The 57,671-nt window shown below is 59.5% G+C and carries 42 protein-coding genes, 14 pseudogenes and 1 riboswitch; of the genes and pseudogenes, 31 read left to right on the forward strand and 25 right to left on the reverse strand.

Translation table 11 applies throughout. From position 1 onward, the window contains the following. Positions 1-46: 46 nt before the first annotated feature. The 9 genes and pseudogenes from AC0NIL_RS28845 to panD all read left to right on the forward strand — a co-directional run bounded on the left by AC0NIL_RS28845 (position 47) and on the right by panD (position 11,347). Positions 47-1,579, forward strand: coding sequence for an acyl-CoA carboxylase subunit beta (locus tag AC0NIL_RS28845; RefSeq protein WP_473574153.1), 1,533 nt, complete (start codon positions 47-49; stop codon positions 1,577-1,579). A gap of 9 nt (positions 1,580-1,588) precedes the next feature. Beyond that, positions 1,589-3,592 carry an acetyl-CoA carboxylase biotin carboxylase subunit gene (locus tag AC0NIL_RS28850; RefSeq protein WP_473574152.1) on the forward strand — a complete coding sequence of 668 codons (2,004 nt, stop codon included), beginning with the start codon at positions 1,589-1,591 and terminating at the stop codon, positions 3,590-3,592. Beyond that, positions 3,589-5,730, forward strand: coding sequence for a methylmalonyl-CoA mutase (gene scpA, locus AC0NIL_RS28855; protein ID WP_473574151.1), 2,142 nt, complete (start codon positions 3,589-3,591; stop codon positions 5,728-5,730). Before AC0NIL_RS28850 ends, scpA begins: the two co-directional genes overlap by 4 nt. A 293-nt stretch (positions 5,731-6,023) precedes the next feature. Then, a complete protein-coding gene (bioB, locus tag AC0NIL_RS28860; protein WP_287181748.1) occupies positions 6,024-7,004 on the forward strand; it encodes a biotin synthase BioB in 981 nt (326 codons plus the stop codon). Next, a pseudogene (locus AC0NIL_RS28865) lies at positions 7,001-8,028 on the forward strand (8-amino-7-oxononanoate synthase). The gene bioB and the pseudogene AC0NIL_RS28865 overlap by 4 nt, the downstream one beginning before the upstream one ends. Next, positions 8,025-8,660 carry a dethiobiotin synthase gene (gene bioD, locus AC0NIL_RS28870; protein ID WP_473574150.1) on the forward strand — a complete coding sequence of 212 codons (636 nt, stop codon included), beginning with the start codon at positions 8,025-8,027 and terminating at the stop codon, positions 8,658-8,660. Before AC0NIL_RS28865 ends, bioD begins: the two are co-directional and overlap by 4 nt. After that, positions 8,660-9,858, forward strand: a pseudogene (locus AC0NIL_RS28875) (adenosylmethionine--8-amino-7-oxononanoate transaminase). The gene bioD and the pseudogene AC0NIL_RS28875 overlap by 1 nt, the downstream one beginning before the upstream one ends. Continuing rightward, a pseudogene (locus tag AC0NIL_RS28880) lies at positions 9,855-10,837 on the forward strand (beta-ketoacyl-ACP synthase III). The pseudogenes AC0NIL_RS28875 and AC0NIL_RS28880 overlap by 4 nt, the downstream one beginning before the upstream one ends. 57 nt (positions 10,838-10,894) lie before the next feature. Then, positions 10,895-11,347, forward strand: a complete 453-nt coding sequence (panD, locus tag AC0NIL_RS28885) for an aspartate 1-decarboxylase (RefSeq protein WP_473574149.1) — start codon at positions 10,895-10,897, stop codon at positions 11,345-11,347. 725 nt (positions 11,348-12,072) lie between these two features. On the opposite strand, the gene AC0NIL_RS28890 is transcribed toward panD, so the two are convergent. From AC0NIL_RS28890 to AC0NIL_RS28900, 3 genes are read right to left on the reverse strand one after another with little or no spacing between them, the layout of a single operon-like run. Next, positions 12,073-13,407: a hypothetical protein gene (locus tag AC0NIL_RS28890; protein ID WP_473574148.1), complete on the reverse strand. Its 1,335-nt coding sequence runs from the start codon at positions 13,405-13,407 to the stop codon at positions 12,073-12,075. Next, a complete protein-coding gene (locus tag AC0NIL_RS28895; protein WP_473574147.1) occupies positions 13,404-14,549 on the reverse strand; it encodes a caspase family protein in 1,146 nt (381 codons plus the stop codon). Before AC0NIL_RS28895 ends, AC0NIL_RS28890 begins: the two co-directional genes overlap by 4 nt. Continuing rightward, complete coding sequence (locus tag AC0NIL_RS28900) at positions 14,546-15,679, reverse strand: hypothetical protein (protein ID WP_473574146.1); 1,134 nt, start codon at positions 15,677-15,679, stop codon at positions 14,546-14,548. Before AC0NIL_RS28900 ends, AC0NIL_RS28895 begins: the two co-directional genes overlap by 4 nt. Before the next feature lie 133 nt (positions 15,680-15,812). On the opposite strand from AC0NIL_RS28900, the gene AC0NIL_RS28905 reads away from it, so the two are divergent. Beyond that, complete coding sequence (locus AC0NIL_RS28905; RefSeq protein ID WP_473574145.1) at positions 15,813-16,961, forward strand: pyrophosphatase; 1,149 nt, start codon at positions 15,813-15,815, stop codon at positions 16,959-16,961. Beyond that, a complete protein-coding gene (locus AC0NIL_RS28910) occupies positions 16,958-17,626 on the forward strand; it encodes a uracil-DNA glycosylase (protein WP_081709733.1) in 669 nt (222 codons plus the stop codon). Before AC0NIL_RS28905 ends, AC0NIL_RS28910 begins: the two co-directional genes overlap by 4 nt. On the opposite strand, the gene AC0NIL_RS28915 is transcribed toward AC0NIL_RS28910, so the two are convergent. The 14 genes from AC0NIL_RS28915 to AC0NIL_RS28980 form a co-directional block, all read right to left on the reverse strand. Continuing rightward, a complete protein-coding gene (locus AC0NIL_RS28915) occupies positions 17,627-18,403 on the reverse strand; it encodes a thymidylate synthase family protein (protein WP_202351490.1) in 777 nt (258 codons plus the stop codon). Then, positions 18,375-19,052, reverse strand: a complete 678-nt coding sequence (locus AC0NIL_RS28920) for a C1 family peptidase (protein ID WP_473574144.1) — start codon at positions 19,050-19,052, stop codon at positions 18,375-18,377. The genes AC0NIL_RS28915 and AC0NIL_RS28920 overlap by 29 nt, the downstream gene beginning before the upstream one ends. Beyond that, positions 19,052-20,071 (reverse strand): protease inhibitor I42 family protein, encoded by a 1,020-nt coding sequence (locus AC0NIL_RS28925; protein WP_473574143.1) that lies wholly within the window; start codon positions 20,069-20,071, stop codon positions 19,052-19,054. Before AC0NIL_RS28925 ends, AC0NIL_RS28920 begins: the two co-directional genes overlap by 1 nt. A gap of 1 nt (position 20,072) precedes the next feature. Beyond that, positions 20,073-20,444: a helix-turn-helix domain-containing protein gene (locus AC0NIL_RS28930; protein ID WP_473574142.1), complete on the reverse strand. Its 372-nt coding sequence runs from the start codon at positions 20,442-20,444 to the stop codon at positions 20,073-20,075. After that, positions 20,441-20,797 carry a hypothetical protein gene (locus AC0NIL_RS28935; protein ID WP_473574141.1) on the reverse strand — a complete coding sequence of 119 codons (357 nt, stop codon included), beginning with the start codon at positions 20,795-20,797 and terminating at the stop codon, positions 20,441-20,443. The genes AC0NIL_RS28930 and AC0NIL_RS28935 overlap by 4 nt, the downstream gene beginning before the upstream one ends. A gap of 65 nt (positions 20,798-20,862) precedes the next feature. Next, the gene (locus tag AC0NIL_RS28940; protein ID WP_473574140.1) at positions 20,863-21,474 is read right to left on the reverse strand and encodes a dTMP kinase; all 612 of its coding nucleotides are present in this window, start codon (positions 21,472-21,474) and stop codon (positions 20,863-20,865) included. Between the two features lie 201 nt (positions 21,475-21,675). Further along, on the reverse strand, positions 21,676-22,257 hold the full coding sequence (locus AC0NIL_RS28945) for a type II toxin-antitoxin system VapC family toxin (RefSeq protein ID WP_473574139.1): 582 nt from the start codon (positions 22,255-22,257) through the stop codon (positions 21,676-21,678). Further along, a complete protein-coding gene (locus AC0NIL_RS28950) occupies positions 22,247-22,543 on the reverse strand; it encodes a hypothetical protein (protein ID WP_473574138.1) in 297 nt (98 codons plus the stop codon). Before AC0NIL_RS28950 ends, AC0NIL_RS28945 begins: the two co-directional genes overlap by 11 nt. 232 nt (positions 22,544-22,775) lie before the next feature. Further along, entirely contained in the window at positions 22,776-24,638 is a 1,863-nt protein-coding gene (locus AC0NIL_RS28955) for a hypothetical protein (RefSeq protein ID WP_473574137.1), read from the reverse strand. A 38-nt stretch (positions 24,639-24,676) separates the two neighbouring features. Further along, on the reverse strand, positions 24,677-26,668 hold the full coding sequence (locus AC0NIL_RS28960; RefSeq protein WP_473574136.1) for an ATP-binding protein: 1,992 nt from the start codon (positions 26,666-26,668) through the stop codon (positions 24,677-24,679). Continuing rightward, positions 26,665-27,363: a hypothetical protein gene (locus AC0NIL_RS28965; RefSeq protein ID WP_473574135.1), complete on the reverse strand. Its 699-nt coding sequence runs from the start codon at positions 27,361-27,363 to the stop codon at positions 26,665-26,667. The genes AC0NIL_RS28960 and AC0NIL_RS28965 overlap by 4 nt, the downstream gene beginning before the upstream one ends. Positions 27,364-27,581: 218 nt before the next feature. Then, positions 27,582-27,977 carry a hypothetical protein gene (locus AC0NIL_RS28970; protein WP_473574134.1) on the reverse strand — a complete coding sequence of 132 codons (396 nt, stop codon included), beginning with the start codon at positions 27,975-27,977 and terminating at the stop codon, positions 27,582-27,584. 316 nt (positions 27,978-28,293) lie between these two features. Then, positions 28,294-29,001, reverse strand: coding sequence for an SMC-Scp complex subunit ScpB (gene scpB, locus AC0NIL_RS28975; protein WP_473574133.1), 708 nt, complete (start codon positions 28,999-29,001; stop codon positions 28,294-28,296). 5 nt (positions 29,002-29,006) lie between these two features. Continuing rightward, positions 29,007-30,023 carry a DUF1403 family protein gene (locus AC0NIL_RS28980; RefSeq protein WP_473574132.1) on the reverse strand — a complete coding sequence of 339 codons (1,017 nt, stop codon included), beginning with the start codon at positions 30,021-30,023 and terminating at the stop codon, positions 29,007-29,009. A 417-nt stretch (positions 30,024-30,440) separates the two neighbouring features. Here AC0NIL_RS28980 and AC0NIL_RS28985 point away from each other — a divergent pair. From AC0NIL_RS28985 to AC0NIL_RS29005, 5 genes and pseudogenes are all read left to right on the forward strand, one after another. Then, positions 30,441-30,734, forward strand: a pseudogene (locus AC0NIL_RS28985) (tyrosine-type recombinase/integrase); the annotation flags it as partial. A gap of 228 nt (positions 30,735-30,962) precedes the next feature. Then, a pseudogene (locus tag AC0NIL_RS28990) lies at positions 30,963-31,155 on the forward strand (ISAzo13-like element transposase-related protein); the annotation flags it as partial. Positions 31,156-31,219: 64 nt separating this feature from the next. Next, complete coding sequence (locus AC0NIL_RS28995) at positions 31,220-31,441, forward strand: hypothetical protein (RefSeq protein ID WP_473574158.1); 222 nt, start codon at positions 31,220-31,222, stop codon at positions 31,439-31,441. Further along, positions 31,366-32,154, forward strand: a pseudogene (locus AC0NIL_RS29000) (ISAzo13 family transposase); the annotation flags it as partial. The gene AC0NIL_RS28995 and the pseudogene AC0NIL_RS29000, both read left to right, overlap by 76 nt. Before the next feature lie 27 nt (positions 32,155-32,181). Next, positions 32,182-32,391, forward strand: a pseudogene (locus AC0NIL_RS29005) (hypothetical protein); the annotation flags it as partial. A gap of 519 nt (positions 32,392-32,910) precedes the next feature. Here AC0NIL_RS29005 and AC0NIL_RS29010 read toward each other — a convergent pair. Continuing rightward, positions 32,911-33,093: a hypothetical protein gene (locus AC0NIL_RS29010; RefSeq protein WP_473574131.1), complete on the reverse strand. Its 183-nt coding sequence runs from the start codon at positions 33,091-33,093 to the stop codon at positions 32,911-32,913. A gap of 100 nt (positions 33,094-33,193) precedes the next feature. On the opposite strand from AC0NIL_RS29010, the gene AC0NIL_RS29015 reads away from it, so the two are divergent. From AC0NIL_RS29015 to AC0NIL_RS29040, 6 genes and pseudogenes are all read left to right on the forward strand, one after another. Then, positions 33,194-34,531 (forward strand): serine hydroxymethyltransferase, encoded by a 1,338-nt coding sequence (locus AC0NIL_RS29015; RefSeq protein ID WP_473574130.1) that lies wholly within the window; start codon positions 33,194-33,196, stop codon positions 34,529-34,531. 55 nt (positions 34,532-34,586) lie between these two features. Then, the gene (gene metK, locus AC0NIL_RS29020) at positions 34,587-35,765 is read left to right on the forward strand and encodes a methionine adenosyltransferase (RefSeq protein WP_473574129.1); all 1,179 of its coding nucleotides are present in this window, start codon (positions 34,587-34,589) and stop codon (positions 35,763-35,765) included. A gap of 85 nt (positions 35,766-35,850) precedes the next feature. After that, positions 35,851-36,843 carry an adenosine kinase gene (locus AC0NIL_RS29025; RefSeq protein ID WP_474048306.1) on the forward strand — a complete coding sequence of 331 codons (993 nt, stop codon included), beginning with the start codon at positions 35,851-35,853 and terminating at the stop codon, positions 36,841-36,843. Positions 36,844-37,008: 165 nt separating this feature from the next. After that, a riboswitch (cobalamin riboswitch) is annotated at positions 37,009-37,207 on the forward strand. 94 nt (positions 37,208-37,301) lie between these two features. Continuing rightward, positions 37,302-38,051 (forward strand): annotated as a pseudogene (locus AC0NIL_RS29030) (uroporphyrinogen decarboxylase/cobalamine-independent methonine synthase family protein); the annotation flags it as partial. 82 nt (positions 38,052-38,133) lie between these two features. Continuing rightward, on the forward strand, positions 38,134-38,961 hold the full coding sequence (locus tag AC0NIL_RS29035) for a hypothetical protein (RefSeq protein ID WP_473574390.1): 828 nt from the start codon (positions 38,134-38,136) through the stop codon (positions 38,959-38,961). Between the two features lie 401 nt (positions 38,962-39,362). Next, positions 39,363-39,801: pseudogene (locus AC0NIL_RS29040) on the forward strand (ATP-binding cassette domain-containing protein); the annotation flags it as partial. 322 nt (positions 39,802-40,123) lie between these two features. On the opposite strand, the gene AC0NIL_RS29045 reads toward AC0NIL_RS29040, so the two are convergent. After that, on the reverse strand, positions 40,124-41,050 hold the full coding sequence (locus AC0NIL_RS29045) for a LysR family transcriptional regulator (protein WP_473574326.1): 927 nt from the start codon (positions 41,048-41,050) through the stop codon (positions 40,124-40,126). 109 nt (positions 41,051-41,159) lie between these two features. Between AC0NIL_RS29045 and AC0NIL_RS29050 the strand changes: the two genes are divergently transcribed. Further along, complete coding sequence (locus AC0NIL_RS29050; RefSeq protein WP_473574331.1) at positions 41,160-41,972, forward strand: TIM barrel protein; 813 nt, start codon at positions 41,160-41,162, stop codon at positions 41,970-41,972. A 14-nt stretch (positions 41,973-41,986) separates the two neighbouring features. Here AC0NIL_RS29050 and AC0NIL_RS29055 read toward each other — a convergent pair. After that, positions 41,987-42,317: pseudogene (locus AC0NIL_RS29055) on the reverse strand (type 2 periplasmic-binding domain-containing protein); the annotation flags it as partial. Positions 42,318-42,730: 413 nt separating this feature from the next. After that, positions 42,731-42,935 (reverse strand): annotated as a pseudogene (locus AC0NIL_RS29060) (IS110 family RNA-guided transposase); the annotation flags it as partial. Positions 42,936-43,126: 191 nt separating this feature from the next. Between AC0NIL_RS29060 and AC0NIL_RS29065 the strand changes: the two are divergent. Continuing rightward, a pseudogene (locus AC0NIL_RS29065) lies at positions 43,127-43,321 on the forward strand (IS110 family transposase); the annotation flags it as partial. A 1,208-nt stretch (positions 43,322-44,529) separates the two neighbouring features. Beyond that, positions 44,530-44,932: pseudogene (locus AC0NIL_RS29070) on the forward strand (tyrosine-type recombinase/integrase); the annotation flags it as partial. A gap of 65 nt (positions 44,933-44,997) precedes the next feature. On the opposite strand, the gene AC0NIL_RS29075 reads toward AC0NIL_RS29070, so the two are convergent. The 3 genes from AC0NIL_RS29075 to AC0NIL_RS29085 form a co-directional block, all read right to left on the reverse strand. Beyond that, on the reverse strand, positions 44,998-45,417 hold the full coding sequence (locus AC0NIL_RS29075) for a hypothetical protein (RefSeq protein ID WP_473574324.1): 420 nt from the start codon (positions 45,415-45,417) through the stop codon (positions 44,998-45,000). A gap of 173 nt (positions 45,418-45,590) precedes the next feature. Beyond that, entirely contained in the window at positions 45,591-46,073 is a 483-nt protein-coding gene (locus tag AC0NIL_RS29080; RefSeq protein ID WP_473574323.1) for an RES family NAD+ phosphorylase, read from the reverse strand. Next, positions 46,070-46,501: an antitoxin Xre-like helix-turn-helix domain-containing protein gene (locus AC0NIL_RS29085; protein WP_292425998.1), complete on the reverse strand. Its 432-nt coding sequence runs from the start codon at positions 46,499-46,501 to the stop codon at positions 46,070-46,072. The genes AC0NIL_RS29080 and AC0NIL_RS29085 overlap by 4 nt, the downstream gene beginning before the upstream one ends. Before the next feature lie 221 nt (positions 46,502-46,722). On the opposite strand from AC0NIL_RS29085, the pseudogene AC0NIL_RS29090 reads away from it, so the two are divergent. After that, positions 46,723-47,461: pseudogene (locus tag AC0NIL_RS29090) on the forward strand (DUF4158 domain-containing protein); the annotation flags it as partial. A gap of 918 nt (positions 47,462-48,379) precedes the next feature. Here AC0NIL_RS29090 and AC0NIL_RS29095 read toward each other — a convergent pair. After that, positions 48,380-50,239, reverse strand: a complete 1,860-nt coding sequence (locus AC0NIL_RS29095) for an ABC transporter ATP-binding protein (RefSeq protein WP_473574321.1) — start codon at positions 50,237-50,239, stop codon at positions 48,380-48,382. Between the two features lie 935 nt (positions 50,240-51,174). Between AC0NIL_RS29095 and AC0NIL_RS29100 the strand changes: the two genes are divergently transcribed. The 5 genes from AC0NIL_RS29100 to tdh all read left to right on the forward strand — a co-directional run bounded on the left by AC0NIL_RS29100 (position 51,175) and on the right by tdh (position 57,605). After that, positions 51,175-51,291, forward strand: a complete 117-nt coding sequence (locus tag AC0NIL_RS29100) for a hypothetical protein (protein ID WP_474048307.1) — start codon at positions 51,175-51,177, stop codon at positions 51,289-51,291. A gap of 841 nt (positions 51,292-52,132) precedes the next feature. After that, positions 52,133-52,291, forward strand: coding sequence for a hypothetical protein (locus AC0NIL_RS29105; RefSeq protein WP_473574320.1), 159 nt, complete (start codon positions 52,133-52,135; stop codon positions 52,289-52,291). 497 nt (positions 52,292-52,788) lie between these two features. Further along, complete coding sequence (locus AC0NIL_RS29110; protein WP_473574328.1) at positions 52,789-53,877, forward strand: HlyD family secretion protein; 1,089 nt, start codon at positions 52,789-52,791, stop codon at positions 53,875-53,877. Positions 53,878-53,901: 24 nt separating this feature from the next. Continuing rightward, positions 53,902-56,058 carry a peptidase domain-containing ABC transporter gene (locus AC0NIL_RS29115; RefSeq protein WP_473575124.1) on the forward strand — a complete coding sequence of 719 codons (2,157 nt, stop codon included), beginning with the start codon at positions 53,902-53,904 and terminating at the stop codon, positions 56,056-56,058. A 512-nt stretch (positions 56,059-56,570) separates the two neighbouring features. Next, positions 56,571-57,605 (forward strand): L-threonine 3-dehydrogenase, encoded by a 1,035-nt coding sequence (gene tdh / locus AC0NIL_RS29120; protein WP_473574282.1) that lies wholly within the window; start codon positions 56,571-56,573, stop codon positions 57,603-57,605. The last annotated feature ends 66 nt before the right edge of the window (positions 57,606-57,671 follow it).

Here is a 57,671-nt window from a genome sequence, read left to right on the forward strand (position 1 = left end):
GATTCCAGACGACCTGGAAGATGCTCGAGCAAACGGCTGGGCGCTGATGCGAGCCGTTCTCGAACAACTCGAAATCCGTCGTGCGCAGGCTCGCATGGGCGGCGGGCAGAAGCGTGTCGACGCTCAACACGCAAAAGGCAAGCTGACCGCCAGGGAGCGCCTCGTGGTGCTTCTCGATGAAGGCTCCTTCGAAGAATACGACATGTATGTCACGCATCGTGCGACGGACTTCGGCATGGCTGAACAGAAGGTCGCCGGCGATGGCGTGGTCACAGGCTGGGGTACGATCAACGGCAGGCTGGTCTATGTCTTCTCACAGGACTTCACGGTGCTCGGCGGGTCGCTGTCGGAAACACACGCTCAGAAGATCTGCAAGATCATGGACATGGCGGTGCGCAACGAGGCGCCGGTGATCGGCCTCAACGATTCCGGCGGCGCGCGCATCCAGGAGGGTGTCGCCTCGCTTGCCGGTTATGCCGACGTTTTCAAGCGCAATGTAGATGCTTCCGGCGTCATTCCACAGATTTCGGTGATCATGGGACCCTGCGCCGGCGGCGCGGTCTATTCCCCGGCCATGACTGATTTCATCTTCATGGTTCGAGATTCCTCCTACATGTTTGTAACCGGTCCGGATGTGGTCAAGACGGTCACAAACGAGATAGTGACCGCGGAGGAACTCGGCGGTTCTGCAACGCATACGCAAAAATCTTCGGTTGCGGACGGGGCTTTCGAAAACGACGTGGAGGCTTTGGAAGAGGTTCGGCGCCTCTTTGACTTCCTGCCCCTGAACAATCGCGAAAAGCCGCCGGTGCGGCCTTTTCATGACGATCCCGAGCGGACCGAGCTGCGCCTGGACACGCTGGTGCCGGAGAGCGCCAACAAATCCTACGACATGAAGGAACTGATCCTCGCCATTGCGGACGAAGGAGACTTCTTCGAGCTTCAGGGAGCCTTCGCCCGCAACATCATTACCGGTTTTCTGCGCATCGAGGGCCGGACCGTCGGCGTTGTCGCTAACCAGCCCATGGTGCTGGCCGGATGCCTCGACATCGATTCCTCCCGCAAGGCGGCGCGTTTCGTTCGCTTCTGCGACGCCTTCGACATCCCGATCCTGACGCTCGTCGACGTGCCGGGTTTCCTGCCGGGCGCCGCCCAGGAATATGGCGGCGTCATTAAGCACGGCGCCAAGCTGCTGTTTGCCTTTTCTCAGGCGACCGTGCCGATGGTGACGTTGATCACGCGCAAGGCTTATGGCGGCGCCTACGACGTGATGGCGTCTAAACATATCGGCGCGGACATCAACTACGCCTGGCCGACCGCCGAAATCGCGGTGATGGGCGCAAAGGGCGCGGCCGAGATCCTCTACCGATCAGAACTCGGCGATCCAGAGAGGCTCGCGGCTCGCACCAGGGAATACGAGCAGCGTTTCGCCAACCCTTTCATTGCCGCCGAGCGCGGCTTCATCGACGAGGTGATTATGCCACATTCCTCACGCAAGCGGATTGCGCGTGCCTTTGCCGCGCTGCGCGGAAAAAGCCTCGAGACGCGGTGGAAGAAGCACGACACCATCCCGCTTTGAGTGGCAAAAATGTTCAAGAAAATCCTGATTGCCAATCGTGGCGAGATCGCGTGTCGAGTGATCAAGACGGCTCAGAGGCTCGGCATTGCCACAGTCGCCGTCTACTCCGACGCTGAACGCGACGCCTTGCATGTCCGGCAGGCGGATGAAGCCGTCCATATCGGCCCCGCCGCCTCGGCCCAGTCGTATCTGAGCATTGCCAACCTCCTGGATGCCGTCACCGCCACGGGCGCTGATGCGGTTCATCCGGGCTACGGGTTCCTGTCCGAGAACTCGAATTTCGCCGAGGCGCTAAAAGCCAAGGGCATCGCCTTCATTGGGCCCTCGCCCGTCGCCATCGAGGCGATGGGCGACAAGATCACCTCGAAAAAGATCGCAGCATCCGCCGGTGTCTCCACGGTGCCCGGCCACATGGCCCTGATCGAGGATGCCGAGGAAGCGATGCGCATCGCCGGAGTGATCGGCTTTCCTGTCATGATCAAGGCATCCGCTGGCGGCGGCGGCAAGGGCATGCGCATTGCCTGGAATGAGATCGAGGCGCGCGAAGGATTTCACTCCTCGCGAAACGAAGCCAAGAACGCCTTCGGCGACGACCGTGTCTTCATCGAGAAATTCGTTACCGAACCACGTCACATCGAAATCCAGGTCCTCGGTGATCAGTACGGCAACATCGTCTACCTTGGCGAGCGGGAATGCTCGATCCAGCGCCGCAACCAGAAGATCATCGAGGAAGCGCCCTCCCCGTTCCTCGACGAAGCAACTCGACATGCAATGGGACAGCAGGCCATCGCTCTTGCCAGGGCGGTCGGCTACCACTCCGCAGGTACCGTTGAATTCATCGTCGACCGCGACCGCAACTTCTACTTCCTCGAGATGAACACCCGGCTTCAGGTCGAGCATCCGGTTACCGAACTTATAACCGGCATCGATCTGGTCGAGGAAATGATCGGCATCGCCGCCGGTCAAAAGCTGGGCTTTGCCCAAGAGGACGTGAAGCTGAACGGCTGGGCGATCGAAAGCCGGCTCTACGCCGAAGACCCGTATCGCAATTTCCTGCCCTCGATCGGTCGTCTGACACGCTACCGCCCGCCCGCCGAAGAGCCGCGTGCGGACTGCTCACTTGTCCGCAATGATACTGGTGTGGTCGAGGGCTCGGACATCTCGATGCATTATGATCCCATGATCGCCAAGCTCTGCACCTGGGCCCCCGATCGGCTGGGCGCAATTGACGCCATGGCTGCCGCGCTGGATGATTTCGAAGTGGAAGGCATCGGCAACAACCTGCCGTTTCTCGCCGCTGTCATGGACCATCCCCGGTTTCGAGAGGGGCGGCTAAGCACGGCCTTCATCGCAGAGGAGTTTCCGCACGGATTCGCAGGTGTGTCCCCAACCGATGCGGACGAGCGCAAGCTCGCCGCGGTTGCCGCACATATCAACTGGAGACTCCAGCAGCGCAATGTCTTGATCTCCGGGGCGATGGACAATCATCGTCGCAAAGTCCCTGGCGATTGGATCGTCACGCTTGGCAACCATGCCTTTGCGGTCGCCGTGCGCGACCAAGACAACGGAACCGCAGTGTCATTCGATGACGGTTCGGTTCTGTGCGTTGCAAGCGACTGGCTGCCGGGACGGCACCTCGCGCACTTTCAAATTGGCGCCGAAAGCACGTCGATCAAGACCTCATGGTCAGGAACCGGCTACCGACTGCGCTGGCGCGGAATGGATGTTGTCGCCCATGTACGCAGCCCACCTGTCGCCGAACTGGCGCGGTTGATGCCGAAGAAGCAGCCGCCGGACACCTCCAGGCTGCTGCTTTGCCCGATGCCCGGTGTGGTCACCGCGATTGCCGTGTCCGAAGGAGAACAGGTCGAGGCTGGACAGGTGCTGGCGACCGTTGAGGCGATGAAGATGGAGAACGTCCTGCGCGCCGAACGGCGCGCCATCGTCAAACGGATCGCCGCCAAGGCGGGCGCAAGCCTTGCCGTTGACGAACCCATTCTGGAGTTCGAATGATGGCGGATCCAAAACTCACCGACTGGCGCGCTCTTGCCGAACGGGAGCTGAAGGCCTCGGCCGATACACTCGTCTGGCGCACACCCGAAGGCATCGACGTCAAGCCGCTTTACACGGGCGACGATTTGGATGGGATTAACCATCTTGCCACGCTGCCCGGCCTGAAGCCATTCGTGAGAGGACCGCGCGCGACCATGTATGCCGGCAGGCCGTGGACAATCCGGCAATATGCCGGCTTCTCGACCGCGGAGGAGTCGAACGCGTTCTACCGCAAGGCGCTCGCCGCCGGCCAGCAGGGCGTGTCAGTAGCGTTCGATCTCGCCACACATCGCGGCTATGACAGCGACCACCCGCGCGTCGTCGGCGATGTCGGCAAGGCTGGCGTGGCAATCGATTCCGTCGAGGACATGAAGGTTCTGTTCGAGCGCATACCGCTCAAGGACATTTCCGTCTCCATGACCATGAACGGTGCGGTCATCCCGATCCTTGCCTGCTTCATCGTCGCCGGCGAGGAACAGGGCTGCTCGCCGGCCGAGCTTTCCGGGACCATCCAGAATGACATCCTGAAGGAGTTCATGGTCCGCAACACCTACATCTACCCGCCCGAACCCTCGATGCAGATCGTCGCCGACATCATCGAGTACACCGCAAAGGAGATGCCGAAGTTCAACTCGATCTCCATCTCCGGCTATCACATGCAGGAGGCGGGCGCGACCCTGGTGCAGGAGCTCGCCTTCACGCTGGCCGATGGGCGTGAGTATGTCCGCGCGGCATTGAAGACGAGCCTCGACATCGACGATTTTGCCGGACGGCTCTCGTTCTTCTTCGCCATCGGAATGAATTTCTTCATGGAGACCGCCAAGCTGCGGGCGGCGCGACTTCTGTGGTCGCGTATCATGGAAGAGTTCCAACCGAAGAAGCCTTCATCGCTGATGCTGCGCACGCACTGCCAGACATCGGGCGTGTCGCTGCAGGAGCAGGACCCCTACAACAACATCGTGCGCACCGCCTACGAGGCGCTCGCCGCGGTTCTTGGCGGCACGCAGTCACTCCACACCAACTCTTTCGATGAAGCGATCGCACTGCCGACTGAGTTTTCGGCGCGGATCGCGCGCAACACGCAACTGATCCTTCAGCACGAGACCGGCGTAACCAAGGTCGTCGATCCGCTGGCCGGCTCCTACTACGTCGAAAGCCTGACCGCCGAACTTGTCGATAAGGCGTGGGCGCTCATCGAGGAAATCGAGGTCATCGGCGGCATGACCAAGGCCGTCATCGAGGGCCTGCCAAAACGCCTGATCGAGATGGCGGCGACCCGCCGCCAGGCGGCGGTCGACCTCGGCGACGAGGTGATCGTTGGCGTCAACAAGTACCGGCTGGAAAACGAGGCCCCGATCGAGGTTCTTGACATAGACAATGCGGCGGTGCGCGAGGCGCAGATCCGTCGTCTCCAACAAACAAAGCGTCAGCGCGACCCCAAGCGCGTCGACGCTGCCCTTGCCGCGCTTGGTAAGACCGCGGCCAGCGGCAAGGGCAATATCCTCCAAGCTGCGGTTGAAGCGGTGCGAGCTCGCGCGACAGTCGGGGAGATCTCCGACGCTATGCGCCGCGCCTTCGGCGATCACGTGGCCGTTCCTGAGGTGACTTCGGAGGTTTACGGCGCCGCCTTCCAGAATGAGCCGGAATACCAAACACTGGCGTCGCGCATAAAGGAGGTTTCCGTCTCGCTCGGCGGCCGGCCGAAGCTGATGGTGGCCAAGCTCGGCCAGGATGGCCATGACCGCGGCGCCAAAGTGATCGCATCTGCGTTCGGGGATCTCGGCTTCGACGTCGTCGCCGGGCCGCTTTTCCAAACTCCGGAAGAAGCCGCAAGCCTGGCGGTGGCCTCTAAGGTTCATGTCGTCGGCGCATCCTCGCTCGCGGCCGGACACAAGACACTCCTGCCGCAACTCGTCGACTCCCTGAGGGCGAGAGGAGCGGAAAACATCATCGTCGTGTGCGGTGGCGTGGTGCCGCGCCAGGATTATCAGTTTCTGTTGGACCGTGGGGTCGCTGCCGTGTTCGGCCCTGGAACCCATGTCCTGGATGCCGCTCGTGCGGTCGTCGATCTCCTCGAAGGTAGGCGCCGCAATCAATGAAGAGTCTCGATCGTCAAGGACTTGGTAATCGAGTCGGGGCGCTCCATGCCTGGATATTGACGCCGTCATGCTCGGTAATGATCCTCGAAATTTTCGAGCGTCCAGGATGGTCGCGCCAGCGACAGGCGATGGACCAAATACTCCCCGGTCAGCTTCAAAATGTAGCCATCAAGCGATCAGCGCAGGGCACCACGAATTCGCAATTCGCTCGCGGCCTCGACTCGAGGACTGGAAGACCGAGCAGAATGCCGTAAGGACAATCTGCTTCGGCATGAGGGAAGGAAACAATGATAATGAGTGGACCGCAGATGAGCTGCGAAAGCGCCCCGCACCTGTGGACGCAAACGGAGGCTCGCGCGCTTCACGACGCGCCATTCAACGAGCTGCTCTTTCGGGCCCAGACGATCCACCGGGAGAATTTCGACCCAAACAAGGTCCAGCTCAGCCGGCTTCTCAGCATCAAGACGGGGGGATGTCCGGAGGATTGCGGCTATTGCAGCCAGTCGGCGCATCACGAAAGCGGGTTGAAGGCGTCGAAGCTGATGGAGGTCAAGCGCGTCATCGCCGAGGCGACCAAGGCGCGTGATGCCGGCGCCACCCGCTATTGCATGGGCGCTGCCTGGCGCAGCCCCAAGCCGCGCGACATGGATGCGGTGGTGGCGATGGTCGAGGGCGTGAAAGCGCTTGGCATGGAAACCTGCATGACGCTTGGCATGCTCGATCTTGAGCAGGCCGCTCGTCTGAAACAGGCCGGTCTCGACTACTATAACCACAACATCGACACCTCCGAGCGCTATTACACGGAGATCATCTCGACCCGCACGTTTGCTGATCGGCTCGATACGCTCGCCAATGTCCGCGACAGCGGCATCAAGGTCTGCTGCGGTGGCATTGTCGGCATGGGCGAAGAACCGGTGGACCGGATCGACATGCTGGTGACGCTGGCCAACCTGCCGGAGCATCCCGAAAGCGTTCCGATCAACATGCTGATCCCGATCGACGGCACCCCGCTTGCCGACGCCAGGCCGATCGAGCCGATCGAGTTCGTGCGCGTGATCGCGCTGGCGCGCATCATGATGCCGAAATCGCATGTCCGTCTTTCCGCAGGCCGCACCGCCATGACCGACGAGATGCAGGCGCTGTGCTTTTTTGCCGGCGCCAACTCGATCTTCGTCGGCGACACGCTGCTGACGGCGGACAATCCCGGCGAGGACAAGGATACTCTGCTGTTCCAGCGTCTCGGCATCGAGCCGATGGAAATCGGCACGCAATGAACGAGGCACTTCTTGCCCGGTATGACGCATCCTTGCGTGGACTGGCGCGAAAGGACCGGCTGCGGACGCTTGCGCCGCGCGCCGGTCTCGACTTCTCGTCGAACGACTATCTCGGGCTTGCCGCCTCCAAAAGACTGGGCGACGCGGTTGCGGCGGCGATCGCGCGCTGTTCTTCGGCAGCGGCTACATCGCCAACTTCGCTCTCCTGACCGCGCTGCCCCAGGACCTGCTGGTCCTCGACGAGCTCGCCCATGCCAGCATGCATGAGGGCGCGCAGGCCGGGCGCGCCGAGTTTGTAGTGGCTAAGCACAACGACGTCGATGCCGTCGATGAGGCAATCACGCGCTGGCGCGCCGAAGGCGGCACGGGGCGCGTCTGGATCGCGGTCGAAAGCCTTTACAGCATGGATGGCGACCGCGCGCCGATGGAGTGTATCGTCGCGCTTGCCGATCAGCACGAGGCATTCTTCGTCGTCGACGAGGCGCATGCCACCGGCGTCTGGGGACCGGACGGCCGCGGGCTGGCCGCCGCTCTCGAGGGCCGCGACAACATCGTCGCGCTCCACACCTGCGGCAAGGCGCTCGGCGCGTCGGGCGCGCTCGTCACCGGACCGCGAACGCTGTGCGACTATCTCGTCAATCGCTGCCGGCCGTTCATCTACGCCACCGCGCCATCGCCGCTGATGGCAGTGGCGGCGCGACAAGCGCTGGCCATGTTGTCCGACGAGCCTATGCGCCGCGTTCAACTGCAGGAACGCGTTGCCTTCGCCGGCCGGCAATTGGCCGAGCGCTGCGGCGTGACGCCCAGCGGCTCGCAGATCCAGCCCTTTGTCATCGGCGATAACAGGCGCACCATGGCGGTGGCGGCGGCACTGCAGGCCCGCGGCTTCGACACACGCTGCATTCGTCCGCCGACGGTGCCCGAGGGCACGTCGCGGCTGCGCATTTCGCTGACGCTCAATGTCGGCGAAGTCGCAATTTCGGCCATGGTCGAGGCGCTCGCCGAAGCGTTGGCCTCGGTATGACCAAGCGCCTCGTCGTCACAGGAACAGATACCGGAATTGGCAAGACAGTATTTTCGGCCGGGCTCGCCGGCCTGCTCGAAGGCTTTTACTGGAAGCCCGTGCAATCGGGCCTCGACGAGGAGACTGACAGCGAGGTCGTTGCCCGGCTATCCGGCCTACCGGCCGGACGCGTGCTGCCGGAGGTTTACCGTCTGAGCATGCCGCTGTCGCCGCATCGATCAGCCGAAATCGACGGTGTCGCGATCGAGGCGAATGACCTCTCTATTCCCGCCGCGCCCGGCCCGCTAGTCATCGAAGGTGCCGGCGGCCTGATGGTGCCGCTCAATCGACACACACGGTTCATCGACATTTTCCAGGAATGGCAACTTCCGGTCATCCTTTGCGCCCGCACCGCGCTCGGCACCATCAATCACACCCTGCTATCGATTGAGGCCCTGCGGGCGCGATCCATTCCGCTCATAGGCATCGCCTTCATCGGCGAAGAGGTCGCCGATACGCAAAGGACAATCGTGGAATTCGGCGGCGTGCCGCAGCTCGGCAGGCTGCCGCGCCTCGATCCGCTCACGGGTGAAACGTTGAGAGATGCAATGGTTGCCGGCTTCGACCTCGCCCTTGTTGCCGGAGGCGCCTGATGCCGCAGTCTCGAGTCTGGCATCCCTTCGCCCAGCACGCGCTTGAGCCCGCGATCCCTGAAATCGTCCTGACGGAAGGCGCCTATCTGCACAAGGCCGACGGCGCGCGCATCCTCGACGCCATTTCCTCTTGGTGGGTCGTTACCCATGGCCACAGGCATCCCCGTATCATGAAGGCCATCGAGACGACCGCATCGAGCCTCGACCAGATCATCTTTGCCGGCTTCACCCACGAGCCGGCCGAACGCCTGGCCGAGGCGCTTGTCGGCCTCGCACCGCCCGGCCTCGACCGGGTGTTCTTTTCCGACAGCGGCTCGACCTGCGTCGAAGTTGCCCTGAAGATGGCGCTCGGCTATTTCCGCAACATCGGCGCGCCACGTTCGCGCATCGTCGTCATGGAGCACAGCTATCATGGCGATACCATTGGCACGATGAGTGTCGGCGCCCGCGGCGTGTTCAACGCCGCCTACGAACCCTTGCTGTTCGAGGTCGACACCATTCCCTTCCCGGCCGCCGGGCGCGAGCAGGAAACGCTGGATCGGTTCGAGGCTGTGAGCCGCGATCGGCGCGCCGCCGCGCTGATCGTCGAGCCGCTGGTGCTTGGCGCTGGCGGCATGCTGATGTATCCAGCCTGGGTTCTGGCCGAATTGAAGAAGATCGCCGAGGCCTCCGGCACACTGCTGATCGCCGACGAGGTGATGACCGGCTGGGGACGAACCGGAACCATGTTCGCCTGCGAGCAGGCGTCTGTCTCGCCGGACATATTGTGCACTTCGAAGGGCTTGACCGGCGGAGCCATCCCACGCTTGCGACCGACGCCATCTTCCAGGCCCATTATACCGAGGACCGGAAGAAGACCTTCTTCCACTCGAGCTCCTACACCGCCAATCCGATTGCCTGCGCGGCCGCACTCGCCAATGTCGAAGTCTGGCGCGACGAGCCGGTGGCCGAGCGGATCGCGGCCTTGAGCGTGAAGCAGGCCGAGGGGCTTCGGTCTCGACCTACGCACCGGCTCTGCCGGCTACCTGGCCGAGATCGGACCGAAGCTGCGCGCTTTTTCCTCGAACGAGGCATGCTCGTGCGCCCGCTCGGCAATGTCGTCTATCTTCTGCCGCCGTATTGCATCACCGGCGACGAACTGGACGGGCTCCATGACGCCATCGAGGAGGCCGGCGAACGTTTCGGCTCGCGACAATGAACCGATCGTCGCGCATCCTCGGCTTTGGCCATCATGGGCCGTCGCGCAAGGTCGAGAATCCGGAAATCGAAGACCGTCTCGGGCTTGAACCCGGCTGGATCGAGCGCCGCACCGGGATACGGTCGCGCTTCTGGGCAACCGACGAAGACACGCTGTCGGGCCTTGCCGCCTCTGCCGGCGACATGGCCCTGGCCAATGCCGGCATCGACCGCAGCGACATTGGTCTGCTGTTGCTCGCCACCTCGACACCTGACCACCTTCTGCCGCCCAGCGCGCCACTGGTCGTGCATCGCCTCGGGCTCAGCCGCGCCGGCGCGATCGATCTGACCGGCGCGTGCGCCGGTTTCATCTATGCGCTGATGTTTGCCGACGGATTCACCCGCCTGCACGGCAAAGCGAGCCTTGTCATTGCCGCCAACATACTCAGCCGACGCATCAATCCCGCCGAGCGTGCCAGTGCCGTGCTGTTTGCCGATGCCGCCGGCGCCGTGGTGATCGGTCCGTGCGAGGATGCCCACCGGGGCATTCTCGGTGCCTCGGTGGATTCGGACGGCTCGCGTACGGGCTGATCCAGATTCCCGCCGGCGGAAGCAACACCCCGTTCCATGGTGACCTCGACCTCGCGCAGACCCGGATGACGATCACCGACGGCCGCGAGGTGTTCACCAAGGCCGTGGAGATGATGACTGACTGCTCGAGAGATGCGCTCACTGCAGCCCAAATGCGGCCGCAGGACATCGATCGTTTCGTGCCGCATCAGGCCAATGCCCGCATTTTCGATGCAGTCGGACGAAACCTCGGCATAGCAGATCACGCAATCGTCAAGACGATCGCCGACTACGGCAACTCTTCCGCCGCGACGATCCCGCTCTCCCTGCCGCTGGCCCATCAGACGGAGCCGTTTCGGCCTGGCGAAAAACTCCTTCTGGCGGCAGCGGGTGCGGGTCTCAGCGGCGGTGCACTGGTTGTCGGGATTTAACCGACCGACCGGTCGCGCTGGGAACTGGTCACGAATGATGGATGGGACAACAGACCAATGCGAAAACTAGTCGCCGGCAAGCTGCACGGCATCCACGTCACCGAAGCGAACCTCAACTATCATGGTTCGATAACGCTGGACCCTGACCACTGCGAGGCAGCAGGGATCCTGCCAATGGAATTCGTGGAGATATGGAACAAGAGTTCCGGTGCGCGGATTTCGACCTACGTCATTCTCGGCGCGCGCGGCTCACGATGCTGCATCCTTAACGGAGCAGCGGCTCGCACTTGCCAGCCAGACGACCAGATCATTGTCTGCAACTCCGTCTACCTGGACGAAGCACATATCACCTCGCTGAAGCCGCGGATCGTCACGTTCGACCAGGACAACCACGTACTCGACCGCCTGAGCTATTCCGTCGATCTCGACGCAGATGGTCGTTACAGTTTCTCGATCCTTGACGAGGCGAATGAGGCTTTGGCCGTTCCTGTCCTGGTCGCCGGGGCCTGATTCTTTCGCCGACGCATGTGCGAGCTCTTCGCCGGTTCGCTTGGCCGCCGATCACCGCGCCGAGACAATACGCTTGAAATTCCACTATGACGTCCAGAATTATATGTCGTTGTCCGGAATTAAGCCGGGCTTAGAACTGTAACGAATCCGCCGAGTAGTACGAGCGCGACTCACTCGATAAGGGTTACCAACGCTGTTCCTGTGGGTTACCAATCAGCGTGTTGGGTGGCCTTAGGTTACCAATCAGCGCCGAAATAAGCACAATGAAGACAGCTCCTTAACGCCACTTCGGAATTAATTGTCGTGGGGGACATTGGTAACCTGTTGACCGAAGGGCATTGGGAACCTCTTCTGGCGAAAGGGTGGAATATGAGCCGCTTAGCAGTCAGGCCGGCCACAGATAATTCTGGGCTCTTCCCCTGATGACGACAGATAATTCCGGACGCCATACCACACTGCCCTTTTATGCGACTTTCGAAGCACAAAAAGCGAACATCTCGTATATGGTTTCGACGTCAACTGTTCTGGCTCAGTCCGGCGATCGGCCGGCGTTGTACCGGGAACTCTCTGTACGCGTCGTCCCAAAGGATAATCCGCTATTTCAGCCAGAGACGTATTACATCAAGGCAAGAAAATCTTGATGTCTGGTCTACCGGCAGGCCACGCGCCGGTCGCTCGAACATCAGGTCTCGAAACGCCATCCCGAAGCCACGATCAGCTCTCGGCTATACCAGAACCTTTTGGAGGTCCAAAGCATCACCGCGAAGGCGGCCCGAAGCCAATGTTCTGTAGTTCCCAGTCGGCAGTTTGCCAGCTTGTAGGTTTCGTTCTGGGCGCTCCCACGCATAGAATGGTCCGGCTTTGAGCTTGGTCTTTCCTCGGCGGCTCCATATTGCAGCTTCGTACTTCGCATTCGCGCGGATAGCAGACTCATTTGATGACAGTGCCAGCGCTTCCAACATTTCGACCGCCAACTCACTTGTGGCCGAGAAATAGGGCCGCCCAAGCTTGCGAGCTTGCACCAACGTGTTAAGGCAGCGCTGATCAAGACTGAGTGAGGTTTTGTCGGCGCTTGCTGCAATCATCCATGCCCACACAACATACCCATCGCTTATCGGGTCATGTTTGTTCCAAGGCCATGGCCCTTCACCCGGCAGCCGAGGGACAACCCCCGCCCTGATATCGGCAAGAGCCCAAGAAAGATCTGTCCACGGATCGGCGTCGAGCTTTCCTCGACGATCCGACTGAAAACCGGAAATTCTTTCCAAGCCGCCTGGATACGATCCGCTCGAACCAGCAAGTACCAACGAAAGGCTGGGATCCGGTGCAACCAAGCGCAACGCGAGCTCTGGACCGAAGCCGGATTTGACTAATGCGATTTCTGCGTTAAGGCCGGTCTCGAACAGCGGCACGTTAACTTGCCAGACTTGGTCGCCTTCTATACCGACGCTCAAACGCAGCCGCTCCTTAGGCCGAAACGCTAGAGAACCAAAATCGATGATGATCTGGTTGCCGTTCTTTCGCGGATGGAGGCCCTCGACTCGCTGAAAAGCGCGCCACCCTCCCCTTCGAGCCGAAGTAACATCGATCGAAAGACCAATTGAGAATCGCTTTTCCAAACGTGAAGTGAGCGGCGTAGTGGCGCTCGAAAATTGCTTCGCGGCATATTCAGTCAAGTTGGGGGAGACCACCGGCACAAGATCTTCGTCGATGTCGACAGGCACCGCAGAGGCCGTTCGGAACGACTCATACGCTTGAATGCGGCTTGGTCGAAAATTAGAGGGTACTGGCGTCCATCGCGGCTTCTCGCCTAGTTCGACGATAAAAGGATTCAAGTCGCCGACAATGTCGATTTTCGTCGTCGTCAAGGCCCCCGTCGTGAGATCTTCCGCGTAGCACAAAAATGTCCCGGCCTGGAGTTGCGTCTCCGCAACTCCGTCTTTGTTGCTCAGAAGATCTGCCCCGCTTAATTCACGTTTCATACCGATTAAGCGGAAGTGGTACGGGACATGCGCTGGCCCTACAATGCGGACATTGTACACGTCAGGATCGCCGATCATTCCACGAGCTCCACGATCTGGGCGGGAGGAGCGGCTGTGAAGACTTGATCTTGATAAGAGGGATTCCCGCCTGGGAATTGCGCGGAGGTTGTGTAGCGCGTGAGATCGGGATCGACACGAAACCTCCACGCCATCTCAGCGTCGTTCTTCGTAAAAATCCGCCCGTTTCCATCATTCGCCGTGACAGACACCGCGGCAATCATGTGGTTTTCAACCGCCGTTCGTACGACGACGGGAATCTGCGGGTGTGGTACCCTCAGCAACTTAACATCCCTGTTGAATTGCGTAAGAGATTCTGTTTGCAGATCGGTATTGTTGAGGGCAGCATTTGCAATACGGCCTAGTGTAAATAGGATTTGCTGTCCGGTCACCACCCAGCCGTCGGGATTGGAGAATTCGACGCTCGCTCCACTTAAGCCTTCTATCAAGGCCTGTGTGAAGAAAGGCGGGGTTCCATCGGTCGGAGCCCAGGCACTGGTGCCGAGCCTGGATCCGGCTAGCGAAACCGAGCTTGTCCGCCGTCTAGTAAGCGCGGTAATATCGGGAGTGATCAGAGCTGGGCTTTGCGCACCATTGATCTGCTGAAATATAGCTGGGATGACTTCCTGGCAGGCGTCCAGAAAGACCCAACAGCCGTCGGCTTGCAAAGTTGGCAACGCCGACGCCAGCTGCGTGATGTTAATCGATTGCGCCCATGGCCTGTGATTGATGGAACGGATATCTTCCAACACGGCAACGGCCGTTGTATCGCTGTCGGTCACGCCGTGCGACGCAATATAAAAAAACATATGATCGCCTGGGCGGCATCGTCCGATCCAGCGATCCCCGGCCGTGTGATAATTGGCTTCGTTGGCTGGTTGAACGACATCGTCACCCCGAGGATCGTGATCCACGATGCCCAGGCTGAGCGTATCCTGGCCGGCGACTTGGGCCGGATCAGACAACAACACTTCGATCGAACCGAGCGGGGCGATCAAGCTGTCCGCCCGATCTAGGAGGAAGCGCACGATAGCGCGTGCACCAGCGGTCGTCGCCACCCTGTCGGCCGACCCATTGGCGCTGAGGCTCGGGAAGCGGCCACATCCGATGATGAATGCGTGGGTCTGAGGCGCGTTGCCTGGCCGAAGGTAGATTGTCGTCACGGCGCAAGCCCTATATTTTTTAGACGAGCGTTCAGCCGGGTGTAGAACATCGTACTGGAAAAATATGCGCCATGAGCGTCCAGCACGCCTGCGATCGTATCGACGGAGAAATCCTCGCTGCCCTCAAAAATCGGGGATGTTACGAAGGAAAGCACGTCCATCTTGTCAAATGCATTCCACCAGTTCTTGACCGCCTCTGGCCTCGGTACCGGTTTGGTTTGTCCCGAGAAATCGGAGGTGCTCGCTTCATAGAGTTTCATTTCTTCGAACAGCGCAACCTGTGAGCCCACGGTCAGAAGGAGATTGATCTCTAATTTCGTACCAATAGCCGCAGAAAGGCTCTCGACAGTTTCGCTCCTCGAGAGCAGGTCATAAAGGATTACGCCGCCCATGCTGTGGCCGATCAACACAAATGGTTCGGCGGGCCTTCTCTGTTTGCCTGCGGCAATGATCGCCTCGGAAATTGTTTCTCGGATCTGAGTGCGAGCGTCGTTTGCTCGAAGGTACCGAAAAACATCACCTATAAAGATCGCGAGGCCCGGCGTGATCTTTTCCCGGCCCGCCCGTGCAAACGGGCTGTTGACGAGATTGGAGGCTCCGCTCTTTATTTTATCGGCTGCGGCTTTCACCTTATCTAGGAATCCTAGCCCTTGAATGGCAGCCCCAGCCTCGGCCTCTTTGCGAAGCCGATCACAAAACTGTGCGTCATCAGTCACGGTCGCCAACCATGCGGGCTTTGGTTGGGCTGCAGCATATCTGGCTGCTCCCATCCAGAAGAGCTCCTGATCCTGAGCGGGCGCCTCGTTTGTGTCCGAGAGTGCCGAGACAGAAAGTGCACCGACCACGGCGGCAAAATCGATCCGGGCAGCCACTAGGATTTCAGAACCATCGCCTTGGGCCAAGGCGGCGCCAATGCCTAGTGCCTGGTACTCGGCATCGAACTTCGGGACCGACGCCAACCTCCACTGAGGGTCAGCACCAAACTCGCCCCAATAAGGATTGCGGATCGTGAAATCCGCTGCGGAAAACGCGAGCTCCTTAAAACGGCGATCACGAATCGCCACGTTTACGTCAAAACCGGCATCTGATTTTCTGTTGGCAACGCCGTGAACAAAAACGACCTGCACCATTCCCGTACCCCCCAATATTTGCACTTAATCTTGAATGCCTGTGGCTAGCAAGCCACAGCGCCTACATGTTCAAAGTCTCCGATTCCTATTTCCCGAATAGTCTGTCACCCTCGTTCATAGGGAGGATTCGGGGATGGACGCTTCTACGATTACGCTGAATGATTACCAGACCGCTGCGAGGACGACAGACAAAACGCACGGCAAGGCGACCGGTTTAGGGTTGCCCATCCTTGGATTGTTCGGAGAAACCGGCAGTCTCTTGAGCGAGGTGAAGAAAAAGCAGAGAGACGCTAACGCATACGACTCGTATGAACGCGGTGTGCTCGAGGAGTTCGGGGATGCGCTTTGGTATCTGGCGATCATCGCGGCGCAAGCGGATATTTCGCTTGAAGAGCTGGCAGCGGACTTCCGCCATTCGCCCGATGGGCCGCTTACTTTCCTGCAACTACAGCCGCAGCCTAGCCTTCGACTCCCATTTCCAACCCCCGAGGTGTCACGAACCCTTCTGAAGCTCGCGAACGCCGTAGGAAATTTGGCCAACGAGCACGGCGAAGCTGTTTCCAAAACGGACAGACCGTTACTTCTCAGCAAGTTGTCGGTCATTTTCCGAAATCTTATTGATGCCGCCACCGAAGCTGGCGTGACATTGGGCGATGCCGCCGTTCGCAATATTCTGAAGGCACGAGACAAATGGCCGCTCGAACGGACGCCGCCAGCTTTGTTCGACATCGACTTCCTCCCGGAGGAGCAGTTGCCGCGCCATCTGGAGATTGAGATCTTCGAGCGGCCGAGCGGCGAGAAAGCCTATGTGTACCAGCGGTGCAACGGCGTCAATATTGGTGACCGGCTTACCGACAATAACATCGTCGAAGATTTCTATCGTTTCCATGATGCGTTCCACTATGCTTACGCAGCCGTCCTGGGGTGGTCGCCGGTGACACGGGCGCTTCTGAAGGTGAAACGGAAAAGCAAAACCAAAGTGGACGACGGCGAGGACGGCCTACGAGCGATCATCGTTGAGGAAGGCGTAGCGGCCTACGTTTTTTCGCGTGCGAAGGAGCACGGCTTCTTTGAAAACCGAGACGAGGTCGATCTAAACTTGCTGAAGACGGTCAAGGGATTTGTTCATGGCTTCGAATCCGAAACTTGTCCTCTGTGGCTTTGGGAACAGGCCATCCTGACGGGCAATTCGGCCTACCGTTATCTCAAGGAACATCGTCGTGGACGGTTGGTTCTCGATCTAGACAAACGGAGCATGACCGTGCAGGAAATTGCGCCATGAAAGCTGCAGCCTTTGTCGAAGAACTTGCCTCGTACAGGTTTGAAAACGCGTTCAATCCATATGTTGACGCTTGCCCAGATTTCGATACCGATGAAGCGCCGGCGATCCGGCGCAGGAACCTCGAAGCGGTTCTGGATGCCGCGTTAGCGCGGGGTGTTCATTCATTCTGGATCGCCCGCGATCTTGGCTATCGAGGTGGTCGTCGCACCGGACTCGCGCTAACTGATGAGTTGCATCTCGATTGGCACGCAGATTTGCTGGGCACAGCGCCGTTGCACAGAGCAACGAAAGGACCTCCGATTGCCGAGAGAACGGCTACAGTCATCTGGCAGATGCTGAGATCGATCGAGCAGCCGATTTTTTTATGGAACGTCTTTCCTTTCCATCCTCATGCAGCCGGGGATCCGATGACCAACCGCTGCCATACAAAAAGCGAGAGGCTTGCCTGCAAGCCCCTGCTTGAAAGTCTGATCGCCGCCCTCAGACCAAAACATCTCGTTGCAATCGGCCGCGACGCGCAGTCCGCCCTCGCCGATCTTGATCTGGCCGCAACAGCGGTACGGCATCCAAGTTATGGCGGACAGAATGAATTCATAGGTGCACTGGAGACATTTTACAGCGTTCGGGGTAGAGCGGTCCCGCAGACACAACTGCATCTTCTCTGATCAGGCTGCTTCTCTCAGGCTTCCCGTCGCTCGAGCCTCATCAAGGAGGTCACTCAGGCTTTCCCTGTCCGACGGGCAGTCGACCACGGCATGGGTCGAAACGATCGTCAGGCTTCCCACGTCGACTTTCACCTCGTCTGCAACGAATTTCATCAAGCGGCCGAGGCCGATGAGATTTCCCAGAAGCCGTTCGATGTAGTAGTGATTACGGTACATCGCCGTCAGCAGAAGCTTGCGTTCGGGCCCATCCGTAAGCTTGAAGCTTAGGAAGCTCAGGCACTGTCTGTTCATCAGAGGACCGGCGTCACGGATGGGATCGTAGATAGTGATCTCGTAGACGTTACGGAAACACCTGCCGGATGCAACTTGATCGCGCATTTTCGTCACCATTTCGTCCAAGGGATTGAGGTATTTTCCCTTTTTCTGCAGCGGAAAGGTGATCATACGATCGAAGTATCGTCCCCAATCGCCCTTTTTGATGCGCGGAAGAACCTTGGTTCGGTAAACGTCATAGAAGGCGGGAGCCTTATGTCTCAAGAATAGAGAGCGCGGAAAGATGGTGTTGGCGACTGTCTCCACAGGATACCTGTCGTATTCCCGGAGGTACTCATCGACAAGGGAGATAACCTCTAGGTCGGCGTCGCTCATGACTGTCGGGTTGGCGACGTCCACGATGACGTTTTGTGCATCGTGGCTGCCACTGGCCGAATTGACGGCAGTGACGGCCGCGAGCCAAGCAGACGCACAGCTAGGCTGCGTTTTGATGGGCAGATACACCGACTTCCTCCTTCAGCACCGCGATCCGGCGCAATCTCTGTGAAACGTAATCCTCGGTAACCCACGCATGGCCATTCAGACCCCAGAACAGTCCCCAGGAATTGCGCACGAGCAGAGCCCGTCGCCCTCCAACGATCCCAGCGCCTACCGCGATAACGGCATGACGGGTGACATCTTTCTCGCCAGGATAGCCTGCGACAATTCCTTGGCCGTCAGGGTTGTAGAACGCCTCGCCGATGTACAGCACTACTACGGTCGGAGATCCTCCCAGCAAATTCGCAAGGATCTCGTCAAAAGACCCCGGACCGCGCTCGAAGTTTCGAAAATACTTAGTCTTGACCACCGGCGGCCCCCAATGGCTCAAGTCCGCAGGTAAGTCTGCAAGATAGGGCCAGCTTGTCTCGGGAGGCTGTCCGTCGTCGCGGATCGCTTCAAGGATGTGCAATAGAAGCGCACCTTGGTTCGGCAGCAGGCCTGCGCGCCTCTGCGCGTGGTAAAAGACAAACTCGGCCGAAAGTGGATCCCACCCGTCGCGAACCGCCGCATGGCAATCGCTCAAAGCAAAAGCCAAGCATGTTGGGCGCACGCCCTGATCACGCACTTCTCCAAACATGCTGCGCAGGTCATGAGCGAGCGACGGCCTCGACATTACGCGGCCTCCAGTCGGAAACGACGTTCCGCACGTGACCAGCCCGCGACTTCAGGGCCATTAAGATCTACGTCGAGCGTATAGTCATTGATAACGCTGCCAGGCTGCCAAGGCCGCGCTTCCGTCATCCGAATCGTGCCTTGCTGCTGCCTCACAGATTGCGCGACGATCCTTCGAACGACAGGCCCCCCTGCGTTCTCCTCCCCGGTCACCTCCCGGACATCTTCCCTGACCGCGAATGCATCCGGCGTCAGCTCGTCAACACGCCATAGATAGCCGGCGCCGGCGTTTTCCTCCAGCCGCATCACAAAAAGATCGTCGGGGCCGCCGTGAAGAACTTCTCCTCTATCTGCCTCGCTCAGCTCCCAGACATCACCATAATATGCTGCCGGCTCCACCTCGCCGAGGATCCCCTTTTTAATCTTCTTGGGCTCTATGTCGGCAAGGCGTTTTGCATCTGAACGGCTGATCAAATTATAACGGGCAAGCGTCCAGCAGGTAGCGGAGTAGCTCGTGCCGGCCCGCAGCGACAGCTGATAGACGATTCGAGGATGGGGAAGATCAGGCTTCGTCCAGCCGTGTCGCTTACAATGAAAGAGTGCCAGCCATTGAGGCAGGAGAAATGACGCGGCGAACGCATCCGCCTCTACCTCTTGAAGATTTGTATTCCTTGAAGCCGCAAAGGGGCTGCGGCGCAGGATCGAATCATCATCAAGGCTTGGCCTGTGCTTGAGATAAAAATGTCCGAGCTCGTGGGCCGCGGTGAACCGTTGCACGCTGAGCGGACGCTTGGTGGTAACAAGCACTCCGGGAACCGGCTCGCTCATGAATGCTCCGAGTAGACCTTCCAAGGGGCGAAAGATGAGCGGCAGGTTGAGATGTGCCATGACGCCAAAAACGTCGATCTGGCCATTCAGAGCGCCGTTGGCGCGTTCGATCCTGTCTCGAATCGCCAGATCGTTCTGTAGCCGACCGGCGGCGGCCATCGCTTTTCGAATGGCGTTTTCGATCGCTGTCATCCTACTCTTCCTCGATCGAAGAGCGGCTCTTCAAAAAGTCTGCGAAGCGGCTCAGTTCCTCAAGGTCGTTTGATGACAGCTTGGATGCAGTGCGGGCCAAATGGCGCACCGGGCCCGAAATGTCCGATGGGTCGGCGTCGTTCGTGAAGTAGCTTACCGGTCTCCGGTAAAGTGTGGCGAGTTTTCGAAGCTCGATGACATCGACCTTGCGTTGGCCGGTTTCAATGTTGGAAAGAGCGCTCCGCGGAATATTAAGGCGGCTGGCGACTTCGTCCTGGCTAAGCCCGATATATTCTCTGGATTGACGCAATTTGTCGGCGATGGCCAAGCGCTCGGCCTCGTCCGGCTTTTCGTGGTTGGCGGGGCCTTTCATGCGACCGCCCCATCAAAATGCTTATTCCAGAGCTTGGCCATGCGGGCTGTTACATCATCGACGGCTTCCTGGATGGATTCATATCCCCCAGGTCGCACAGCTGCCTGCCCAACCTCGAAGCCGACCACCTCGTCAAGAACGCAGAGAATTTCGACCACGGTGTGGGAATCGATATGGATCGCCTTTACGATCAACTCTTTTTGAGATTTTGGAAGAAGAACACCTTCAAATTCCGCCAGATCCTTGACGGACTTGATGAGCTCAGCAAGTAGCGTTTCCTGAACGTGCTCGAGGGGATAGGGGGGAACTTTGACTTTGGTGCTCGGATCGGTTGGCAAGGCGCGGTCCTCCAAGGATGTCACCAACGCCTAACACGGTTCGTCTGTTTTTCCAACAGGCAATGTCTGAAATTCGGACATCATTTCTCCAGCGTCCTCTCGATAAGCGTGACGATCGCCGAAGCTGCTTCTACGGGTGTTCGCATATTTGAGACAATTTCCACTGGATAATGAGAACCTTCCTCAAGCGCGAGACTCCGGTAAGCGTCACGCAGCTTCAACCAACTGCTGATCTCGTCATCCCGATCGATTGGCTGATCCCGATCGAGAAGAATGGCAAGTGCCGGCTGAAATTTATCCCAGACAAGTCGTTCGGCTTCCACGAGTGTTCGGAGGCCGGCTTGATGGACACCAGCGGCCGCGCCATAGATGAGCGTCGACCACCAGAAACGATCGAGGAAGATATGTGTCCCAGATTTCAGCGCTGGCACTATCAGCCGTTCGATAGCATCAAGGTGAGCAGCAACATGAAGCGCCTGCTTCGAGAGCTCGCTCATTGTCGCTATTCTAAATGCCGCCGGATCGTGGTGAATACAGTAAACGACTGCGCCAAGGGTGCCTTCAGCTCTCCCCGGAAAGCTCAAGAATTCAAAGCGGCCAGATCGTTGCACTAAGGCGACCTTCAAGAGATCGATCGTCGTCGTTTTGCCAACTCCGTCCGGACCCTCGATAAAGAATAATTTTCCAGACATTTACGCCCCCATGTACCGGCCAATAGATAAGCAGAATGGCATCTAGTTAAACCGTCAAGCTCAGCAAAACGCCAGCGTCGCAGTCGAGGCTTTCATACTCAGCGGCCATTGATACGGCGAAAGGTTTAACCGCAGTTTAGAAGGAGTCCGAATTTTGGCGCAAGGTCACGCGGTATTCTGAGGCCGCCGAACTCATGCGAATCACGAGGCTTCTAGTGTTCGATACAGGACAATTCGCCCCGTTGGTACGAGTTGGGAAAGGAAGTCGAAGTCCCGAATGTTTCCCGTGAGCACACTCGCACCCAGCTGCCGCGCCTGCAGGCAAACCAGAGCGTCGTTGACGAACTTGCGTTCGTGACCTTCGCCTTTTGGCAAATTGCTCATTCGGAAAAGCAGGCCGGCGAGGATGCCGGATTGCCCCCAGATGGCAGTGTCAGGGGCATGAAGTCGGTGCTCGGGTATATCCGCGACTGTCGCCCGGATTGTTTCCAGTGCGATCTTCGTTGACGTGTGCTTTGGATCCAATCGGCCGAATGCGTATGTCAGCTCGGAAAGGCACACAGCTGAATGATGACATAGCCTGTACGTCAGAAGCCTGTCCACCTCTGCCGGTGATCGGCCTTGAAGGACATCCAGATACACTGTCGTATCCAAAAACAATGGACCGCCAATAATAGGCTCGTCGTCGACCCATGGCAGATCGTCATCGGCCCGGCGCACGAGCGTCCCCAGGCGTTTCTGCGGTTTGAATGATCGAAGGGTATCGGCGAGGTCAAATCCCAAGATCGATATCCGAGGGAATGGTGCCTTTGCGCTTGACGAGGCGAGCCCCGAAGTCATCCTCCAGCGCCAGCCGCGACAGAGCAAGCTCCAACAACTCGGTGTCCGACGTGACGTGGGCCCGCTTCTTGGCCGCGTCGATCAGCTCTGACGGTACGCGCCCCGACAGACGCGTATTCTTAGCGGAGCCAAGGAGACCAACGGCCCTCGCTTGTTCGAGGACGAGCTTGTTGCGGGTCAGCGCGACCGTTGCTTCGCTGTCTGTTGTAGTATGGATCTGAACGCCCATGCCAGCCTCCTGTGTTGAACATAACATAGTGTACGTTCAACACAGATGCAACGGGTAGTCGAGGTCGGTCGCGGGGGTGATCCCGGCCGCCGGTCAATATGAGACCGAGGCTGCCGCGTCACAGACGGCCGCCATGTCAGCGGCAACGGACCTTAAAGCCACGACCGTCTGCTGGAAAGGTCTGCAGCAGTTTTGCAAGACGACGTTGTCGATGACGACATCAATGGGCTGATTACCGCAAGTCATGCGGCGTTTTGCGCTTGGCCTGAATCCTGGCCACCACAATATGGTACTCGACGTCAGATCCCTCCGGCACCTTTCGCTCTACGCTAATCTGCTCGGAAATGTGCGGTTGATGGCCATTCCGATCCGTAAGGTCGAGCACCAGTAGGAAACCGAAACGGACACCAGTCGTCAAGTAGCCTGTTGCCTGACCAGCATATCGCTTTGCAAGGGCGGCGTTGTCGGGCACGTTGTCGTCCTTCTTCACCTCGACGACCGACTTCACGCCACGATACTGGATAGCGATGTCGGCGCGGCCGCCACCGGAATCGCGGGCTTCGGCTCGAAACGATGGCGCGTCCGACGTCGTGAGGAACTTAAGAAAATCCAGTTGAAGGTCGTGTTCGATCGGCAGATCGGCGCCGCGCCGAAATACGTACTCGGCAGACGGATCGGTGCTCTTGCCAACGTTGGCGCGAAAATCGAGAAAACGCACGATGAGCGTACACATGTGTTCCAGCAGCGCTCGGGAATAATCGCGCTGGTAATCGGGACTGTCCGAGAGCTTCTCCATGACGGCGGCCCACAGCTCGGCCACTTGCCGATTGCGATCTATCCCCACGTCGAACTGCGCCGCGGTCATCTCGGCTGTAGCTGCGTCGAGGCCGGCTTTTTTGAGGACATCGACCAGCCAGCCTTCAGTCGATTCGTCAAAAGGGCTGCGATGGATGGCTCCGGCCAGTGACTGCTGCACCGTGTCGCGTAGCTGTCCGACATTCAGCGCCAGATCGCTGTCCGCGTTCTCGGCGAGCCACTGATCCAAGGTTTGCAGGTAGTATCGTCGTTTGCGCAGCGATTGGACGAGCGCCTCCCGTCCGAGAATATCGACGCCATGGCCATCGGACCGGGAGAACACCTTCTCGCTGGCAAAGAAGATCGAGAGCAGTTCGTCTTCGATCACGATGGCCGCTTGCAGCCAGATGCCCTTCGTGAACGTGTGAGCGATCATGGCCAGTTTGGTGGCCATCGACAGCCAGCAGAAACGCTCGCGGGATGACGTACCGAGCCATGATCCCGCAGAGTGACGATCCTTGGCATAGGCCGAGTACTCTATGGCGGCGCGCCGAAGTTTCGGCAGATCGAGTGTGAGTTCGGAATGCAGCCCCCTGGCCTGCACATCGATCAGGACCGACGTGCAGATCTCATAAAGCGCGGCATCCGAACGTCCCTCGCTCATGGCGAGCGAACGGCGAAACCAATCCTGGGCGTCCGCCAACGATGAAGTTAGTGCATCGTGGGTTCTGGCCAGCAACCCTTCCTGCAGCCGATCGAGCCCCATCTCGAGTGCGGCCTCGTCCGATGCCGCGTCGACTTTGACCAACCGAGAGAGAAGGTCCCGGAAATCGGCGTCGGGGTATCGGCGCAGGATGGCGCCTGCAACCTTCGCTACGTGACGCAGATAGGCGCTGTCGTCGTCTACCGTGATGTCCAGGAGGTACGACTGCAGGCGCCTTACCAAGCTGGGATCGTCCTGCGCCACGACCAGGGCGCCACGCAACGCTTGCGATCGCATCCAGCCATGCTCAGACCGGGACTCGAAACGGCTGCGGAATATCTCCCAGGCGCTGCGGCCGAGAGCCTGCGGTATCGCGGGCAGGCCATCGAGGCAGTCGACCATTTCCGCAATGAAGGTGGCGTCGTCCTCTCGCTCGAGTAGCCGCAGCAGCGCGCGCTGAACGGCGGCATCGGGCGCCCAACCGGTCAGCCAGCAGAACACGTCGGCGCGATCGGTTTCGGAAGGCAGGCCTTCGATCGCGGCCAGCAACTCGTTCTGGTGTGCCGTTCCCGGATCTGAGATCGCCCAACCGCTCATCGTCAGAAGCTCAAATTTGTCTTCCGTCGCTCCGCCAGTCAGAAGAGGTACCCATCCCCCTTTGCGTGCAGTCGATGATCGCTAGGCACAACCGCCTCTACCGCCTTGCGCGCGATGGTGCCGATAATGATCTGAACGCCTCCGATGTCCTTCGCAGCTGAGGCAACACTGTCAAGCATCTGTTCGAAGTCCTCGTTCACGACCTCTTCCGACGCCGGCGAGTCAATGATCAGCAGGCCTGGATGCCGGCCATGCCCACGACGCTTGGCCACCTCCACCGCCGCCAGCGAGATGGCGATCTTGATGCGCAGTTTCTCGCCCATCGTCAGATTGCTGAAATAGATATCGGCGCCGCCTTGGTGGACCTTTAATTTCCCACCGGCATCGAGGTGCATGCTGGTGACGTGGGAAACACCAAACTTCTTGGCGAGAGCCATCACCGAATCGGCGATCGCGTTCAGAACGTCCGACTGCATAACGGTCATCAACGTCTTGCTGACTTCGGTAGCGGCGCAGAGAATCTTAAGTTCGCCCTGCGTCTCGGTATCGTCGTTGGCAGGCGATTGCAGGGAGGCCAGTAGTTCCCGAAGCTGCCGGGCTTGGGCTTCCAACTGCACCACGACGAGTTCGGGATCGGCCGGTGACGTGGAGATGACTTCCTGGAGGTCTCGCACCCTGCTGATTACAGCGCGGAGCTGTTCGGTCGCATCCCTCGCTGTCTTCTCGCTGGCTTTGAGTTTTGCCTTGGCGATCTGGAGAGAAGTTGCCAGTTCCTCTACCAAGGTCTGGGCGGCTTGAATGCGATGATTGTCCAAGTCGTCTTCGTGTTTCGCCAGATCGTTCTTGCACAAGGCGCAGGTGTTGCCATCCCCCTGCTGAACCGCCGGCGCGGCCTTCCCGAAGGCCGCCTCGCAGGCGGGGCAGCAAGTCGGGCTGAGTTGACGAAACGAGTATCCTGCCGACCGCTCGTCCTCTAGCTGCTTAAGCCTTCGCCGCGCGTCGTCGTAGCTGGCTGAGACGGATGCGACGGTCGCCGTGTCTGTCTCAAAGGCGACCCGGGCGGTCTCGGCCGCCTTCCTATTGATTGCGGTCCCGTCGTCGAGCTGCGCCAGCTCCAGTCTTTTTGCGCTGCGGTCTCCGGCACCACGAGCTTTCTTCGCCTCGGCGAGCTGGCCCTCAACCTCGAGAAGCCTGGTATTGAGCAAGGCGTTCACGCCGGATTGGTTCGGCCGATTGGTCAGCCCCTGCTCGACCTGCTTCTGCGCAGTTAACGCAGCGCTATAAGTGGAGACCCACGACAACCCGATGAACAGTTGGAGCAGGCGAAGGGGGAGCCCGTCGATGGGCAGGTCGCCGAACAGTGCCTTAGGCTCGTTTGAGCTCGACAGAAAGAACGTCGATGCTATCAGTGGCCAACCATGTGGATGACCGCCCGTAGTCTTGTTGTGGGCGTAAATTAACGGAAAATCGAGCTCCTCCATCATCAGGTGCTCGGTTTGCGACTTCAGCCCGTCCCCGGCGTCGCCTTCGTAGAGCGTGATCCACTGACCGTCGCTGTCGCTCCGGCTCAGCATTGCCCTACCCTCCGCCGCTTTCTCCTCGCCGGCCGCCTTGCGCAATTCCAGGCGATGCAGGACCTCATCGACGCGATACCGGATTTCAATAGTCTCCAGCCACTTCCAGACGTCAGGCTTAACCCGGCCGGGAAAGTCGCCGCGGATTGCGGCTTGGAGCAGGTTCAGGATGGACGACTTTCCGCGCAAATTGCGCTCGGACATCACCGCCCAGATGCCGGTCCCCAGATCCGACCAGGACAGATTGAACGGTCCGTCGCGCTCGGACCCGGCTCGAACGCCCCTTAAATTGATGCTCTCGAAGCGAAGGCTCTTGGCACGGGGCGGCGTGGTCTGCGCGCGAACCCCAAACTTGAGCAGCACGGTACGCACATCCGATTCCGAACTGCCGCTGTCTTCGGCGATGGCCTTGATCCAGCCGGACTCGGTCGGCTCGATGGTCCGTTCCTTTCTCATGATTTTAATCCAATGATCTTGGCCAGGCGTTGTTCGACTTGCTCCCTGATGGTCGGTATCACGTCGCCTTGGATGGTGTTTCCGTATTCCGGGTGCTCATACTGCCATTCCTTCAGCGCAGAACCGCTCTTGCCGGTGGCAACCCGCATGATCAAAGCCAATCGATCACGATACCACTCCAACTCCGGGTGATCCTGAATGCACCTGTCCAGGAACGAGATCGCCTTCGATGATATGAGGTACTCGTACCGACGAATCTTGCCGTCATCACCGGCGAGTTGCATCGGTCTCGTCAGGCCGTAATAGCTCAGCATGGCAAGGGCATCCTCGACATTCTGGTAGGCACCGTGCCGCCAGCGGACCATCCGCACCATTCTGACGGAAGGTTCGTCGTCAAGGAAGATGCGCTGAACCGCTTCCAGCAGCTCGGGCTCGCGGGTTTCCTCGTGGAGATCCAGCAGTGCGTCACCCAAATAGTCGGGATAACGGACAAGGAAATCCATGGCCATCAAACGCTTCTCGGCTCGAAAGACCTTCACGGCCTCCTCTGTGGGTTTGGCGACGTCTTCGCCACCCGCAACCAAGATGAAGAGCAACCTAAGCGCGTCGCGATGCCTGTAGCTCGGCTCGCGCGATGCTCGTGAACGCGGCGAAGTCTCGCCCTCCGGCCCCTCCCCTTCGATCAAAATATCCATATCGGAAGCGCCCCCAACAGGGACGATGATATCTGAAATGATTTGATTTCGCGAATCTAGTGCGACCCTACCTCGGCATATCCCTAAGGTATGTGGGGGTGAAGGAAACGGTGGAAGAAGCCACCTCGACTATCACGCCGGTTCGGCTTCGGTCTTTTCAAACTGCTTCATTTCTGCTTGGTTCTCCCTCCGAGAAGCCTTGTTGGCCAGATACTCCTCTAATTCTGCGGCGTGGTTCTCGCAACCTTTGCCTGCTTTCGAAGAAGCGAGACATGGTTAGAAAGTTCGTGCGTTGTGCAAAGGCCTATTGGAACCAGGGAGCGTTCACCATCGCGAAGCACAGGATACGATTTGACCAAGCGAGTGTGGCCGGGAAAGACCATCTGTGGAGACGCAGGATCGTCGCTCATCCCCACGCGCTTCAACATGCGTGTGACGACACCTACCAGTTCCTTCTTAGCGAACGCTTTATAGAAGTCAGCATGCGGGCCCGCCAGAGGTTTGCTCTCGAAAATATCTGCAACGATTTGGCTTGGTTGTGCAATCTGGCCAGCATCCATCCGCTGCCCAATAAGTTTATGAAGCTCCGACAATAGTGCAGAGTCTTTGGCCATGAACTTCGTCCCATCAACTGTTGAATGGAGAAAGCGGTGCGGCTGGTAGATATTATCCACCCCTCTCAGGGCTCACGGTATTCAACGCAACCTCGCCGAAAGCTGTGACCGGTGATCATCTACCGATTCTAGGAATTGTCAAAGCCATTGTTCTTCCTTTGTTCGAGTATGCGAGTGACTGCCCCAAAAAGTGGCGAGAGCGACAGGCCCGACGAGTGAGACGCAAGACCTTCAGTCGGAATCGCGCTATGTCCGAAATTTGCTGCATATTTCGACAATGACTGAACAAAGTGTCGAGTTCGTCGAACGCCCGCAGCTATTCGCTCGTCTCACCTCCGACTTCCTCTTGGCCGGCGGCAAAGTCGGGCATGATATCCCCCGCCAACAGCTTCTCTTTGCTCAGCAGCCCGGCATCTTCGAGTGCCTCGAAATCCGGCAGGTCGCGCAGCGTGTCGAGGCCGAACTCCAGCAGGAATTCTTTTGTCGTCACGTAGGTGTAGGGCGCGCCCGGCGTCGGGCTACGCGGACCGGAAGCGATCAGGCCGGCGCGGCGCAGATGACCAATAAAATCGCGACTGATCTCCTTGCCGAAGAAAGACGACAGTTCGGCGCGGGTGATCGGCTGGAAGTAGCCGATACACATCAGCACGAGCACCTCTGACTGCGTGAGGTCTGCCGCGCGCTCGTTTCCGCCGACTGCACTGCGGATGGCGTCGGCATAGGCAGGCCGGGTCAGGTGCCGAAAACCGCCGGCGACGGCGACCAGGTCGTAGGGCCGGCCGCGCAGTTCCTCGCGAATGTCGTCGATGAGGAGATCAATGCTGCAGCTTTTTCCGACGATGCGGGCGAGCGTTTCGCGATTGACCGGCTCGCTGGCCGCAAAAATCGTTGCCTCGACGCGGTGCATCCATTCGCGCCAGCGCGCCTCCGGCGGCAGATCATCGAGTTCCCGGTCAAACAACTGGTCAGCTGTTCGACGGTCATCTGACCGGCTCCCCTCTCGCCTGCGCGCCGACTCCACCATGGTCTTCACAGCCCGTAGATGCGGAAGGTGGCGCGGCCGGACAATTCACGCACGGCACCGAGCTCGACCAGCCGGTCGAACAGGCGGCGCAGGCCGCGATCGCTCATGCCGGCGATTTGTTCCGAAGCGACGATCGCGTCGTCAGAGAGCAGCCTTTCCACGACGACGTCCGCCGCCTTGGCCCGGAGTTTCGGCGCAACCGCAAGCAGCCGGTCCGCGCGGCGCTCAAGTTCGGCGAAAAGATCAATGGCGCGCAGCGCAGCGCGCGCCTGTGCGGCCAGCAGGCTTTTAGCCCAATCGGCTTCCGTTTCGGCGCCGGCAGCCAGAGCGGCAGTCCCTGGTCGACGCGCCCGGCCCGTACCCACAACTAAGGTCGCTTCGGCGCCCAACAAAGGGATTGCATGTGTCCAGCCTAGCCGCTGCGCGAGCAAGACATCGGCAAGCCAGGCTCCGAGAACGCGCCGGAAGCCGTAACGCTCCGCGGCCGCGAAGGCCCCGACCAGCGTTTCGACCGTGCCGGTGTTGGCGGCAAGCTGTCGCAGATCGTCCGTCAGATCGCTGACCGCCTCATCGTTGAGTGTGAGACCTAGATCTTCCAGCACCGCCGCGACATTTCTCTCCGTCAGCAGATCGTCCGCTGGCCGAGATGCCAGCCGCCGCCAAGCAAGAAGGAAAAGGCCGGCGGGACCGAAATTGTCGCCCGGTCTTGTAAGCAATACGGCATCGCGCAAGGCCGCTTCGTCCTCGACTCGGCCGGCCTGCTTTGCCGTTGCAGCGGCCGCCGAAAGCGCCAGCCGCTGCCGCCAGGCGCCGGCCCACCGCTCCTGCCGGCGGACCACCGCATCGAGCGCGCCGATGGCGGCGCCGACAACGAGCGCCACCTCCTCTACGTCTTTGCTCGCAAGGCTTTGCGCATCCGGGATGGCCCGGCGCAACCAAGCCGGCACCGTTGCCATCGGCGCCGTCGAAGGAGCACCGGCTAGCGTGGCGTGGCGCGGAGTGGGTTTGGGGCGCAGAATCATCTACCGAGAAGGATGAATCACGGCGGCGCTTTTGGCAATCGAATTGCGTATAAAACGCCGCGCCTGTCGCGCTGCAACAACGAGTGATAATGTTGCCTTATAGCTCGTATTGTTCTCTATCAGAAGTTGGCCGTTTTCTGCATTGAGAAATGGCCATTCCGGCGAGCAGAAGCCCAAAATTCACGCCGAGCAAGCTTCCCGACCGCCCCACAGCACGGGCACCGGGATGACATTTGGCCGCGCAGCCGTCGGCCGAAACCGCCGCGCTTGACGCCGACGATCTCGCTAACATCATCGCCGTCGTCTCGGAGATCGGCGGGATGCCGGGTGAACCGGCGGCCGAAGCCCAGTCCCTCCGCCATGGCTCCGGGCGTTCGTCGCTGGCGACCCGACTACCGGCAGTCGCCAATCCCGTGCCGGCGCGTCACCGGCCAGTGCGAGGCGGTCGGCGCCGACCAGCTTAATGATCAGGAGGTCGCCCGCTTCGTCAAGCGGACCGCGCTTGCCGCCGGCGTGCGCGGCGATCTTGCCAAAGGCGAACCCGCAAAACTTTTCGTTAGCCACTCCTTACGCGCCGGGCTCGCCTCCTCGGCCGAAGTCGATGGGGCGCAATGTGCAAAAGCAACTGGGCCATACCAGCGCCGAGATGACGCGCAAGTACCAGCGCCCCCGCGACCGCGTATCAATCTCACCAAGGCGGCCGGGCTCTGAAAAGCGCCCTCCCCTCCCCAGTTGATCGCTGGTGAGGCGGTCAGGTTCTATGAGGTGATGACAACGCCTCGTCGAGCACAGCGAGCTGCGTCTAGACTGTCGGCGGCCGACGCTTAGGACGGTCCGACATTAAGTGAATCGCGCTGTCCTTCGGTGTGACTCAGGTCGAAGGGATTCCTGAAGGCGCCGAACAGGCGTAGGTCGGTCGGATGATCGACTCGGACGCTAGAGAGCGACCCTGGGCTGGTTGACGAGCTGAAACGCCTGGTCGAGCCGGTCACGCTAGGCGATCCGGAGCGACCGCTGCTGTGGGTGTCGAAGAGCATGGACAAACTCGCCGCCGCGCTGACGGCGACTGGCCATCCGATCAGCGCCGACACGGTCGCCAAGGAGCTGGTGAAGCTCGGTTTCGTCAGCGCAATCGCTCACCGCCCTGCGTCCGCCGCCGGCACGGCGAACCTGCCCCCGAGGTAGCGGCTCAGCGCATGTTCGCAGCGGCCGAGGTGCGTACCGGCTGGGGTGGGCTAGCGGTCGTCTCCAGGATCACCGGGTTGGCCCGCTCGACGATCAACCGCGGCGAGGACATCTGGACGACGGCCGCGCTCATCGAGCTTGCACCCGACCGTCTCCCAGCGATCGCAAGGCCGACGAAGGCTCGCGGCATCCGGACCGCAACGCGCAGTTCGAGCACATCAACGCCAAGGTGATCGCCGCGCAGGCTGCGGGACAGCCGGTCATCTCCGTTGACACCAAGAAGAAGGAGTTGGTCGGCAACTTCAGGAACGCCGGCTCCGACTATCGCCCCGAGGGCAATCCTCGCCGTGTGAACGTGCACGACTTCGAGGACAAGGCGCTTGGCAAGGTCGTGCCATATGGCGTCTACGACGTGACGGCCAACGCCGGCTTCGTCAGCGTCGGCATCACCAGCGACACGGCCGCATTCGCGGTGCAGGCAATCCGCTGCTGGCGCGAGCGCATGGGACGCGAGCGCTATCCAAAAGCAAGCGAGCTGACGATCACCGCAGACTGCGGCGGCTCGAACGGTGCACGCGTGCGGTTGTGGAAGATCGAACTGCAGAGGCTCGCTGACGAGACCGGCCTCACCCTCCACGTCCGCTATCCGCCGGGCACCTCCAAGTGGAACAGGATAGAGCATCGCCTGTTCTGCCACATCACCCAGAACTGGCGCGGTCGGCCGCTGACGGATCGTGTCGCGGTGGTCGAGCTGATCGGCGCGACGACGACCAAATCCGGCCTCAAGGTCGACTGCGCACTCGACACACGCACCTACCCGAAGGGCATCAAGGTCAGCGACGCCGAGATGGCAGTTCTCGACATCACCGGCGACACGTTCCATCCTGAATGGAACTACACAATCAAGCCGCGACGTCGTAGCAATTATTGTGCGCGGTATCCTTAGTACAGGCATGGATCATCAGCTGCGCGATCGCGCGGCATTTATGCCCGCGTCCTGCAGGCACTCGGCCTGGACGGCCTGAGACAGGCCGCCGACATCAGCAACGACAGCGACGGTCAGGCGCTCGCCAGTGCCGACCTGCCCAAGCATGTCCACCTCAAGCGGCCAACCAGATCGTCCCGCGATGGCTGGGGCTTCGAGTCGATATCGGTTCACTCGACAGAGTTCACGCTTGGATGAACAAGTGACTAAAGTAAGATGAGCGTGTGACTGCCGAAACGTATTTGGCCCCGCCGGTACTGTCGCAATATAGGGCTCAGCAGGGAGCCTCCTTGCCGCCGCGCGCAAAAACCTCGATGACGTCCTCCTGATCGGGCTGTCCAACGCCGGTACGCACGGGTCGCAACAGATCCTTCAAAGAAAATCGCGGACTTTTAGCACTCTAAACCTCCCTGAATATGTACTTTGAGCTGCCGGTCGAGACCGTGGCGCTGTGGCCCCGTCGAAAGCAGAGCCGGCAGGAGCATTTGCCTTGTTCGAGGCGATGTATCGGAAACGATCCGCGATGCGGTCGAGCGTATCGACCTCGTCGGACGGCAAGATTGCCTCTGAAAGAGTGGGAGGACGCCAAATGGACGAAGTCAATACAACGAGTGCCGGCAAATGATGACACTGGTCAAGCGCCTAAAGGCCGCGGCTCATCTTGATCGACTTCGAATCCTGGGACTTTGTGCGCATGCGGACCTAACCGTCTGCGAGCTAGCAGAAGTTCTGAGTCTGGCGCGTGAGCACGTAATCGCACACGTCCGCCAGCTCGCCAGAGCTGGCTTTCTTCTCGGCAACGAACAGCGCCCCTGGCCTTCGTACCACCTCGAAGCAGGATGCTCGGACGGCGGCTTGGTTCAATTGTTGGTTGATCTCCTGCCCCACGGCGATGGCCATCACAGACAAGACCTACAGCGCCTGGAAGCGATACAGGGCGCGGTCAAAGGTGGCCGCCTGCTTGTCCCGAAACTTAGTCCCAATGGAGCGCGAAGCTGATATGAACAATTCGACTGGCGGCGCCATCGCGGAGCTTGACACTTGCGAATGGCCTCATCTGGCTGTCGCAGATTCTCGCGTTCACGAGCTGCTTTTAAGACAGGAGCGCCAGGAGCGGACGACCCTCAAACTTATCGCCTCCGAGAACTTCGTGTCCTCCGCGGTGCTGGAAGCGACCGGGTCTATTTTCACCAACAAGTATGCCGAGGGATATCCCGGCGCGCGCTACTACGCCGGAAACGAGATTGTCGATGAGCTTGAGAACCTCGCCATCGAGCGATTGAAGGCGCTATTCGGCTGTGAACACGCCAACGTGCAGCCTTATTCCGGCTCGCCGGCCAATCAGGCTGTCTGTCGAGCGCTGTTGTGTCCGGGAGACAAGATGATGGGCTTGCCCCTCCCCGCCGGCGGGCATCTGACGCACGGTTGGGGCGTGAACTTCTCCGGCACGGACTATGAGCGAGTTCCGTACGGGCTACACGAAAAGACGCAGCAGATTGACCATGACCGCTTGCGCGAGACGGCCAAACGCGAACGACCGAAGCTCATTTGGGTCGGCGGAACTGCTTATCCGCGTATCTTTGACTACAAGGCAATGGCCGAAATTGCTTCGGAGGTGAACTCCTATCTGGTGGCCGACATCGCCCACGTCAGCGGCCTCGTTGTCGCAGGCGTGCATCCGAATCCCGTTGGCCATTGCGATGTGGTCACCAGCACCTCTCACAAATCGATCCGCGGCCCTCGTGGTGGCTTCATCTTGTCAAGGAATGAAGACCGCTATCAGGCGCTATATCATTCCAAGAGCAAACACAATCTGGCCAGACGCATAGACCGTGCCGTGTTCCCTCTCCTCCAGGGCGGACCGCACATGAATACGATTGCCGCGCTGGCTGTCGCTCTGCACGAAGCAGGGAATCCATCCTTCCGTGTGTACGGTCAGCAGATCGTCAGCAACGCCAAGGCTCTGGCCCAGGCGCTTCTGGAGCGAGGTTATGAACTCGTAACGGGGGGCACTGACAATCACATGCTGATCCTTGATCTTCGGGACCGACCGCTGTCTGGGAAAGCCTATGCCGAGCGCTTGTCGGAAGCAGGGATCATTACCAATTTCAACATGGTGCCGGGCGACCGGCGCCATCCCGCGCTCACCAGCGGCATACGGTTAGGCACGCCAGCAGTGACGTCTGTGGGCATGCGCGAAGCCGAGATGGTGCAGATTGCCGCTTTCATCGACCTGGTTTGCCGCCAGCCCGATGATTCGGACGTCCATGCCAGCGTGCGCAGAGACGTTGCCGATTTCTGCGCTGCGTTCGACGTGCCTGGCATCTCCGACAGGTAAGGCGGCAGGATCAACTGTCACGTCCAATTCCAACGTTTGAAGCGAGGACATTTTCATGACCAGACAATTCGTGTTCTCTTCAGAATCCGTCGGCGCGGGACATCCCGACAAGATGGCCGACAATATCTCAGATGGCGTGCTCGATGCGATCCTTCGCAAGGATCCTACGGCTCGCGTTGCTTGTGAAGCGTTGGTGAAGTCAGGGATGGTCGTTCTGGCTGGCGAGATCACCAGCCACGCGCAGATCGACTACAGCCAAGTTGCCCGCGATATCATTTTAGACATTGGATATGACGACGATGCGATCGGCTTTGACGGCCGGCGTTGCGCCGTGATCTTGGCCTTGACCGAGCAGTCGCCCGACATCAGCCAGGGCGTCGACGAGGGACGAGGGCAGGATCTCGAGCAGGGAGCGGGGGATCAGGGCCTCATGTTCGGGTACGCGTGCAACGAGACCGAAACATTGATGCCGTTGCCAATCCAACTTGCTCACGATTTGACAAAAAAACAGGCAGAAGTGCGCCAAACCGGACGCCTTGGCTGGCTTCGCCCGGACGTGAAATCTCAAGTGTCCGTCCGCTACGAGGGTTTGCGCCCGGTAGCGCTTGATACCATAGTTCTGTCGACGCAGCATGACGACGAGGTCTCACAAGCCACGGTCCGCGAAGGCGTCATTGAGGAGATCATAAGGCCGGTCTTGCCTCACGACGACCTGGATACGACCAGGATAAGGTTCCTGGTCAATCCAACAGGCCGGTTCGTGGTCGGTGGGCCGCGCGGCGATTGCGGGCTTACCGGCCGCAAGATCATCGTCGATTCCTACGGCGGCATGGGGCGTCACGGCGGCGGCGCCTTTTCGGGCAAGGACCCGTCCAAGGTCGATCGGTCGGCCGCCTATGCGGCGCGGTACGTCGCAAAAAACGTCGTTGCCAGCGGACTTGCGGAGGTGTGCGAGGTTCAGCTTGCTTATGCGATCGGTGTGGCCGCGCCGGTCTCAGTCCTCGTCAATACATTCGGAACCGCAAAGATTGATGAAAAAAGGATCGAGCGCGCCGTCCTTGAGCTTTTCGATCTCCGGCCGAAAGGCATCATCAAGACGCTTGATCTCTTACGGCCGATTTACCGCAAGACCGCGACATACGGACACTTCGGCCGCGAAGAGCCGGAGTTCACCTGGGAAAAGACGGACAGAGCTGACGAGCTGTTGCGAGAGGCAGGACCGGCAGCTGCGTGATGCACGGGTATTGGATGCGTCGGCCAAAAACAGGCCGGCCCCGGCGTGGCGAGAAGCCGGCTCGGGTTTTTTGGCGGAGATTTTGATGCCGGATTATGACGTGCTTTGCATCGGCAATGCCATTGTCGACATCATCGCCCAGTGCGACGAGGAATTCCTCGAGACCAACGGCATCATCAAGGGCGCGATGAACCTCATCGACACACAACGCGCCGAACTGCTGTACAGCCGCATGGGTCCGGCGATCGAGGCGTCCGGCGGCAGTGCCGGCAACACGGCGGCCGGCGTCGCCAGCTTCGGCGGCCGCGCCGCTTTCTTCGGCAAGGTCTCCAACGATGCGCTGGGCGAAATCTACGCCCACGACATCCATGCGCAGGGCGTCGCCTTCGACACCACGCCGCTCAAGGGCGAGCCGCCGACGGCGCGGTCGATGATCTTCGTCACCCCTGACGGCGAGCGTTCGATGAACACCTATCTCGGCGCCTGCGTCGAGCTTGGGCCGGAGGATGTCGAGGCCGACAAGGCTTCTGGCGCCAAGGTCACCTATTTCGAAGGCTATCTGTGGGACCCGCCGCGCGCCAAGGAGGCAATCCGCCAGACGGCGAAGCTGGCGCACGCGGCAGGCCGCGAAGTGTCGATGACGCTGTCGGATTCGTTCTGCGTCGACCGCTACCGCGACGAATTCCTCGAGCTGATGCGTTCGGGCACGGTCGACATCGTCTTTGCCAACAGCCACGAGATCAAGTCGCTCTACCAGACATCGTCGTTCGACGAGGCGCTGGCCCAGATCCGCAAGGATTGCCGGATCGCCGCCGTGACCCGCTCGGACAAAGGCTCCGTGATCGTGCGCGGCGACGAGACGGTGGTGATCAAGGCGACCGCCATCAAGGAACTGGTCGACACGACGGGCGCCGGCGATCTCTATGCCGCCGGGTTCCTGCATGGCTATACACAAGGCCGCGACCTCAAGACCTGCGGCGATCTCGGCTCGCTGGCGGCCGGATTGGTGATCCAGCAGATCGGCCCAAGGCCGCGCCAGAATTTGCGCCGAGAGGCTGAGCAGGCGAAGTTGTTGTAGGGCAGCATTTCGGCCACATATTGCCCACCTTCCCCCCTGCAGGCCGTCCAGACGAGCGCGTGTAAATCGAACGCGTACCAGTCCGAGAAGGAGGCCGGTTTTCTCTAAATTTCTGATTGTTGAGGCTCAGGAACACTGTCGCACTTCGGGCCAGTACTGCCGTCCGATCATTTGTCCGCGTGTGGTTCTTCGCAAGGCGTTGCCCCAGTGGAGCTAAGAGGGAAGCCGGTAGCAATGCCGGCGCTGCCCCCGCAACTGTAAGCGGCGAGCCAACCCCACCAATGTCACTGGGGCGAACTGCCCCGGGAAGACGGCAGAGGCTGTGACCCGCGAGCCAGGAGACCTGCCACGGTGAACAAAGTCCACGGGCGGGGTGTCTGGTGGCCGCGGCAGCTCGGCGTTGAGGCCGGGCCTGTTAGCGCCTTCCTTGTCCCCGCCCCCAACCATCGGGGTATGGAATGAATGTCTCCCAGCAAGTTCCCACAGCAACGCTTGGCGTGCCGCGTATCGGTCGCCGGCGAGAACTGAAATTCGCGCTCGAAAGCTACTGGTCCGGAAAATCTTCTGCTGCCAACCTTCTGGTCACGGCGAAGGCGCTGCGTGCCGCCAGCTGGAGCGAGCAGCATGACCGCGGCGTGTCGAATCCCGTCGAACGATTTCTCACTGTATGACCATGTGCTCGACACTGCAGCAATGGTCGGCGCCGTGCCAGCTCGTTACGGCTGGACGGGCGGCGAGGTCCCGCTTGACATCTACTTCGCAATGGCGCGCGGCACGCAAAGCGATAGCGCGGGTTGCGGACACGCCAGTCACGGGCATGCAGTTCAGGGGCAGCGCGTGACCGCAATGGAAATGACCAAATGGTTCGACACGAACTACCACTACATCGTGCCGGAACTGGCCGACGATCAGACATTCGCCCTCTCGTTGACCAAACCAGTCGATCACTTTCTGAGGCAAAAGAGCTCGGCATCCATACACGCCCGGTCATCCTTGGACCGGTGAACTTCCTGAAGCTGGCGAAGTCTCCCGACCAGGGCTTTAATCCCATAGCGCTGCTACCGCGCCTGCTGCCGCTCCACGAGCAACTACTGCAGAGGCTGGAGCTCTCGGAGGCCGACTGGGTGCAGATTGATGAGCCGGCGCTTGTGCTCGATCTCAACCCGAACGAACGAGCTGCCTTCGAATTCACCTACGGGCAGCTGTCTAAAGCCGCGCCCAAGTTGAAAATTATGCTGGCTACCTATTTCGGGCCGCTGTCTGGTACATGGCGAGTTCGAACGCAACGACATGGTGCAGCATTTCGGCGAGCAGTTGTCCGGCCTCGCCTTCACCCAGCATGGCTGGGTGCAAAGTTATGGGTCGCGGCTCGTGCGCCCTCCCATCATCTTCGGCGACGTATCGCGGCCCAATCCGATGACGGTCCAATGGTGGCAATTTGCCCAGTCGCTGTCGAAAAAGCCGGTGAAGGGCATGCTCACTGGTCCAGTGACGATTCTTAACTGGTCTTTTGTGCGCGATGACGTACCCCGCGCCGAGGTCTGCCGCCAGATCGCACTCGCGATCCGCGATGAAGTGGCCGACCTCGAAAGAGCTGGCGCCAGGGTGATCCAGATCGATGAGGCCGCGTTTCGCGAAGGTTTGCCCCTTCGGAAGTCCGATTGGAAACATTATCTCGGCTGGGCTGTCGAATGCTTCCGGCTCGCTTCGACGGATGTAGAGGACGCGACCCAAATTCATACCCACATGTGCTATTCGGAGTTCAACGAGATCATCGACTCGATCGCTGAACTGGACGCGGACGTGGTTTCAATCGAGACGTCGGGCTCCAAAATGGAACTGCTGGACGCCTTCACCAAGTCCAAATATTCGAACGAAATCGGTCCCGGCGTCTACGATATTCACTCACCACCTGTCCCGGAGATCGGCGAGATTTTGCATCTCGCCCAACTTGCTCGCGAGCGACTGTCGGACGGCCAGCTGTTGCGAATCCGGACTGCGGCCTCAAAACAAGGAAATGGGAAGAGGTCCGCCCTGCCCTCATCAACATGGTCGCTGCAGCATGCGCGCTGCGGGAGAAAGTGCAGGCGCAGGCCGCTGGGCTTCTGTGACCGGTAGCTTCGGTTGCACAATGGATGTCCCGGTCGCGGCCGACGTACGATCGCAACGAAGCCTCTAACGAACATGCATAAGCGCTGTTTGGGCTTCCTGGACAGTTGGCACGACCTTTGCTGATCTCCTTGTGCGGCGGCACACGCTGCCGCATTACTGCTCCCGTGATTTCAAGCTCTAGGAAAGGAGAAAAAATGAAGACCGATATGCAAGCCTACGGTGTGACCGAGTTAACGCGCGAAGAAGCGTGTGCAACCTCCGGAGGGTGGTTCTTGCTGACGGCAATAGTTTGCGGAATTGTTTCGGTAGGGTTAGCTATAGCAACCGCAGTGATATATTTTAATCGCCATTAAATGAGATCCAGGATATTAGCGGATTCCTGGAGTTGGCCTTGGTCATCTCCAGGCACCTTGCTGGGCTATATCACCCGGCCGATTGCCAGTCTGATCCAGACCAACCGGATCGTTCAGGATGCTTTTATCGCGGCGGATCGCCTGTTCGAGATCTTCGACCTGGAGCCGGAAAGCGGTGGCGGCATCGATGCCGACAAATCCGACATTGGCGACATCCACCTGGAGAAGGTCACGTTCCGCTATGGTAGCCAGCTCGAGCTTTTCGAGGATCTTAGCGTCACCTTCCCCTGGGGGGAAATGACAGCGGTGGTGGGGGAAAGCGGCTCGGGCAAGAGCACCCTTGCGGACGCTGCTGCAGAATGTCTACCCGCTTGAGGGTGGACACATCCGGATCGGCCGTTATGCCCTCCAGGACCTGTCGACCGTATCCCTGCGCAAGCTTGTCGCTGCGGTGCCGCTATCGATCGACGTGTTCTCGGGCTCGGTGATCGAGCGCTGGCCCGATGGCTTCCAGGCCGCAACCCCAGCCAGCTGACGCCCGATCGGGCGCTTAGGTCGTGCCGGGTACGCGCGTCACTGTCGCATTTCTGACTTGCTGCGCCTACGTATGTGTCGCCCAGTTTGTCATCGTTCCATCGAGTATCGTGATGGAGTCGGGCGATGCGCGCCAGTGTGCCGACAGCGAATAGAATCGGATGAGGCTGTCCTCATCGGCGCAGCATCGTAGGCGATCTGGGCAAACGAACCCTACGAGCTGCCAACAAGATCCGCCGACGATTGCGTCTGACTGACCCCTTGTTTTTGCTCCACCTTTCCTAAGCCCGCTGCAGTTGTCGCACCGGCTCTGGTCTTGCCGGCTGAGGCCGTGAATGCGCCTCAGACGCCACCGTCATGAAAGCCTGAAGTGCCGCAGAGAGATACTCGTCGCTCCGCGTCACAAAAACAGTCGGCGCCGACCGCAGGTCGTCAGGTAGCAGGTGTATAATGAGCTGTCCGTCGGCTGCCGCATCCTGAACGACCCCCCGAGGTAGCATGGCGATCCCCACCCCGGCGGCGACGCAGCCGATGATCCCGTCCATTGTCCCAAGTTCCATCCAGCGGACATGCGTTACCCCACACGCCGCCAGGAACATGTCCATGCGCCGGCGGTAGGAACATCCCGATCGAAAGGCGAGAACCTTCAGAGCCGGTGACGCGGCCAAGGCGTTCAGATCCGAAAGCTCGCGAAACCGCGGCGAGGAGATCACAACGAGCTCCTCTTCGACGATCGATAGGCTTTTCAGTTCGGGATGAGCGATGGGGCCGGAGACGAACGCGCCATCCAGTTTGCGTGCAACGACCTCGCTGACGAGCTTTTCCGTCGGGGCAGCCTCCACCAGTACGTCGACCTCAGGATATTCTGCCGCATAGCGGATCAGGATCGGCGGAAGGCGAAGCGCTGCAGTGGTCTCCATCGAGCCGATCCTGAGTAAACCGCACGGCGTACCGCGGTCTGTGACGACGCGCTTGGCTTCGTCCAGAAGCTCTCCGACGCGCTCGGCATAGGGAACGAGCTGAATGCCGGTGGCTGTCAGTGTAACCCCTCGCCTGGAGCGATGAAAAAGCGGAGCACCGATTTCCTCCTCAAGCGATTTTATTCTCGCGGTGACGTTGGATTGCACCGTGTTGAGTACACCGGCAGCCCCTCCGATACTGTTTGCCCTCACAACCGCCTGGAAAAACCTGAGGTCGGCGCTGTTCATCAACCATCTCCTTTTCAGATGGAAAACATCTGTTCTAATCGTTTGTCTTAAGTGAAGAGTCGCAATAGGGTCAAACAAAAATTCGGGAACATTGAAGGAAAGCCAAGCCATGCGCCAAGCAGTACCCCGCTTTGCACTCGACCAAATGGCGACGCCCGGACTCGACGTCAGGGCACTTTTCGCTTTTGCCCGTGACCAGGGCCTGACCGATGTCCGGATCCACAGCCAACAGCACAGCAATGCTGTTGCACGCGGCACGCCGGCGGCGGACGTCCGGTCTGCCGCCGCCGAAGCAGGCGTTGGGATTATTTCCATCAATGCCTTGCAGCGCTTCAACGAGTGGAGTCCCGCGCGCAAGGCCGAAGCGAGCAAGCTCGCCGATTATGCGGCGGCCTGCGGAGCCAAGACGCTCATGCTGATGCCGGTCAACGACGGCTCCTGGCCCGCCAATGGCGAGCGCCGGGGCGATCTCCACGTCGCCTTGAAGGCGCTCAAGCCGATCCTCCAGTCGCGCGGCCTCATCGGTCTCATCGAGCCGCTGGGCTTCCAGACCTGCTCGCTTCGCTCGAAGAACGAAGCGGCCAAGGCCATTGCCGCCATTGATGGCCAGTCCGTCTTCCGCCTCGTGCACGACACGTTTCATCACACGCTCGCCGGGGAGCCATTCTTCTCCTGCGAACTGACTGGTCTCGTGCACATTTCAAGAGTCAACGATCCTATCCACTGGGTTTACCCGGATCGCGTCCTGGTTGGTTCCGACAATGGCAGCCAGATCCGGGCGCTGCTTGACGGCGGTTATGGGGGTCCCTTCTCTTTCGCACCGTTTGTCGACGCAGCCCACCCGCTGGACGATCTGGCAGGCGCACTTGCCGCGAGCATCGATCTAGTCCGACAAGGGCTACTGACGCGAATGGCGGCGTGAGACACGGGAGTAAATTAGGGGTGGCTGAGACGGCTTTTGGAGTCCCGCGGAGAAGTCATTCGAGACGCCTTCTGTAACAATACTTCTCGCATCCAGATGCTTGCGGGATCACTGTTGTGAAGGGCGGGCCATTGGACGGCCTCGGTAAATGCGGGAAGCGGCAGGGAAGTACGATGATCCGCAGCGGGAAGGTTGTCTTGAATGCTCAACCAGCCGGAAGGCGTGGTCGCTATAGGATCAGTGCCTGAGACCATCGGCGGATCATGCTGAAGGCCTGCACGATAACTTCGACACATCTCTTGAGCCCCATGCTCAAAAAAACCGCTCCTCAATGGATAGCTTCAGCTCGGACCTTGAGTAGTGCGATTAACGAACGTCACTTCGCTGGTCGAACGGGTGAACCACTTCTATTGGGTCGTCGCCCGTGGCGCTTCCATTCCCTATGCTGCCTTCATTTCGCCATCCTCGCCAAAGTGTTCAGACAAATCGAAGCCAGCTCTCCCGAGGACAGGCGCCGGCAAGCTGTGCGTGGACTTAGCGAAACACCCGTCCGCGGCGGAATCCCTGTCCAGAGTTTGCGAAACACGCAACCAAAAGATGAAATTCGATGTTCGGGCGCATCGGGTGCGACTGCACCGAGTTACGTCATTTGAAGTTGGGGTCTGAAGTTGGGGTCAGAACAAGAGCTGCGCAGAATCGTGCGTTAAGAACGAACGAAGCGCGAACCGGGTTTGCTTACGCCTCCAGGAAGGCTTGGTGTGGCGGGTTTCGACGCACACCGCCGGCAGGCCGGCCTCGGCTAGGCCGCTGAACAGCCATTGCGACAATGGCCCGGCCTCAAGCCCGATCAAAGCTCGAGACAGCATCCCAGAGCACCCGCACAAGATCCTCGGAATGGGTCAGGCAGATCTTGCCGGTTTCGTCGACGATGCAAACCGGGGTCTCTTCTACCGCGACGTCCAATCAGACATAATGTTTCATGCTGCGCTTCTCCTTCTGATGCTTGTGGCTGCGGGCATTCAGACCACGCTTGACCATCAACTCGAAGCGCAGCACCTTCAACCTATCACCATGAATCATCGCCCGAAGATAAGGCTCAAGCCGAACACCCATCTCGGGCGGGCCGAGCCGACCGCATCACAGGACGACGAGCCGTGGCAGATTATAGGGAAGCACTTGTCGGAATCGATGTTGCGAAGCAGAGGAATGCCGTGGCGATCGCGGAAGCCGGCCGGGAAGGAGAGGTTCGCTACTTCGGTGAGGTCGATGCATCGGACACAAGCATGCGCCGCGTTATCCAACGGATCGCCGCCAAGTTCGATCGGATCCACCTCTGCTACGAGGCGGGCTCACACCTGCGGCCCTATGCCGCCACGCTAACAGCAACACACGGCTGCGCAACTCGACCGGCCCCGGCGATCGCCCGTTGCCCAATCCGCCCTCAGACGCGCAACTCTCAACCAAGGACTCTGGCGTCAGCCGGTGCCAAAGCTGGTCACAGCATTTTGTCCGAGTCCGATTGACGACAATCTGTTTTCATCCAGACATTATAGGGGTTAGGATCAAGCCAGCCAGGCGGCGACTCCTCCGATTTGTGGCCGTGCTCACAACCCTTTTGGTGGCATGCCAATTGCATATTCGTAGCCATGAGACGTGTTCCGACATGGCCCGTCGCGCAGTCTTTAGCCTAGGAGTTCACATGACATTCGTCCGAACGCATCCAGACTGCGCATCCCGTGGAACGCCCCAGCTCCGTTGGAATCTCGCTGCGATCGGCACAGCGTCGCCATCCCGCAGACCGCTTTGAGGGTATCAGCTAGGGCTGCCATAAGGGTTCTCATTCAGGAGAACTTATGACTCGACTACATGAATACAGGCCGCTTCGCAGGCTCTCCCAACGGGACCTACCACTAGATCTTCTTCACATCCGTGATGATCCAAAAGGAAAACGATATGACTACCTCAGAAAAAGACGCTGTGGGGCGCTCGAGACTCCAGAAATTGTGGTCTCACTGTTCACGAACGATACTTGCCGCCACGGCCTTGGCCATTGTAATGACCGTTCCAGCTCCAGCCGTCACCCAACACGCTGACAAGCGCTACTCCGACCAAAGCTTGGTTGTTGAAAGCTGGAGTTGTATACTTTGGGCATTGTGCATTGGCGATCCACCGGTGAAATGATCGCTATCGCAGGGAAAATGGGCAGAGCGGCACATGACGGCCTTCGCGGCGGTCAAATACATAATAATCCCATGTTTTTGGCGCCGATCTGCAGGCGGGCGAGATGGTGGGGCGGCGAGGGACCTCAACTTCAAGACGCTCGATTCGTGCCGATTGGTGGTCAACGTCTACAAGCAAGGCGTCGGAAAATCTCTAGATGACCTGTGACGTTGCCCCAGTTTCTATCCAGTTTTGAGTTCGTTTCCGGCGTGGGTTGTGCCCTGCTGGGCGGGTGACGCGACGGGCGCTGGCGCGGAGCCTTTGGCATAGCGGAGCGCGAGCGACCGTCGCGGATTGAAGATGGTGAGCCTGATCCGTCGCACCGCATGGCGGCCGGCGTCGCGGCCGAACCAAGACGACACAAGCCGATAGCGATGCTTTCGTGCTGCTCGTCGGCCGTCGGGTGCTGGTCTTAAAGGACTGGCTCGAGCGCGCCGCAGTCACTGAAGGCGCGGTGTTTCGCGGCAGACCGTTGGGGCAATCTCGAACACGCGCGCTGACGGGCAGGCGGTCAACCTGATAGCGCCGCCTCGCCGAGGCTGGACTCGATCCGACGCTTTTTTCCGCCCATGGCCTGCGCTCCGGCTATCTCACGGAAACCGCACGCCGCGGCATTCCGCTGCCGGAAGCCATGCAGCAGTCTCAGCACCGGCTCCGTGCAGCAGGCCTCGAATTACTATAACGACGCCGAACGGACGCTCGGTCGAGCGGTCCGGATTCTTGCCTGGCCAGATTGGTAGATGCGTGAGATGCTCTTGGTTCTATGGAATTCACTCGATGTAGATCTGCCGACGGCGCCGAGCAGTCATCGTTCAATCTCGACGACCTCGACGCTTCTCCCGCCAGCGTGCCGGGAGCCCAAATGTTTTGTCTTGAATTCAACGAGATCAGCAATGCCGTCCCTATCGGTTACCAAGACGACACGTTCATGATCTTCGAGTAGGCTGGTGATGGGATCGTGCGGGCTTGTGTGGCCGCGACGAGAGCGTCTAATGTCGTCAGTGATGAGGTCGAGCTGCCCGACACTTTGAATCTCGGAATCGACGAGGGCTACGGCTGCTGGGCGCCCTTCCGCAATCGAGTATAAAAGCCCGGCGAAGTCTGGCGCGTCGATCGCAGCCGACATCGATGCTGATACATCGACCGCGAGCATGAGGAGCGGTCCCGCGCCCGCTTCGCAAAGCCTGCTCCATGCCTCGAAGCTGTCGGGCGCCACACTGGTCATATTTTTCCTCCGAAAAGATGCGCGTCGATGCTAACCGAGAACCCTCACCCTGTCCTTGTTTGATCGGCTTTGCGCCCACAGCGCCGCAATCAGCATCGGCGGTGACGAAATCCGCCAGCTGTTGCTTGTCGGCAGGCACACGCTGATAGCAACAGAAAGCCCCGGCCTCCCCGTTACGCGCCAAACAGCCGCCGGTCCCAGTAGACGGGCTGGTGCAGACTTGTCTCGATCCTTGAAAACTCCGGATGCGCCGGATTGATCAGCACATTGCAATCGAGACGCGCCACGACACTCGGCACCAGCAGGATGACGCTGCGCCGTTCTAAACACCAGGTCTCGCCAAATCCCTTGCTCACCGTCGCCGGCATCGTGTCCCAGCCGGGCAGTGACGGCTGGGAAAAGACCTCGTAGCTCAGTCCACGCGGGATTGTGATTTCGATGTAGTGCTGGTTGGGCGGCAGTCGGCCGCTGCCATGCACCAGCTTTTCCAACAGGGCCGTCGAATAGTGCTCGCTGGTGTAGATGATAGGACTTCCGGGCGTGTTCCATCGCCCTGGCGCGATTGTCGAGCCAGTCGCGTCGAAGATCGGGTAGGTGCCGGCGGGATCACCGATGCAAAAGGATGATAGCGTGCGATCGAGAGTCTGCGCCGTCACGCAGCACTGCCGTATTTCAGACCTGCGAGGATATCGACCACCATTTCGGCGCCGAATTCGCTCAGGATAACGAGGTCGATCGGTCGCTTGTCCTCAATCATCGGGTGCGGCCGGAACAAGAAATCGCGCGCTTCCTCTTCGTTCTGCCAGACATCGACAGCAAGACCCCAGACGCGCGCCACGCGGGCCAATCGTGTGCCCTCGTCCGACGAGAGACGATGTGCCGTCTTGCGTCGCTCATAGGTTGCCTTGGGGATCAGCCGGTATTTGAACTGAGCATCGCCAGGCGCCAGAAGATGCGCAACGCGCTCGAGCGCCCCGATGGGAAGTCCATCCTCGATCCGGGAGATCAGCCCGAAGGGCGACCGCGCCGCCACCTCTTTGACGGGCAGCCCCAACACGTCGGCGACATTTCCGAACGCTGGCATTTCACTCTCCAATCCATTTGAGACAAAATATAGCCTCACATGGTGCGCCATACAAGCCTCCCGCATCAGGGGGGCAGAACAAGAGCTGCTCAGAATCTTGCGCTAAGGTCGAACGGAGAGTGAACGCCCGGATGTTCGCTGTGGATACGCCATTTGCCTCCTGTACCGTTAGGCCGCTTTGGACGAGGCTTTGCCACGACCGTTCTGGAGTGGAGTGGAAAGTGGCCCGACGGGCGCTTCTCAAAGAACACGAGCGAAAGACGCTATTCGACATTCCGGTCGATGAAGACAGTCTGATCCGCCACTATTCTCTTCGCCGGCCGATTTGCTGGTAATCCAGCGACGGCGCCTTGAACACATCAGCTCGGCTTTGCGATCCAACTTTGCTGATGCGCTACCCCGGCCGGCCACTGTTGCCTAACGAGGTTCCACCGAAAGCGATGCTCGATTATGTTGCCGGGCAAATAGGTGCAAGCTCGACCGCATTCAGGTTGTATGCCCGTCGTGAGCAAACCCGCAGCAATCACGTTGCTCACCTCCTGGGTTATCTGCAGAAGCGAAACGCAACAGCCGAAGTTCGGCGTGCCGCATTGCTGTCGGCAATCGAGATGGCCTCAACAACAGACACGGGTGTTTCGATAGCTGGCGCCATTGTAGCGGAGTTCCGCAATCGAAATTCGCTACTCCCGGCAGCCAACATCATTGAGCGGATGGGGATCGCGGCGCGGGCCATTTCCCGGCGACGGGCAGAGAGGGCGCTGATCGAAGCGATACCAGCTGATCGGCTTGCATCACTGGACGGGCTGTTGGAGGTTGACCCGACGATCGGTCAAACGCGCTTTCATTGGTTGAGATCAGCGCCAGAAGCGCCTGGCGTCGAACCTGCTCGGACTGACCGAGCGGATCACGTTTCTGCGGACGCTGGAGATCGACCCCGCACTACAGATCCACATTTCTTCGTGACGTCGGGATCAGATGATCCGCGAAGGCAATGCCACGCCAGCAGGATTTTTTTTGGCACGCATATTGCGGCAGTCCTTCGCAGAAGTGTCACGAACTCGCGCGGAGATATCGAATGTCAGCTAAGCTCACTATGCAGATTCCTGCGTCTAGTCATCATCCGGAGGAATGTACCACAGGCAGCAGAACGCAGCAGAACTAAGAGGCCATCCTCGCCAAGGAATATTCAGTCAAGCTTTCGCAAGGACTGTCGCGAAGGTTGTCTTCGCATGATTGCCAACTCCACGTTCGCTCAAATCCGATGGCTTCCTGGATGTCCCAAAATGGCGCACAGTCACGGCGCTTACGCGTACTCGTTCGAGCATGGCGACGTCGAGCCGAGGGGCAGTCTGACATGCACCCCTGCTCCTCGGCGCGTTGCCTGCGCCGTTGCGGACCAGAGGCCGCGATAGCACCGGCGCAATTAACCAGCGGTATTGCGCCACCCAACTCTTTGTACCACGCCTTGTGACCCGGTCCGGGTTGCACCAGACGGAGTTTCCAATGCGTTTTTCGACTCGGCTCACCCTCGTATCGTAAGCTTCTGTGTCCCTGCACGTTCGGCCACCGCCTCAGCAGCGCGCTTGTGTCCCGCGCCCAATCGTCGACGACAGTGAGGATGTGGAACGTCGGAGACGAAGTCGAGCGATTACCACTGCTTAAGACTCGGCGGCACCAGCATCGGCACGGCGGCGGACGGTCAGCTTCTCGCGATAGAACCGAAGAGCTCTTGTGGCATCTCGTCGCCCATTCCCACACATTCGCGACGAAGGCGGCGAAAGCCGAGATTTGTCTACACGCGAACATGCCCGCTCTCTACTGACAACAGCCAAGCATTGCGAGCCGCGCGGAGCCGTGACGAACGACCCTCCAGTCGGCTTATCTCTCCTCGGAAGTGTCGGCAATGTGGCCGCCGGCCTGCCGCCGCCACAGGCGGGCATAAAGGCCGTCGCTTTTGAGCAGCTCCGAGGGGGAGCCCTCCTCGGCGATGCGCCCTTTGTCGAGCACGACAATCCTGTCCATGCTGGCAATCGTCGACAGGCGGTGGGCAATCGCGATCACCGTCTTGCCCTCCATGAGAAGCTCGAGTTTTCCTTGGACCGCCGCCTCGGCTTCACTGTCCAGGGCGGAAGTCGCCTCGTCCAGAAGGAGGATTGGCGCGTCCTTAAGCAGGACCCGAGCGATGGCGACCCGCTGACGCTGGCCGCCGGAAAGCTTCACCCCGCGGTCGCCGACGAAGGCATCGTAGCCGGTGCGGTTTTCGCTGTCCTTGAGATCTGCCACGAAGCCGTCCGCATCGGCCAGGATTGCGGCGCGTTCGACCTCCTCCGGCGAGGCATCCGGCCGGCCGTAACGGATATTGTCCCCGACAGAGCGATGGAGCAACGAGACATCCTGGGCAACGACCCCGATATTCTCACGCAGGCTTGCCTGCGTTACGGAGCGGATATCCTGGCCGTCGACGACGATTGCGCCATCGTTTACATCGAAGAACCGCAAAAGCAGGCTGATTAGAGTCGACTTGCCAGCCCCCGACATGCCGACGAGCCCGACCTTCTCGCCGGCGCGGACCCTGAGCGATAGATTCTCGATTACCCCTTTTCCTTGACGGTATTCGAACCTGACATTCCTGAACTCGACCGTGCCGCCGACTACGGCCAGCGGCTTGGCTCCGGGGGCGTCGATTACCGTTGGAGGCGTGGTGATGACCGGCATCGCGTCGCGTATCGTGCCCACAGCCTGGAATATCTGCTGCCCTAGCTGGAGAAAGGCCAGGGAGTTGGCGCTGAGCCGCTGAATGATTGCTATTGAAGCAACAAACTGGCCGGTGGTGACAAAACCGCCCACGAGTCCCCACAGACCCACGGCGATGTTGGTGAGCGAAAGAACAACGTTCAGCAAGAAGACGCTGGTGTCGGTTGTTAGGTGAATGCGCCGTTCAAGGTGCTGCGTCTCAATGGCATCTCCCATGATGGTGCGCATTGCGCCCGCCTCGCTGTCTTCGGCCGCAAACAGCTTGACCAGATGGATGTTGCTATAGAAGTCGGTCCGGGCGCCGATGACGAGGCTGTGCGCGCGGGCAGAGTGGCGGGACCGGAGGGAAAAATGAGGCACTGCCGCAACCGCGACAGCGACGTTCGCCACGATCCAAAACAGGACCGGAAGCGCCAGCGGCCAGGACAGCATGGCAAGCAGCGAAAGCGAACCGAGAAACTGCACGAGAAAATACGGTATGCTGTAAGACGCTACGACGATCTGCTGCTGCACCGCGGAGGCGAGTTGCGAAATGCGCGACGCCACCTGGCCGGCGAAGAGATCGTGGAAGAAGGCAAGGTCCTGACGTTCGACCGCCTTGTAGCCCTGCCATTGCATAGCCGCGGGCATGCATACGGACACTGCCTGGGAATCCAACGTTTTGGCGAAGAACCTCAGCAGCGGTTGCACGGGGAACATCAGCAGCCCGAGGCACGTAAGCGTAGGCCAAGCTTCCTCAAGGAAAACCGCCGCACCGTTCGTGCTCACCCCGTCCACAATGATAGACATGCCCCAGATTACCGCGAGGTTGATTCCCTCGACCGCCATCATGAAGACAGCGATGGCCCCCAGCACGCCGCGGAACATGCGTGCGAAATGCAAAAGCAGCGCAAACGGACCTGTTGCCGGCAACGGCGCGTAGGGGATATCCAGTGGGCGGATAAGCGTCTCAAAGTAGCGATAGATGCACTGCAAAGGCGACATGACGGGTCAAACCGGCTGATCGGAGGAATGGTGCGGCGCATCGGAGGAATGCGACCGCGCTCGCGCCACCTGAACGGCCAAGCTGTGGACGCCCACCGGCTTGGCGGAGGAGACGTGATCTACGAGGAAGCGCCGCGGCTTGCTTTAGCGGTCCAGCTCCCGAAGTGTGGCTGGGTTCATCGTCCTGTTCTGGCCGTCTCATTGCGGGCATCGAGCACGCTCCTGGTTGATTACCCGGTCCTCCGCGACGCCCTGGCAGCGTCTCGCTTACGAAGTTCATCAAAGCAATTTGCATGCCGGATTGCGCTCCGTTTGCGATTCACCGCTTGCTCGCCCGCCGGTGCCTGGCTGTGATGGCCTGCCGGTGGGGCTCCGATTCTTGTTCAGTTTCGGACACAAGAAGGTCACCTATAGACACGCTCGGGAAGAGCAAATGGAACTCGCATGTAATCGTCGCACCCGAGCCGAATTCGATCCTCACCGGATCCCGACAAGGGTGATTTCTGAAGAGCGCGCGCTCATGCTTGCTGCGCCAGCCATGGGTTCGCGATAGCCACCGCAATCTCTTTACTTCGGAGATCGACCTGCTGGTTCACGGAAGAACTGATCCCGCGCGTCGCGCGATCGAGCGACCGGTTGCCGATTATCTGCGGGGAAGCGAAATTCACAGACTGATGTTTGCATCGGGCATTTCGGTCGAATCGGCATTACGTCGTCTTCCTTGAAAACTACGATCGGATCAAAAGCATGACTGATCAAGCAATGTCAGAAGGTTTGAGCGTCACGCAGGAGCTCGATAGCGAACTCGAATAGGAGGGACGAGTGCCAAGCTGATTAAGAGAAGCGGCGAAGCGACGGCCGAAACCGCGCGGGACATTACTGGTATTAGCGCGCCGCTAGGTGGCCTCCAATGGTCAGACGCCGCCCCGCCGAAGGTGAGATCCGTGCGCCGGTTCCTCATATTCCTCGAAGATCGACGCGTCCTCTACAATCCGTTCGATGCTGAAGTGGAGCATTCGATCCACCAGATACGCGAGGAATGCACCAAATAACATCCAGGCCCCTGTCAGCCGATGCTCTCGCAGTCCCGCCCATCCGCGCGATCCGAGAGCCTGGACGCCAGTTCCACGATGATCAGCGCGAGCACTACCGGCACTTCGACATAAGGAACATCTTGCTTCCTCCTGAAAGCCTGAGACAACGCAGAGCGCATTTTCTCCCGACGGGGTATACAAAGCCGTTGCGTCCGCCAGGGTAGATGGCCGCCGGCCATCTCCTCACGATCACCTTAGCCGCTGGACGAAATGGTTTTTTCTGGATTTTCCTCCGCAGTTGGCACGAGTCTTGATGTTTTCATTGCACGGCGGCGATCTGCCTTCCGACATTCGACCTTGACTGACCTGCGTGTTCGATGAGGAGAAAACGATGAATACCGATATGTCTGTGTATGGGGTGAGTGAGCTAACTCGGGAAGAGGCATCCTCAACTTCTGGCGGGTGGCTTCTCTGGTTATTCATTGCCTTCATTACTATAGTAGCGACAGTCAGTAGCTAGCGAAGACAGTGCCAGAGCGCCTTACTGATCGCTAGCTGGGCTAGCGAACAATATACTTCCCCTGACCCATCCAGCCACACTGGAGTGAGCATCCTCTCCAGACGATCAGAACGGCCTTTGGTAGGCTGTTGTCGGGTTGTCGGGTTTGTCGAATTCGCGACATGGTGATGTTCGGCCCGGTGTGTGGCCGAGTTCGCAACCAAGCCTCTAACGAACATGCATAAGCGCTGTTTGTGGTTTCCTGGACAGTTGGCACGACCCTTGCTGGTCTCCTTGTGCGGCGGCACACGCTGCCGCATTATTGCTCCCGTGATTTCAAGCTCTAGGAAAGGAGAAAAAATGAAAACCGATTTGCAAGCCTACGGTGTGATCGAGTTAACGCGCGAAGAAGCATGTACAACCTCCGGAGGGTGGTTGTTTCTGACGGCAATAGTTAGCGGAATTGTTTCGTTAGCATTAGCTGTAACGTACGCGGTGATGTATTTCAAGCACCGTTAACGATATCCAGAATATTAGCGAACTCCTGGAGTTGGCCATGGTCATCTCCAGGCAACTGTGGGTTGGCTAGTCACGTTTGACACGTGGTGTTCGATCGACGCACTCTTAGTTGCGTTGGGAATAGAACGCCTTTTTTAGTCTTTTTTTGCGTGGTCGGCATCTCCGCTTAGGTGCGGGGAGTGCTGCCAAGCGGCAGACCATTGTCGACATTCACGATTGAATATTTTTGAAAAAAGGAACGCAGTGAATACCGACAAATCAGTATCCGCCTTGACCGCGTTAACCCGAGAAGTGGGATCATCAACTTCCGGGCTTTCAGCCTCAGTTTCTGCTGTAGGATTGGTCGGTGTATTAGGTACCCGAGACCTGGTGGATGATGGGCAACACCATAGATCAAAATCATTGTAGCCGGCAAGACTGTGGCCAATATCCCGCTGATCCCTGAGCTTTCCAACTGCACGGCAGAAAGCATCCTGTCTCGAGGATCCGAGAGGTCTTTGATTATCTACAAGCTTATTGTTCTCTCCGTGGCTGCGGCCCTGGGATCACTACCTTTCATCACAGTAACAGTGTCTTTCCAAAGTGCCGGTATTATTCGACCCACCATCGAGAAGACGCCCCTTGTCGCACCCGTCTCCGGACGCATCTCCCGCATCCTTGCAGTTGAAAACGATCCGGTTGCTCAGGGGCAAGAGATCCTCGCCCTCGATGATGAGGTTATTCAGGAAAAGCTCAAGGCGCTTACAGGCGATCTTCACGCAAAAAGTGATCTTGCCCATGATCTCGAAACGCTGATCTCCTCCGGCACGCAGGCCGACGACCCGATCCGCCTCTTGACCGCGTCCGCCACAGCCGAGCACGCACATTTCCTCAACCTGCTGCGGGAGAACAGATACGCCCGCAGTAATGCCGCCGCGGAACTCGAGCGTGCGAAGCGACTGCTCTTCGCTGCTGTAGCGCCCTCAAAGGCTGTTGAGGAAAAGGCTTTCGCCCTTCAGGCGCTTGAGGTTCAGGGCGAGAGCCTCGCGCGGCGCAAATCCGCCGAATGGAACCAGCAGCTTTTTGATGTCAATCTACGGCGCAAGGAGCTCACGGCCGACTTGCATCAACTGGAGAACGAACGGGATCTCACACGCATCCGAGCCCCCGTGGCAGGCGCTCTGCAGCAGTTCTCCGGTTTCACTCCCAGCAGCTATGTCCAGGCCGGCCAAATCGTCGCTTGGGTTTCGCCAGATGGCGAACTGGTGGCGGAGATCTACGTTTCGCCCAAGGACGTCGGCTTCGTGCGCCCGGGTCAGTCGGTGCGGGTCCAAGTGGATGCCTTCAACCCCAATCAATGGGGTGTCATTGACGCGACAGCGCTGGACGTGGCGGAGGACTTTACTCTCCACGACGGGAGCCCGGTCTTCAAGGTCCGCTGCGCGCTGTCTCGCCGCCATCTCGCCCTCAAGCACGGAGCGATCGGTCACCTGAAGAAAGGGATGACCGTGCGGGCCCGCTTCCTCCTGGGCGAGCGCACTCTCCTGCAACTCCTCTACAATCACATCGATGATTGGCTCAATCCGCTGCTAGCGGCCAGCCCTTGATTTCCAAACAGCCAGCGAGCCGCCATGTCGAGCAAAGTCATCAAGTTCAAGCAGCGCGACATCACGGACTGCGGGGCCACCAGCCTTGCTTCTGTGGCCGCCTTCTATGGCTACAAGCTGCCATTGTCGCGGGTCCGGCAGTATGCCTCGACCGGCCGCTCCGGTACGACTGTGCTGGGCCTGATGGAAGCTGCCCGGAAGCTGGGCTTTATTGCCAAGGGGGTGAAGGGTAGCTTCGACAGCCTATACAAGATCCCCAAGCCCGCCATCGCGCACTTAATCGTCAACGAGGTCCTGCACCACTTCGTCGTAATCCAGGCGATCAACGCCAGGCGGGTCATTATCATGGACCCAGCCTATGGTGAAATTCGCAAGCTGACGCACGAGGAATTCAAAAAACAATGGACTGGCGCCCTGGTGCTCCTGGTTCCGGCAGACACCTTCAAGCGCCGCGACGAGACCACCTCAACCCTACTTCGATTCGCGCGTCTGCTTACGCCACACAAGGCGGGGATGGCGCAGGCTCTCGCGGGGGCGCTGGTGACGACGATCCTTGGCCTATCGACTGCCATTTATGTCCAGAAGATCGTCGACCATGTGATTACAGCGGGCAACCGCAATCTGCTCAACCTGATGAGCGTCGCCATGCTCTTGATCTTGGTTGTGCAGATCCTAATCGATCTCCTCAGAAACCGGCTCGTCCTGCAAACGGGGCAGAAGATCGACGTCCACCTGATCCTCGGCTACTACAATCACATCCTAAGCCTGCCTCAGAAGTTCTTCGACAGCATGCGCATGGGCGAAATCATTTCCCGCTTGAATGACGCGGTGAAGATCAGGAGCTTCCTGAACGACGTCTCGATCAACATGTTCGTTGACGTGCTGACGATACTGTTCTCGTTAGGGCTGATGTTCATCTACTCGTGGAAGATCGCCTTGGTCATGGCGGCCTCCATCCCCTTGTACCTTTCGGTCTATTGGATCATCAATCGGCTGAATAGGGATCGTCAGCGCGCCGTTATGGAGAACGCTGCCGAATTAGAGACACAACTGGTGGAATCACTCGGAGCTGTCTCCACAATCAAGACCTCCGGCATGGAGAGCTTCGCCAACTTCAAGGTGGAGACCCGCTTCATCAAGATGCTGCACTCCGTCTACAGCTCCGGCCTGATCTCGATCTTCGGACACAGCACCTCGACCTTCCTCGCAACTTTATTCACCATCGTGCTGATGTGGTTCGGAACGACACTTGCCCTCGATCAAACCGTCACGCCTGGCGAATTACTCTCCTGCTATACCTTGCTGGGCTATATCACCCGGCCGATTGCCAGTCTGATCCAGACCAACCGGATCGTTCAGGATGCTTTTATCGCGGCGGATCGCCTGTTCGAGATCTTCGACCTGGAGCCGGAAAGCGGTGGCGGCATCGATGCCGACAAATCCGACATTGGCGACATCCACCTGGAGAAGGTCACGTTCCGCTATGGTAGCCAGCTCGAGCTTTTCGAGGATCTTAGCGTCACCTTCCGCCGGGGGGAAATGACAGCGGTGGTGGGGGAAAGCGGCTCGGGCAAGAGCACCCTTGCGGCGCTGCTGCAGAATGTCTACCCGCTTGAGGGTGGACACATCCGGCTCGGCCGTTATGCCCTCCAGGACCTGTCGACCGTATCCCTGCGCAAGCTTGTCGCTGCGGTGCCGCAATCGATCGACGTGTTCTCGGGCTCGGTGATCGACAACATCGCCCTTGGCGAGTTCGAGCCGGACATCGAAAAGATCCTCCATATCTGCGATCAAATAGGGCTGCGGGAGGTGATCGAGCGCTGGCCCGATGGCTTCCAGGCCTATCTAGGCGAAAACGGCGTACGCCTCTCCGGGGGCGAGAAGCAGCGCCTTTCGTTGGCTCGGGCTCTGTACCGGGATCCGGAGATCCTGATCCTCGACGAAGCAACCTCCTCTCTCGACTCGGTCGCCGAGGCGTTTGTCCTGCGACTGGTTGAGGATCTGCGTCGGGACGGCAAGACCATCGTCATCATCTCTCATCGACTGAGCACCATCCGTTGCGCCGACAAAATAGTGGTCTTGGACAAGGGGCGGGTTGTTGCGGAGGGAAGGCATGCTGATTTGGTGGCTACTGAAGGCGCTTACGCTCGCTTGTGGCGAGTGCAAAACGAAACCAGCTAACAGCTTCAGGTGAGGACATTGCAGAATCCCAAGACCAAGCATGGCTTCGCGCTGGTGGGCTCATCAGAACGCCATAGGAGCATCGGGAGCGTTGAACCGCCCGTCGCTGAGCAGCCAAAGAAGATCGGCTCCCGCTTGGCTGTGTAGGAACGGTGAACCTCCTACCCTGCCGGTAGTTTCACCAGCTGGGAAGGCGCCTGCCAGGTCTGCGGGAGGAAGTGGTCCGCTCACGCTCCCTGCTCACCATGTCGCCTCGCAGCTTCAGCACGAGGTCGAGTTGGCCGGATTTGAGCAGCTCGATGGGCTGCGGTCGCCAGCGTTGCATCCGGGTGGGAAAGGCAGTTGAGCACCGCCCAGGAATTGCTGGTCTGCAGAGACTCTCGAACGCCTTCAATCCGGGCACAACAGTACCGTCGCAGTCGAACTGCAGCGTGGGGTAGCTACCACTTCCGTTGTGCAGGCTATCGGAGGGATCGCGATAAGCGCAATCACCCACGTGTAAGGAGATTCTGATGTCGAACATGATGAAGGCGCTGGTGAAGGCCAAGGCCGAACCGGGCATCTGGATGGAAGAGGTGCCGGTGCCGGAGATCGGCCCCAACGACGTGCTGATCAAGATCAACAAGACGGCGATCTGCGGCACCGACGTCCATATCTACAATTGGGACCTGTGGGCACAGAAGACGGTACCGGTGCAGATGGTCACCGGCCATGAATTCGTCGGCACCGTCGCCGATTTCGGCGCGGCGGTCACCGAATACAAAGTCGGCCAGCGCGTGTCGGGCGAAGGCCACATCGTCTGCGGTCATTGCCGCAACTGCCGTGCCGGGCGAGGACATCTGTGCCGCAACACGCTCGGCGTCGGCGTCAATCGTCCGGGCGCCTTCGGTGAGTATCTGGCGATCCCGCAGCACAATGTCGTGCCGATCCCTGATGATGTGCCGGACGAGATCGCCGCCATCTTCGATCCGCTGGGCAATGCCGTTCACACCGCATTGTCATTTGATCTGGTCGGCGAGGATGTGCTGGTCACCGGCGCCGGGCCGATCGGCATCATGGGCGCGCTCGTCGCGCAGTGCGTCGGCGCGCGCAAAGTGGTCATCACCGACATCAACCCGGTGCGGCTGGCGCTGGCCAAGAAACTCGGCGTCCAGCATGTCGTCGACGCCTCGAAGGAAAAGCTGCGCGACGTCATGCCGGTGCTCGGCATGACCGAGGGGTTCGACGTCGGCCTCGAAATGTCGGGCGCCGCCCCCGCTTTCCGCGACATGATCGACACCATGAACAATGGCGGCAAGATCGCCATTCTGGGCATCGCGCCGACCGGCTTCGAGATCGACTGGAACAAGGTCATCTTCAAGATGCTGCATCTCAAGGGCATCTACGGCCGCGAGATGTTCGAAACCTGGTACAAGATGATCGCGCTTGTGCAGGGCCCGCTGGATGTCTCCGGCCTGATCACCCACCGCATCGGCATCGACGATTTTCAGGCCGGCTTCGATGCGATGAGGAGCGGCAGTTCCGGCAAGGTGGTGATGGACTGGTGAGGCGACTGGACTGCGTAACTCAACGGGACAGCACCCTGGCCTGCAGGCGATCTCCGCGCCAAGGAG

The organism is Mesorhizobium sp. WSM1343 (assembly GCF_055901535.1).

Coding starts and splice junctions, on each gene's coding strand:
- AC0NIL_RS28925 (WP_473574143.1), bottom strand. CDS start 20,071: ATGACAGCGATCGAAAACGCCATTCGAAAAGCGATGGCCGCCGCCGGT.
- AC0NIL_RS28980 (WP_473574132.1), bottom strand. CDS start 30,023: ATGATTCTGCGCCCCAAACCCACTCCGCGCCACGCCACGCTAGCCGGT.
- tdh (WP_473574282.1), top strand. CDS start 56,571: ATGTCGAACATGATGAAGGCGCTGGTGAAGGCCAAGGCCGAACCGGGC.
- AC0NIL_RS29075 (WP_473574324.1), bottom strand. CDS start 45,417: ATGACCAGTGTGGCGCCCGACAGCTTCGAGGCATGGAGCAGGCTTTGC.
- AC0NIL_RS28905 (WP_473574145.1), top strand. CDS start 15,813: ATGGACGCTTCTACGATTACGCTGAATGATTACCAGACCGCTGCGAGG.
- AC0NIL_RS28950 (WP_473574138.1), bottom strand. CDS start 22,543: ATGGGCGTTCAGATCCATACTACAACAGACAGCGAAGCAACGGTCGCG.
- bioB (WP_287181748.1), top strand. CDS start 6,024: ATGAGTGGACCGCAGATGAGCTGCGAAAGCGCCCCGCACCTGTGGACG.
- AC0NIL_RS28845 (WP_473574153.1), top strand. CDS start 47: ATGCGAGCCGTTCTCGAACAACTCGAAATCCGTCGTGCGCAGGCTCGC.
- metK (WP_473574129.1), top strand. CDS start 34,587: ATGACCAGACAATTCGTGTTCTCTTCAGAATCCGTCGGCGCGGGACAT.
- AC0NIL_RS28965 (WP_473574135.1), bottom strand. CDS start 27,363: ATGGATATTTTGATCGAAGGGGAGGGGCCGGAGGGCGAGACTTCGCCG.
- AC0NIL_RS29010 (WP_473574131.1), bottom strand. CDS start 33,093: ATGGCCATCGCCGTGGGGCAGGAGATCAACCAACAATTGAACCAAGCC.
- AC0NIL_RS29105 (WP_473574320.1), top strand. CDS start 52,133: ATGAAAACCGATTTGCAAGCCTACGGTGTGATCGAGTTAACGCGCGAA.
- bioD (WP_473574150.1), top strand. CDS start 8,025: ATGACCAAGCGCCTCGTCGTCACAGGAACAGATACCGGAATTGGCAAG.
- AC0NIL_RS28850 (WP_473574152.1), top strand. CDS start 1,589: ATGTTCAAGAAAATCCTGATTGCCAATCGTGGCGAGATCGCGTGTCGA.
- AC0NIL_RS29095 (WP_473574321.1), bottom strand. CDS start 50,239: ATGTCGCCTTTGCAGTGCATCTATCGCTACTTTGAGACGCTTATCCGC.
- scpA (WP_473574151.1), top strand. CDS start 3,589: ATGATGGCGGATCCAAAACTCACCGACTGGCGCGCTCTTGCCGAACGG.
- AC0NIL_RS29035 (WP_473574390.1), top strand. CDS start 38,134: ATGGTGCAGCATTTCGGCGAGCAGTTGTCCGGCCTCGCCTTCACCCAG.
- AC0NIL_RS29025 (WP_474048306.1), top strand. CDS start 35,851: ATGCCGGATTATGACGTGCTTTGCATCGGCAATGCCATTGTCGACATC.
- AC0NIL_RS28930 (WP_473574142.1), bottom strand. CDS start 20,444: ATGAAAGGCCCCGCCAACCACGAAAAGCCGGACGAGGCCGAGCGCTTG.
- AC0NIL_RS28910 (WP_081709733.1), top strand. CDS start 16,958: ATGAAAGCTGCAGCCTTTGTCGAAGAACTTGCCTCGTACAGGTTTGAA.
- AC0NIL_RS29045 (WP_473574326.1), bottom strand. CDS start 41,050: ATGAACAGCGCCGACCTCAGGTTTTTCCAGGCGGTTGTGAGGGCAAAC.
- scpB (WP_473574133.1), bottom strand. CDS start 29,001: ATGGTGGAGTCGGCGCGCAGGCGAGAGGGGAGCCGGTCAGATGACCGT.
- AC0NIL_RS29050 (WP_473574331.1), top strand. CDS start 41,160: ATGCGCCAAGCAGTACCCCGCTTTGCACTCGACCAAATGGCGACGCCC.
- AC0NIL_RS28960 (WP_473574136.1), bottom strand. CDS start 26,668: ATGAGAAAGGAACGGACCATCGAGCCGACCGAGTCCGGCTGGATCAAG.
- AC0NIL_RS28900 (WP_473574146.1), bottom strand. CDS start 15,679: ATGGTGCAGGTCGTTTTTGTTCACGGCGTTGCCAACAGAAAATCAGAT.
- AC0NIL_RS28940 (WP_473574140.1), bottom strand. CDS start 21,474: ATGTCTGGAAAATTATTCTTTATCGAGGGTCCGGACGGAGTTGGCAAA.
- AC0NIL_RS28920 (WP_473574144.1), bottom strand. CDS start 19,052: ATGTCGAGGCCGTCGCTCGCTCATGACCTGCGCAGCATGTTTGGAGAA.
- AC0NIL_RS28970 (WP_473574134.1), bottom strand. CDS start 27,977: ATGGCCAAAGACTCTGCACTATTGTCGGAGCTTCATAAACTTATTGGG.
- AC0NIL_RS28995 (WP_473574158.1), top strand. CDS start 31,220: ATGTTCGCAGCGGCCGAGGTGCGTACCGGCTGGGGTGGGCTAGCGGTC.
- AC0NIL_RS29015 (WP_473574130.1), top strand. CDS start 33,194: ATGAACAATTCGACTGGCGGCGCCATCGCGGAGCTTGACACTTGCGAA.
- AC0NIL_RS28890 (WP_473574148.1), bottom strand. CDS start 13,407: ATGATCGGCGATCCTGACGTGTACAATGTCCGCATTGTAGGGCCAGCG.
- panD (WP_473574149.1), top strand. CDS start 10,895: ATGCGAAAACTAGTCGCCGGCAAGCTGCACGGCATCCACGTCACCGAA.
- AC0NIL_RS29115 (WP_473575124.1), top strand. CDS start 53,902: ATGTCGAGCAAAGTCATCAAGTTCAAGCAGCGCGACATCACGGACTGC.
- AC0NIL_RS28955 (WP_473574137.1), bottom strand. CDS start 24,638: ATGAGCGGTTGGGCGATCTCAGATCCGGGAACGGCACACCAGAACGAG.
- AC0NIL_RS29085 (WP_292425998.1), bottom strand. CDS start 46,501: ATGCCAGCGTTCGGAAATGTCGCCGACGTGTTGGGGCTGCCCGTCAAA.